This is a genomic window from Phycisphaerae bacterium (assembly GCA_028714855.1).
Taxonomy (GTDB): domain Bacteria; phylum Planctomycetota; class Phycisphaerae; order Sedimentisphaerales; family Anaerobacaceae; genus CAIYOL01.
This window is the reverse complement of sequence record JAQTLP010000007.1, coordinates 1-57,671: the sequence shown is the minus strand read 5'-3', so window position 1 is coordinate 57,671 and position 57,671 is coordinate 1. Positions and strand designations below refer to the sequence as shown.

56 protein-coding genes (1 of these 56 running past the window's edge) are annotated in these 57,671 nt (G+C 46.4%); 24 read left to right on the top strand and 32 right to left on the bottom strand.

Translation table 11 applies throughout. The features are described from left to right. The 8 genes from PHG53_07045 to PHG53_07010 all read right to left on the bottom strand — a co-directional run. A protein-coding gene (locus tag PHG53_07045; protein ID MDD5381376.1) for a hypothetical protein crosses the window boundary here: on the bottom strand, nucleotides 1-932 show its 5' portion. Its footprint begins 436 nt before the window's first position; only the first 932 of its 1,368 coding nucleotides appear in the window; the start codon lies at nucleotides 930-932; the stop codon falls past the left edge of the window. Then, complete coding sequence (locus tag PHG53_07040; protein ID MDD5381375.1) at nucleotides 853-1,644, bottom strand: outer membrane lipoprotein-sorting protein; 792 nt, start codon at nucleotides 1,642-1,644, stop codon at nucleotides 853-855. The genes PHG53_07045 and PHG53_07040 overlap by 80 nt, the downstream gene beginning before the upstream one ends. A gap of 22 nt (nucleotides 1,645-1,666) precedes the next feature. Further along, complete coding sequence (locus tag PHG53_07035; GenBank protein MDD5381374.1) at nucleotides 1,667-1,855, bottom strand: DUF2892 domain-containing protein; 189 nt, start codon at nucleotides 1,853-1,855, stop codon at nucleotides 1,667-1,669. Next, nucleotides 1,855-4,701: an efflux RND transporter permease subunit gene (locus PHG53_07030; protein MDD5381373.1), complete on the bottom strand. Its 2,847-nt coding sequence runs from the start codon at nucleotides 4,699-4,701 to the stop codon at nucleotides 1,855-1,857. The genes PHG53_07035 and PHG53_07030 overlap by 1 nt, the downstream gene beginning before the upstream one ends. A gap of 19 nt (nucleotides 4,702-4,720) precedes the next feature. Continuing rightward, nucleotides 4,721-5,320: a 2'-5' RNA ligase family protein gene (locus tag PHG53_07025; GenBank protein MDD5381372.1), complete on the bottom strand. Its 600-nt coding sequence runs from the start codon at nucleotides 5,318-5,320 to the stop codon at nucleotides 4,721-4,723. 75 nt (nucleotides 5,321-5,395) lie between these two features. Then, nucleotides 5,396-5,650, bottom strand: a complete 255-nt coding sequence (locus tag PHG53_07020) for a translation elongation factor-like protein (protein MDD5381371.1) — start codon at nucleotides 5,648-5,650, stop codon at nucleotides 5,396-5,398. 88 nt (nucleotides 5,651-5,738) lie between these two features. Next, the gene (locus PHG53_07015) at nucleotides 5,739-6,098 is read right to left on the bottom strand and encodes a hypothetical protein (GenBank protein MDD5381370.1); all 360 of its coding nucleotides are present in this window, start codon (nucleotides 6,096-6,098) and stop codon (nucleotides 5,739-5,741) included. A 71-nt stretch (nucleotides 6,099-6,169) separates the two neighbouring features. Beyond that, nucleotides 6,170-6,934 (bottom strand): hypothetical protein, encoded by a 765-nt coding sequence (locus tag PHG53_07010; GenBank protein MDD5381369.1) that lies wholly within the window; start codon nucleotides 6,932-6,934, stop codon nucleotides 6,170-6,172. 191 nt (nucleotides 6,935-7,125) lie between these two features. Here PHG53_07010 and larC point away from each other — a divergent pair, with 191 nt between their 5' ends. From larC to dacB, 5 genes are all read left to right on the top strand, one after another. After that, nucleotides 7,126-8,301 (top strand): nickel pincer cofactor biosynthesis protein LarC, encoded by a 1,176-nt coding sequence (larC, locus tag PHG53_07005; GenBank protein ID MDD5381368.1) that lies wholly within the window; start codon nucleotides 7,126-7,128, stop codon nucleotides 8,299-8,301. A 168-nt stretch (nucleotides 8,302-8,469) separates the two neighbouring features. Continuing rightward, nucleotides 8,470-10,095, top strand: a complete 1,626-nt coding sequence (locus PHG53_07000) for a DPP IV N-terminal domain-containing protein (protein MDD5381367.1) — start codon at nucleotides 8,470-8,472, stop codon at nucleotides 10,093-10,095. A 637-nt stretch (nucleotides 10,096-10,732) separates the two neighbouring features. Beyond that, on the top strand, nucleotides 10,733-10,999 hold the full coding sequence (locus tag PHG53_06995; GenBank protein ID MDD5381366.1) for a hypothetical protein: 267 nt from the start codon (nucleotides 10,733-10,735) through the stop codon (nucleotides 10,997-10,999). Nucleotides 11,000-11,003: 4 nt separating this feature from the next. Further along, a complete protein-coding gene (locus PHG53_06990) occupies nucleotides 11,004-12,179 on the top strand; it encodes a hypothetical protein (protein MDD5381365.1) in 1,176 nt (391 codons plus the stop codon). A gap of 83 nt (nucleotides 12,180-12,262) precedes the next feature. Continuing rightward, nucleotides 12,263-13,696, top strand: a complete 1,434-nt coding sequence (gene dacB, locus PHG53_06985; GenBank protein MDD5381364.1) for a D-alanyl-D-alanine carboxypeptidase/D-alanyl-D-alanine-endopeptidase — start codon at nucleotides 12,263-12,265, stop codon at nucleotides 13,694-13,696. Between the two features lie 20 nt (nucleotides 13,697-13,716). On the opposite strand, the gene PHG53_06980 is transcribed toward dacB, so the two are convergent. The 3 genes from PHG53_06980 to hisI all read right to left on the bottom strand — a co-directional run bounded on the left by PHG53_06980 (nucleotide 13,717) and on the right by hisI (nucleotide 16,222). Further along, a complete protein-coding gene (locus tag PHG53_06980) occupies nucleotides 13,717-14,499 on the bottom strand; it encodes an ATP-binding protein (GenBank protein ID MDD5381363.1) in 783 nt (260 codons plus the stop codon). Nucleotides 14,500-14,683: 184 nt separating this feature from the next. Beyond that, nucleotides 14,684-15,511, bottom strand: coding sequence for a PEP-CTERM sorting domain-containing protein (locus PHG53_06975; protein ID MDD5381362.1), 828 nt, complete (start codon nucleotides 15,509-15,511; stop codon nucleotides 14,684-14,686). Between the two features lie 297 nt (nucleotides 15,512-15,808). After that, nucleotides 15,809-16,222, bottom strand: a complete 414-nt coding sequence (gene hisI, locus PHG53_06970) for a phosphoribosyl-AMP cyclohydrolase (protein MDD5381361.1) — start codon at nucleotides 16,220-16,222, stop codon at nucleotides 15,809-15,811. A gap of 95 nt (nucleotides 16,223-16,317) precedes the next feature. On the opposite strand from hisI, the gene PHG53_06965 reads away from it, so the two are divergent. The 10 genes from PHG53_06965 to lptC all read left to right on the top strand — a co-directional run bounded on the left by PHG53_06965 (nucleotide 16,318) and on the right by lptC (nucleotide 26,182). Further along, a complete protein-coding gene (locus PHG53_06965; GenBank protein MDD5381360.1) occupies nucleotides 16,318-17,364 on the top strand; it encodes a lysylphosphatidylglycerol synthase transmembrane domain-containing protein in 1,047 nt (348 codons plus the stop codon). A 108-nt stretch (nucleotides 17,365-17,472) separates the two neighbouring features. Then, the gene (locus PHG53_06960) at nucleotides 17,473-18,198 is read left to right on the top strand and encodes a DUF502 domain-containing protein (protein MDD5381359.1); all 726 of its coding nucleotides are present in this window, start codon (nucleotides 17,473-17,475) and stop codon (nucleotides 18,196-18,198) included. A 38-nt stretch (nucleotides 18,199-18,236) separates the two neighbouring features. Continuing rightward, the gene (raiA, locus tag PHG53_06955) at nucleotides 18,237-18,557 is read left to right on the top strand and encodes a ribosome-associated translation inhibitor RaiA (protein ID MDD5381358.1); all 321 of its coding nucleotides are present in this window, start codon (nucleotides 18,237-18,239) and stop codon (nucleotides 18,555-18,557) included. A 69-nt stretch (nucleotides 18,558-18,626) separates the two neighbouring features. Beyond that, complete coding sequence (locus PHG53_06950) at nucleotides 18,627-19,100, top strand: PTS sugar transporter subunit IIA (protein MDD5381357.1); 474 nt, start codon at nucleotides 18,627-18,629, stop codon at nucleotides 19,098-19,100. Between the two features lie 32 nt (nucleotides 19,101-19,132). Then, nucleotides 19,133-19,459, top strand: coding sequence for an HPr family phosphocarrier protein (locus tag PHG53_06945; protein ID MDD5381356.1), 327 nt, complete (start codon nucleotides 19,133-19,135; stop codon nucleotides 19,457-19,459). 19 nt (nucleotides 19,460-19,478) lie between these two features. Next, on the top strand, nucleotides 19,479-21,218 hold the full coding sequence (gene ptsP, locus PHG53_06940; GenBank protein ID MDD5381355.1) for a phosphoenolpyruvate--protein phosphotransferase: 1,740 nt from the start codon (nucleotides 19,479-19,481) through the stop codon (nucleotides 21,216-21,218). A 43-nt stretch (nucleotides 21,219-21,261) separates the two neighbouring features. Next, nucleotides 21,262-21,909, top strand: coding sequence for a TIGR03936 family radical SAM-associated protein (locus PHG53_06935; GenBank protein MDD5381354.1), 648 nt, complete (start codon nucleotides 21,262-21,264; stop codon nucleotides 21,907-21,909). A gap of 4 nt (nucleotides 21,910-21,913) precedes the next feature. Further along, nucleotides 21,914-23,440, top strand: a complete 1,527-nt coding sequence (locus PHG53_06930) for an Rne/Rng family ribonuclease (protein MDD5381353.1) — start codon at nucleotides 21,914-21,916, stop codon at nucleotides 23,438-23,440. A 19-nt stretch (nucleotides 23,441-23,459) separates the two neighbouring features. After that, nucleotides 23,460-24,002 carry an HAD-IIIA family hydrolase gene (locus PHG53_06925; GenBank protein ID MDD5381352.1) on the top strand — a complete coding sequence of 181 codons (543 nt, stop codon included), beginning with the start codon at nucleotides 23,460-23,462 and terminating at the stop codon, nucleotides 24,000-24,002. Nucleotides 24,003-24,013: 11 nt separating this feature from the next. Further along, nucleotides 24,014-26,182 (top strand): LPS export ABC transporter periplasmic protein LptC, encoded by a 2,169-nt coding sequence (lptC, locus tag PHG53_06920; protein MDD5381351.1) that lies wholly within the window; start codon nucleotides 24,014-24,016, stop codon nucleotides 26,180-26,182. Nucleotides 26,183-26,186: 4 nt separating this feature from the next. Here lptC and PHG53_06915 read toward each other — a convergent pair whose 3' ends face one another. Genes PHG53_06915 through PHG53_06900 form a run of 4 tightly spaced genes read right to left on the bottom strand, consistent with a single transcriptional unit; the run spans nucleotide 26,187 to nucleotide 30,653 of the window. Continuing rightward, complete coding sequence (locus PHG53_06915) at nucleotides 26,187-26,867, bottom strand: HAD family phosphatase (protein ID MDD5381350.1); 681 nt, start codon at nucleotides 26,865-26,867, stop codon at nucleotides 26,187-26,189. 10 nt (nucleotides 26,868-26,877) lie between these two features. Next, nucleotides 26,878-28,689, bottom strand: coding sequence for an acyl-CoA dehydrogenase family protein (locus tag PHG53_06910; GenBank protein ID MDD5381349.1), 1,812 nt, complete (start codon nucleotides 28,687-28,689; stop codon nucleotides 26,878-26,880). A gap of 13 nt (nucleotides 28,690-28,702) precedes the next feature. After that, a complete protein-coding gene (locus tag PHG53_06905) occupies nucleotides 28,703-29,737 on the bottom strand; it encodes an electron transfer flavoprotein subunit alpha/FixB family protein (GenBank protein MDD5381348.1) in 1,035 nt (344 codons plus the stop codon). Between the two features lie 4 nt (nucleotides 29,738-29,741). Then, nucleotides 29,742-30,653: an electron transfer flavoprotein subunit beta/FixA family protein gene (locus tag PHG53_06900; protein MDD5381347.1), complete on the bottom strand. Its 912-nt coding sequence runs from the start codon at nucleotides 30,651-30,653 to the stop codon at nucleotides 29,742-29,744. Nucleotides 30,654-30,905: 252 nt separating this feature from the next. Here PHG53_06900 and PHG53_06895 point away from each other — a divergent pair, with 252 nt between their 5' ends. Genes PHG53_06895 through PHG53_06885 form a run of 3 tightly spaced genes read left to right on the top strand, consistent with a single transcriptional unit; the run spans nucleotide 30,906 to nucleotide 33,490 of the window. Continuing rightward, a complete protein-coding gene (locus tag PHG53_06895; GenBank protein ID MDD5381346.1) occupies nucleotides 30,906-32,138 on the top strand; it encodes a serine/threonine-protein kinase in 1,233 nt (410 codons plus the stop codon). Between the two features lie 24 nt (nucleotides 32,139-32,162). After that, nucleotides 32,163-33,191, top strand: coding sequence for a phosphotransferase (locus PHG53_06890; GenBank protein ID MDD5381345.1), 1,029 nt, complete (start codon nucleotides 32,163-32,165; stop codon nucleotides 33,189-33,191). Nucleotides 33,192-33,220: 29 nt separating this feature from the next. After that, the gene (locus PHG53_06885) at nucleotides 33,221-33,490 is read left to right on the top strand and encodes a hypothetical protein (GenBank protein ID MDD5381344.1); all 270 of its coding nucleotides are present in this window, start codon (nucleotides 33,221-33,223) and stop codon (nucleotides 33,488-33,490) included. A gap of 80 nt (nucleotides 33,491-33,570) precedes the next feature. Here PHG53_06885 and PHG53_06880 read toward each other — a convergent pair whose 3' ends face one another. Next, nucleotides 33,571-33,774, bottom strand: a complete 204-nt coding sequence (locus tag PHG53_06880; GenBank protein ID MDD5381343.1) for a cold-shock protein — start codon at nucleotides 33,772-33,774, stop codon at nucleotides 33,571-33,573. A 284-nt stretch (nucleotides 33,775-34,058) separates the two neighbouring features. On the opposite strand from PHG53_06880, the gene PHG53_06875 reads away from it, so the two are divergent. Continuing rightward, a complete protein-coding gene (locus tag PHG53_06875; GenBank protein MDD5381342.1) occupies nucleotides 34,059-34,550 on the top strand; it encodes a ribonuclease H-like domain-containing protein in 492 nt (163 codons plus the stop codon). Nucleotides 34,551-34,572: 22 nt separating this feature from the next. After that, on the top strand, nucleotides 34,573-35,130 hold the full coding sequence (gene efp / locus PHG53_06870) for an elongation factor P (protein ID MDD5381341.1): 558 nt from the start codon (nucleotides 34,573-34,575) through the stop codon (nucleotides 35,128-35,130). 130 nt (nucleotides 35,131-35,260) lie between these two features. Here the strand turns inward: efp and PHG53_06865 are convergent, their stop codons facing one another. The 3 genes from PHG53_06865 to fusA form a co-directional block, all read right to left on the bottom strand. Beyond that, entirely contained in the window at nucleotides 35,261-35,653 is a 393-nt protein-coding gene (locus tag PHG53_06865; GenBank protein ID MDD5381340.1) for an Hpt domain-containing protein, read from the bottom strand. Between the two features lie 186 nt (nucleotides 35,654-35,839). Beyond that, nucleotides 35,840-36,118 (bottom strand): hypothetical protein, encoded by a 279-nt coding sequence (locus PHG53_06860; protein MDD5381339.1) that lies wholly within the window; start codon nucleotides 36,116-36,118, stop codon nucleotides 35,840-35,842. Nucleotides 36,119-36,460: 342 nt separating this feature from the next. Continuing rightward, nucleotides 36,461-38,497: an elongation factor G gene (fusA, locus tag PHG53_06855; GenBank protein ID MDD5381338.1), complete on the bottom strand. Its 2,037-nt coding sequence runs from the start codon at nucleotides 38,495-38,497 to the stop codon at nucleotides 36,461-36,463. A gap of 434 nt (nucleotides 38,498-38,931) precedes the next feature. On the opposite strand from fusA, the gene PHG53_06850 reads away from it, so the two are divergent. Next, nucleotides 38,932-39,084, top strand: coding sequence for a hypothetical protein (locus PHG53_06850; protein ID MDD5381337.1), 153 nt, complete (start codon nucleotides 38,932-38,934; stop codon nucleotides 39,082-39,084). A 93-nt stretch (nucleotides 39,085-39,177) separates the two neighbouring features. On the opposite strand, the gene PHG53_06845 is transcribed toward PHG53_06850, so the two are convergent. The 3 genes from PHG53_06845 to PHG53_06835 all read right to left on the bottom strand — a co-directional run bounded on the left by PHG53_06845 (nucleotide 39,178) and on the right by PHG53_06835 (nucleotide 43,233). Then, nucleotides 39,178-40,353, bottom strand: a complete 1,176-nt coding sequence (locus PHG53_06845; protein ID MDD5381336.1) for a CvpA family protein — start codon at nucleotides 40,351-40,353, stop codon at nucleotides 39,178-39,180. A 62-nt stretch (nucleotides 40,354-40,415) separates the two neighbouring features. Next, nucleotides 40,416-42,074 carry an ATPase, T2SS/T4P/T4SS family gene (locus PHG53_06840; protein ID MDD5381335.1) on the bottom strand — a complete coding sequence of 553 codons (1,659 nt, stop codon included), beginning with the start codon at nucleotides 42,072-42,074 and terminating at the stop codon, nucleotides 40,416-40,418. Between the two features lie 37 nt (nucleotides 42,075-42,111). Further along, nucleotides 42,112-43,233 carry a PilT/PilU family type 4a pilus ATPase gene (locus tag PHG53_06835; protein MDD5381334.1) on the bottom strand — a complete coding sequence of 374 codons (1,122 nt, stop codon included), beginning with the start codon at nucleotides 43,231-43,233 and terminating at the stop codon, nucleotides 42,112-42,114. Nucleotides 43,234-43,499: 266 nt separating this feature from the next. On the opposite strand from PHG53_06835, the gene PHG53_06830 reads away from it, so the two are divergent. From PHG53_06830 to PHG53_06820, 3 genes are all read left to right on the top strand, one after another. After that, complete coding sequence (locus PHG53_06830) at nucleotides 43,500-44,015, top strand: type 1 glutamine amidotransferase (protein MDD5381333.1); 516 nt, start codon at nucleotides 43,500-43,502, stop codon at nucleotides 44,013-44,015. Nucleotides 44,016-44,030: 15 nt separating this feature from the next. Continuing rightward, nucleotides 44,031-44,519, top strand: a complete 489-nt coding sequence (locus PHG53_06825; protein MDD5381332.1) for a response regulator — start codon at nucleotides 44,031-44,033, stop codon at nucleotides 44,517-44,519. Nucleotides 44,520-44,783: 264 nt separating this feature from the next. Then, the gene (locus PHG53_06820; protein MDD5381331.1) at nucleotides 44,784-46,385 is read left to right on the top strand and encodes a tetratricopeptide repeat protein; all 1,602 of its coding nucleotides are present in this window, start codon (nucleotides 44,784-44,786) and stop codon (nucleotides 46,383-46,385) included. Between the two features lie 135 nt (nucleotides 46,386-46,520). On the opposite strand, the gene PHG53_06815 is transcribed toward PHG53_06820, so the two are convergent. The 10 genes from PHG53_06815 to PHG53_06770 all read right to left on the bottom strand — a co-directional run. Continuing rightward, nucleotides 46,521-47,075 (bottom strand): hypothetical protein, encoded by a 555-nt coding sequence (locus PHG53_06815; GenBank protein MDD5381330.1) that lies wholly within the window; start codon nucleotides 47,073-47,075, stop codon nucleotides 46,521-46,523. Between the two features lie 3 nt (nucleotides 47,076-47,078). Beyond that, nucleotides 47,079-48,092, bottom strand: coding sequence for a flotillin-like protein FloA (gene floA, locus PHG53_06810; protein MDD5381329.1), 1,014 nt, complete (start codon nucleotides 48,090-48,092; stop codon nucleotides 47,079-47,081). A gap of 15 nt (nucleotides 48,093-48,107) precedes the next feature. After that, nucleotides 48,108-48,602 carry an NfeD family protein gene (locus tag PHG53_06805; protein MDD5381328.1) on the bottom strand — a complete coding sequence of 165 codons (495 nt, stop codon included), beginning with the start codon at nucleotides 48,600-48,602 and terminating at the stop codon, nucleotides 48,108-48,110. Between the two features lie 14 nt (nucleotides 48,603-48,616). Further along, entirely contained in the window at nucleotides 48,617-50,155 is a 1,539-nt protein-coding gene (locus PHG53_06800; GenBank protein MDD5381327.1) for an NfeD family protein, read from the bottom strand. 54 nt (nucleotides 50,156-50,209) lie between these two features. Then, nucleotides 50,210-51,925 (bottom strand): Na/Pi cotransporter family protein, encoded by a 1,716-nt coding sequence (locus PHG53_06795; GenBank protein ID MDD5381326.1) that lies wholly within the window; start codon nucleotides 51,923-51,925, stop codon nucleotides 50,210-50,212. 11 nt (nucleotides 51,926-51,936) lie between these two features. Next, complete coding sequence (locus tag PHG53_06790) at nucleotides 51,937-53,046, bottom strand: aminotransferase class I/II-fold pyridoxal phosphate-dependent enzyme (protein ID MDD5381325.1); 1,110 nt, start codon at nucleotides 53,044-53,046, stop codon at nucleotides 51,937-51,939. A gap of 176 nt (nucleotides 53,047-53,222) precedes the next feature. Then, a complete protein-coding gene (locus tag PHG53_06785; protein ID MDD5381324.1) occupies nucleotides 53,223-53,564 on the bottom strand; it encodes a small basic protein in 342 nt (113 codons plus the stop codon). 20 nt (nucleotides 53,565-53,584) lie between these two features. Next, nucleotides 53,585-54,334, bottom strand: coding sequence for a hypothetical protein (locus PHG53_06780; GenBank protein MDD5381323.1), 750 nt, complete (start codon nucleotides 54,332-54,334; stop codon nucleotides 53,585-53,587). A gap of 164 nt (nucleotides 54,335-54,498) precedes the next feature. Next, nucleotides 54,499-57,186 carry a DEAD/DEAH box helicase family protein gene (locus tag PHG53_06775; protein MDD5381322.1) on the bottom strand — a complete coding sequence of 896 codons (2,688 nt, stop codon included), beginning with the start codon at nucleotides 57,184-57,186 and terminating at the stop codon, nucleotides 54,499-54,501. 41 nt (nucleotides 57,187-57,227) lie between these two features. Further along, nucleotides 57,228-57,671, bottom strand: a 444-nt coding sequence (locus tag PHG53_06770) for a four helix bundle protein (GenBank protein MDD5381321.1), incomplete at its 5' end; no start/stop codon positions are given.

Here is a 57,671-nt window from a genome sequence, read left to right as displayed (position 1 = left end):
TACCCGAATTCCATATTGCCTATACCCTTGCCGACATTGCCGCGAACGCTTGCGCCGTAAACATTCAAATCCGGAAATATCGCCTTGGTAGCCGCGGCATTTTGCCCCCCGGGACTCTTCCAATAACCCTTGTAGCCATAAATGGCGAACTCATAATTATTAATATTTTTATACAATCGAACGGCAATTTCATCATCACGGAACCAGCGGTTCGGCTTATCAACATGCTGTATCGCATCTCTGCCGGCTAATCTTCCGAGGTTCGAATTCCAGTATGAAATCCGTTCTCCGCTTATAAACCTGTCGGAATCGAATTGGGGCATATAGACAATATCGAGATTGGCTAAATCGCTGAAAAAACTGGCCTTCACCGCATCGGATGGTGCCTTTAAATATTCGGTGTCTCTGCCGATGAAAAACGACTGCCAGTCTTTCGGAAACAAATCGTTGATAAACACAAAGTCGCCGGTGCCCCATGTCAGGATTTGCCTTCCGACCTTCAAATCCATAAAACCAGCCGGCCTCGTAAATATATACGCTTCACGTGTATCGAAGTCAGCTTCTTCTGTTACTAAGTCACCGAACACGTCGCCCTTGAATTTCAAGTCGGCCCAGTCAAGGTATGACGACGACAAATCAAGCTGTAGCCGCGTCTCCATAAGCGACATGTCTTTTTCATATTTGTCTTTCTGTAGCCGGTAGCCCGACCTCAATTCGTAAAAACCGTGCACATCTACCGGTATCCTGGATAAAAATGAACTGTTACTGTCTCCGGTTTGCCCCTGGACCCTGACAGGAAAAGAAAAAACCGAGGCTAATACAACAACCGAGGCTAATATCCATTTCGCTGAATTATTTAATTGCCTCTTGCGGCGGACTGCGAAGATATCGCTCGGTGAATATGTCTCCCAAATTGATATTATATTTAACATCGCTGAATTCCATTTCAGTTTTACTGCCCGTTCTCAAATCGGAAACCACCGATTTAACAACTGTCGGAAAGCCCTGAATTTCTTCAACCCTTACAGATTCGATAGTGCGGTAGAGTTTACCGCTTTTATCGTAATACTCCATCTTCACCGGCACAAAATTTTTGCGGTTTATTGAAACATTGTAATAGCTGAACTCCACAGTATCTGGCTGCTTCGGCACGTTTTTAACCACAAACACTTCTTCTGTGGTTTTAACAAGCTCGTGAGTATCCTCTTCCAGGCTCCTGCCCGAAACATCTTCATATAGAAAATCCGACCCGACAAAACTTGTCCGCTTATCGCTGGCCGCGATTCGTTTCACAAGGTCCAGACTCGGCATATACAGCCATCTGTCATCATCCGTATTCATCCACGTATGCTTATGCACCATAAAGACCATTTTGCGGACATCGGCCGGCTTAAGAAAATAAACATAATACTTCTGGTCGCCGCCGTCTTTGACGTCCTTTCTGAGTATGATAAATTCCCGCTCTCTCGTTTGTCCCTGCTTGTTTGTTATTACCATATGGACCTTTGCTTTGCCGTCGTCGCCATGGTAATAAGCGACCATATTGGCCTTGTCGACTATCGTTTTAATATCAGGTGCTTCATCAGCGGCAAAAAGCGGCAGCGAAACAGCAAGGACCGCCGTTATTACACATATTTTCCTCATCTTACACCTCATTCTTTCGATATTACTTTCCCACACCGAGTTTTTTAAGTATGGACATCATCGGGCACCAGTTGGTAAATGCAGACTGAAATAAATTCAAACCTACAAAGCCGGTAAAAAACAGCCAGTATGGCGAATGGTAATGCGCCAGCAAAACGCTGACAAGCACAAAAAATCCAGCCATTGCCCTTAAATATCTTTCAACTGTCATTATTGTTTCTCTTTCAAATTGTTCTCTGCTCTTCTGCACGCCGCTCTGCGCGATATTATCCCGCAGACCATCGCCATAATCGGTATCGCTATTATACTAATCCATACGAGAGTATTCCACTTAACAATAGCGAACTGGTGCACATTAACCGCCACTAAAAGCACGGTAGCTGCCGATATAATTGCACAAAAAGCACAGTTACAGCTTGGCCTCATCGGTTCAGCCATAGTCTTGAATAGCTTTTTCTCCAATATTCTGATGATAGCCGGAAGTATCAGCAGCGTCACCACACCAGAAGCCGCCATAATCGCGCAAACGAAAATACCTACCGTTTTATAAGGCATCAATGGAGCCGCCAATAGCGGCAAAAAACCTATCGCGATTACGATTACATTCCTGCTTATGGCCCTTGCCGGCTCGCCGAACATCTCAGCTGACGCCTTCTCCCATGATTTGCTCTGCCGGTATGCCCCTCTGGCGCGTTCGAGAAAATGTATCGCAAAATCCACCGCCATACCGAGCGTAAGCGCGCTAAGCACCGCCACCGGCATATCGTAATCCTTACCAGCCAATCCGATGATGCCGTAGATAATTACTATCGTAATAGTCAGTGGCAGCATACATATAAGACCCCAAAGCACCGAGCGGAAAAGAATCGCCATCATAATAAACACAACGATGAAACTGCCCAGAAATGATTGCAGCATTCCCCACACCATTTTGTCCTGCCATACCACGTTTATATACGTAAGCCCCGCCCAGCTGTATTTCATAGGCACAGGCGGCGGATTCGCTTTGAAAAAATTGTCTACCGCCTCGACGACCTTTTGCATGTCTTTATTGTCCCCGCTCGTTAACTGAAGCCAGATATTGGCGTGCATATAATCGTATGTAACCAGATGCCACAGATCATCGGGATTATGACTGCTCTGGAATTGCATCAGGCATTGAGCAACAGCCCCTTCACTGTCGGGCACAACAAAACTTTCTTTCCTGCCGTCCTTAAGCTCCTGATAGACCTTCTTCACAACATCTGCCACAGAATTACTCTTCCCAACTACCCCGATACCTGCCAGGTATCCCTGCAGCCGTTCGATATATCGCAGCACCTCCGGCTGTTTGAATATTTTAAGCCTTTCTTTTTCCAAATCGAAAAAGTTTGCCACCTCATTCCAGATATCAACATCGTTTTCGTCGGCCGTATCAATTTTGCCGGAGGTGAAACCACTCAGTTTATCGAGCAGCTCGTCTTTGCTTTTCGCTGCCGCCTTCTGCTCCGAAACAAACTTCTCCGCCTCGGAAACAATAGTAGTAGCATTCGGAAATTCCTCTTTAAGTTCGGTGCTTTTTTTCGCCAAACGCTGCTCCAGACCGGTAATATATTGATTCGAAACATCTTCTTCCACGCTGCTCAGCACCAGGTAGGCCATATAAGTGCCGCCGAAATGCTTGTTCAGTTCGGTATCGGCTACCCTGATAGGATGACTTTTTGAAAACCATTTTACCGGATTGTCGTTTATCTTAATCTGCGTAATCCCGTAAATAGCAACAGCCGTGATTACGAGCATAATTATCAGTATCGGCTTGGCAGCTTTGTATGTAAAACGTCCTCCCACGTTAAGCAACCTCGCCAGCCAGCTTTGTTTCTTTGAGTGTGTCTGCCCGGTGCCGAAATTTGCCAGCGAGCTTTCCTTTACCATCATTACATACGCCGGGACAAAAGTTACCGTGAATACCCACGCAATCATAATCCCGACGGCGACAAATATCCCGAACACCTGCACCGGCGGAATCGGCGTAAGTGCCAGTGACGCGAAACCCGCCGCTGATGTCAGCGAAGTATAAAGCATCGGTGTAAAAAGATTGCCCATGACCTCGACGATGGTTTCTCTTCTGCCTTTCTTCGGACTGTAACGGTCGAAAAATTCCGAAAGAATATGCACCGAATCTACCACCGCTATCGGCATAAGAAAAATCGGTATCATCGAGCTCATAATATGCACCGGATAGCCCAGCCCGATTAAAAGCCCCATCGTCGAAATCACCGATACCATCGCTATTATCATCGGCGAAATTACTAACACCAGCTTGCGGAAGAACAGCAGCATCAGGATAAAAATCACCACCATCGCCAGCGGCGCCGACACCGCCATCTGAATAAACATCTCAACACCGAACGTATCTTCCGCCACAGGCAGGCCTGTAATGTGATATTTCTCGTCCCCGCTCAGCGCGGCGATTTTCTCTTTAAGCCTGCTGTAAACCTTATAGCTCAAATCCTTGTTCGTCAGCGGCAAATAAAGACATATTGCTCTGCCGTCTTCGGAAACAATCGTTCCATTCAGCAGCGGATTCGACATCGCCTTGTCCCTGATTTCCATCGCCTCAGCAGAAGTAGCAGGGGGCTTTTGCATCAGCCATTCAAACTTGACTTCCCCCGGACCGCCCTGGCCTATGTGGTCTACCGTCGAAGGGGCCAGCAGGTCCACTTCTACAACGCCGATTTCCTCGTTAGGATTTTTCTCGTCCGGCCAGCGAAGCGTTTTTGCAAATTCTGTCAGCTCATAAATCCTGACCAACGAGGCAGGATTAAAAACGCCGTTGGGGTCCTTGTCGTTAACAATCCCAACTACTACAATATCGTTTAATGAAAATTGCTTTTTGGTTTGATTGTGAAAAATCCTGACCGCTTCGTCCTGCGAAAGCATATTTTCCGGGTCAGTGTCAACCCGTATAAGAGGTATTAACGCCCCAAGCACCAGCGTAATAACGGCCATTATTATCGTAATTAATTTGTAGTGACTCAGCGAATATTCTGTAATCTTTTGTTTTAAATCTGTTTTCATAAATCTCTAAAACACTCCCTTAAAGTCCGGCTGAGAAAAGAATCTCCTTGCACGTGCAATGGTTCCCTAAGTGACATAATGCAAGTTTTGACGCGGCAAATTTAATCGGAAAGGGCGACAGGTTACCCACTTCGCCGTATCCGATCGTTATATGCGGAAAAAATTTGCCGAAACTCGATTTTCCCCGATAGTTTTTAATCCACGATAGTGTTGTTTCCGCAACCTCATCATCGTTTATCTCTTCGGCGGTTACGTCATTGCTCAAATATGGCTCTAATCTCTCCATAACCGTCTCGTGAAGCGATTGGAGCTCTGTCGTTTTCTCCACTTCAAAAGCCGATACCTTTTCACCGGCCGCGTTCTTTGAAACATGCACCCCCAAAACCTTCAATTCGCCCAAAGGAAGTTCTTTTGCGATTGTCCGTAAAATTCTCTCGACAGAAATGATGTTCTTTTCATCGACACAGCCCATAGCTAAGGAAATATGCGGCAGGCAGTCCTTTTTATTCAGCACTATTTTCCTGCCAAACCTTTTCACTAACTCGGCGTTCGCTTCAATCGCCTTACCTATCATCGTCTCGTCCGGCAGCAGCACTGCATCAACAGCTTTCTTGCCCATACGTTTCTTTCGTCTCAATCGTCACTATGCGCGCAGCGAAGCAATTCTGGGATTCTAAACTCCGCGAGTTTAGGCTCAACCGGTGACCTTATAAACCGTATCGTGTTTTCTTACCTTATCGCTGATCTTCACTCCGACAGAGTCGCCTGCTTTTGCCTCTGTAACAGCCGCATTATCAATCTGCATTGAGCCGACAACTTCCTCAACGTCGGTACTGTGGCCCTTAATGTGGATTTTATCTCCGACTTTCAAATCTCCCGTCAGCTCGATAGCGGCTACCACAGGTCGGGCAAAGAAATCCGATACTGTTCCAATCTGTTCCTCAGCCATCTCTGTCTCCTTTAATTTTGGTGCCTCTGTATATAAGTCCGCGACCTCTCTATTGTAACTTAAAGCTTTTTCAATACAACCCGGCTGTTTAATCAATTACTTCTATTTTCGTAACTGCACTGCTGCATCCGATTCCGTATTTGTCAGGCCCTTTTTTGACAAGGAAAAAAATCACTGTATCTTCATCCTCTATATTGCCGGTGAATCTTTCCCTTTTGGCGTCTTCAAAAAACTCCCTCTCGGCCTCTAAATCGAAACAGAATGTTGTATCCAGCAGCGAAGACGGATATTCTTTCAGAAGCTCCCTGAATCTTTTCCTCGAAATATGAATTCCCCCCACAAGCGTCTGTATCTCCCCGTTTTTGTCCTCTTTAATCCAGAGTTCGTTTCTTCTCCTGATTGACTGTATATAAACGCTTCCCTTTTTTGTAAAAAACTTTCTCTCCATAGTATCTCTAATATACCTTATCGTATTTTTTACGCAACCCCTGAGTTGATTTTTACTAAACAGCCAAGCCGCTACCAATAAGCCTCTGGAGCTTGTTGCACTTTTTGCTCCCAGCTCTTGCTCTTCCTGCTGAACTTAACGCTGTCTTGTTGTATTTTGACTACCGTGACGCCGCCTATTACGTCCCCTTCATGGACTACTTTGCCGTCAACGACAGCGCAAGGCCTGTCCGCAGAATAGATTATCCCCGTTACCAGCCCGTGCTTCGTCTTAGGTTCAGGTTTCAGCATGCTCTGCTTTAATTGTTTTTCAAGCTCCGGCAGGGTAACAGTTAATGCATAGTTTTTCTGCCTTTCGAGGTCTGCGGTTTCGTACGCCAGTCTCGTTAATATATCGCTTTCTCTCTCAGCTATCTGGCTTCGCACCACCGCAAACTTCTTAGGCGATATTTCGATATAGTCTCCAAAATGACCGTACGATTTGTGTTCGTCAGAGTCATCTTTAAGTTGCAGCATTCTTTCGATTTCAGCTTCAAGATTCAAGGGCGCTCGATATCTGTAGATGTCGTTAATGTGCAGCACCGTTTTAGCCACTTCCGCCTGTGCAGCAAGAGTGGCATACGCCGAATTGTCAGCAACTTCGAGCAGTCTAATCTCCGCATCCGCTCGCAGTCTTAGTTCGAGAAGCTGGCCTGCGTAATAGCTTTCTACTCCCTGGCGCAGGTTCGCGATATATCTGCCCGCCTCGTCCGTCTGCTGATTAGAATTATTTTCTGCCGCCTGAGAAGATACCACTGACAGCAGCAGACATCCGAAAATTAATATTAGGGTTTTCATTTTGGCCTCCTTCCAGGCAATGTCTTATTTACAGCATTATACAGCTTTTCAGGCTCAAAATCAAGATAAAATAGGACCAAAGCCGCATTTTAACCCTCTTTACCACAAATTAAGTGCCTTATTTGTGCTTGAAGAAATGTTTTTTTTCTGGATAATTGCTGCAGGATTACCGCTTTTATAAGGTTACGATTATGAAAATTGCCTATTTCGATTGTTTTGCCGGTGCCGCCGGCGATATGATTGTCGCCGCGATGCTCGACGCCGGTCTCGATGCCGAATTTCTAAAGGCCCAGCTTGCAACCCTCGGCCTGAAAAACTTCGATATAAAAATAACCGAAACCAAGCGCACCGGCTTAAGGGCGCTTAGCTTTCTTCCTGTTGTGCAAAAAGAACACGCGCACCGAAATCTCAAAGATATAACCAAAATCATCACCCAAAGCAAAATAAGCGAACAGGCGAAAAAAACTGCTATCACCGTCTTTGAAAAAATCGCCAAAGCCGAGGGAAAAGTCCACGGCAAAGACCCAAACGAGATTCACTTTCACGAGGTAGGGGCCCTCGATTCGATTGTCGATATTGTCTCCGCATCCATTGGTTTCGCGGCCTTGGGCCTTGATAAAATATATTGCTCAACCTTGAGCGTAGGCGGCGGCACTATCGAATGCGCCCACGAATTACTGCCTGTCCCTGCGCCTGCAACAGCAGAATTGCTCAAGGGCGTCCCGATTATCAGCGGCCCCGGACAGTTCGAGCTGCTGACTCCCACCGCAGCGGCAATCTTGACAACTGTGGTTGACCGGTTCTGCCCTCTGCCGGCTATGTCTATCGAAGCAATAGGGTATGGTGCCGGCTCGCGCCAGTCGCAAGAATTCCCCAACGTCCTGCGCCTTATTCTCGGCCAAACTGTTGAAGATACAGAAGCCAACGCTGATTCTGTCTGCCTGCTCGAAACTAATATCGATGACGCAAGCGGCGAATTGCTCGGCTCAACAACAGAGAAACTATTCAAGCAGGGGGCATTGGATGTTTTTACCACGCCGATTTATATGAAACACGGCCGACCCGCCGGACAAATATCTGTTATCTGCAAAATCGAAGACGCCCAAAAGTTAGAGCAACTCCTTTTCGGAGAAGGACTTACGTTCGGCATCAGAAGACAAATTCTGCAAAGAAGCAAACTGGCAAGGCAGCTCGTTACCGTCCAGACCGAATTCGGCGAAATTAGAATTAAGACCGGCTCATTAGCCGGAAAAATCGTCAACGCCAAGCCGGAATTTTCCGATTGCTCTGCCGCCGCGGAAAAACACAAGGTAACCGTCAAAGCCGTCCTCGATGCCGCAATGGCAGCGTATAAGAAAAGAGAATAGGGTTTCAAATCGTAAATCCGAAAGCCCACCGGTTTATCCGGTGGGTTGTTTTTCCCCTATTTTTTGCCGTTGTAAATGAGCCAATTTTGGGGGAGAATGAAGAGATGGCAAAAACTGTTATTATCGCATTTTTCTGTACCATTGGATTAAGGGATCAGGAATACAAATATGGCATTGTCTAAAAAACATAAAGTTATTCTATGGTCGTTCTTGTTGGTCTTTGTGCTGGTTGTATTTTTTGTTCTACACACTCCTTATATGCGTGTAAGGTCAATAGCCAGGACATTTAACCGTTGGACGAGTCCGTCGGTTGGTCGCGGTGGTTTGCTTAAATGGGTTCTTGCAAATGAGTTGGCCATCCCTAGATTGGAAAGGATAGTCGCCAAAGATTGCCGTGCCATAGAGGTGTATCCCGATGGCCGTGTTGACTCTTGTACCGGACGTAGATATGTTAATTCAATGACGGGAAAGTGGTTTGTTTGGAATACTAACCGCATTATTCTTTCCGGCCCGGTTATTGAGCCAAATGACAACGGCTATATAGCCAGAACAACCGAGTTTCTGAACGACCATAGCGAGATAGAATTAATAGAGGTTGAATTATTTATTAAAAAATATGACGGTAAATATTTAATCTCGAGGATTAAAAATACGCGAAAAACCCCTACAGAGGAGCAATTAAGCAAATTTCAGGATATGATTAAGGCCAGATGGTATGACCGTGATGAAGGATTCGGCGGCCGGTATAACGAGCCTTATACATTTAGCGGGATGGGTTTTTCGCCGGATGGGGATAAAATTACTTTTTCGCTTTTTACGTTAAAGACAGCCGACATCTATATCGTCAATGTTAACGGTTCTGACTTGAAAAAACTGACAAATACAAAATACTGGGAAGTCGCTCCGCAGTTTACCCCTGACGGCCAGAGTATTATGTTTATATGTGATAAGGAAAATTATGCTGGCGAGATTTATCTGATTGATTTGGATGGCTCAAATTATAGACGGTTGGCCCCGGACTATTTTGGGGTTTCAGAAGCCTGTTACAGTCCGAATGGCAAATATGTGGCGTTTACCTCTCAACAAGGCACAGCTTGCGAAGTATATATTATGGATGCCGATGGTGGTAATATCAGAAAACTTACCAGCGATGGCAATCAATGCTCATCACTAAAATTTTCACCTGATGGGAAAAAGCTGTTTTTTGTTCAGAGTTGGTGCAGTTATGATAAAAAACCGGAACCGCACGAGGATATATTTTCTATAAATGTCGACGGCACAGGGCTGAAGCAATTAACATATGTCGTAGGCGGCGCTGGTAATGAAATGGTATTGGATGTCACAGATAAATATGTTTTCTTTGTTCATGTTGTCCCGGAAGATATCAGTATCGACATAAATAAACGGCCTAATAATCATGAAGTATGGCAAATGGCGCATGACGGCAATAGGCAGAGGAGAATTATCGGGGGAGAAATAACACGTCACCCCTATAAGGATGCTAGAGCCATATCTGATGGCAGAGCAATCATCTTTGTTGATTCAGAGCCGGCAGATCCTTTTGCTTATGATTTGCGGATTAAAAGCCTTAACGATGCAAAAAAAACTACACAGTTGACAACAAATTGCAGTTGCAGGGATTCAATGATAACTGTTTCACCCGATGAAAATTATGTCGCATATATGCTCTTGTCCGAGACAGCAATAACTGGAATGAAAGAGACAAGGGGAATACGTGTTTTATCTGCAGATGGCAAAGAGTCCTGGATAATAGCTGATAAGGGAAGAAGATGATAAGAGTAATTTCTCATACCGACGAAACAACAAACGGTGAGTAACACAGGATCACCGGAGTTGGGTGGAAAAATCAATCAAAAACGTTGGTAGTTGCATACCAGAAATCCATTTTTTCCAAAAAATTTTTACTCCTTTTCTAACATCGAGTTACGAGATTTATCCGCCTCAGGCGGAGTCGAGTTTTCGCATCAATCGCGCAAGCCGGAGCGCAGCGGAGGTCCCCGCATGTCGTTGGCGGGGATCAAGTAAATTTCAATCAAAAACGTATGTACCCGGAGGAAAAAATCGGATTTTTTCAAAAATCTTTTATTCTTTACTCCGCAATGACTTAGCCAAAATCGCGCCTCGAAAAATTACCGATTTTTCGACAAATTCGCGCAAGCTCGTTTTATAGTAGAGAGACAATTTCTCTCGAAAGGAATTACTAATGAGCGGTTAACAATAACCAATTAACACTTACAATTTGTTTTTCTTTTTTCTCTGTGCTCTCTGTGGCAGACACGGAGATTTTCTGTTTATAGGGAAAAAATCAATCAAAACAACTAAATTATGCAAAACGAACCCAATTTCCAAAACACCAAAAATGAGCTTAACTCCTTATTTGACAATTACTAACAACTACGAACCACGAACTATGAACTACTTAAAACAAACCCAAACAAAGCCAATTTTACCGACCTTTGTTGCCGGTAAAATTGCCCTGAGCGCAGCCGAAGGGCCTATTGAAAACTCCTTTATTGCCGGTAAATTTGCCCCCTTGTTTAGAATGTCGTTTATTCTAAGGGGGCCTGTCCGCCATAGCTGTAGCGATAGGCTGGCGTGGAAGATTATGTCCTGTCCTTTTGACTTTTCGGCTGTAAAAACATATAATCCCGGTGATATTGTTTTTGACCAAGGGTGAGAATATGAAAAAGCTGATTTCCATTATCGCAAGCCTGTTATTAACTATCCCCTGCATCGCAGACACGTTCACCAACCGTCAGACAGGAGAAGTTTTTTACGGTTACGCGACGCAAATGAAACGAGCCGGCAAGACCCTAATTCGCGCCGGCAATCAAGGCACCCCAAAATACATCGATATGGCGGATTATCACGTCGAGTGGAGCAAAGAAGGCAGGAAAAACCAGGTCATAGTTATATCGATAAAAGATGCGATAGAGCTGGAGTGCGAAACAACCGCTTTGGAAAAAGCGATTGAAACAGGCTCTAATCAGGGGCCGATGCTTATTCTAATTGATATAGATACGCCCGGCGGCCGGGGAGACCTTATGAAACGAATCTGCAGCGCAATCACAAAGGCAGATAATTGCCGGACGGTCGCGCTCGTCAGCGGAGGAAAATACGGCGGGGCATATTCGGCGGGAGCTATCATAGCGTTAGCGTGCGATTACATATATATGGCGGACAATACTGCTATCGGGGCCGCGACGCCTATAGTAATATCTGACAAAGGAGTAAAAGACTTAAAATCTGCTTATGGCGCTACAGTAGGAGAAAAATTTCTGTCGGCAGACCGGGCTTATGTAGCAAGCTTGGCCGAGCAAAACGGCCGGTCGGCTGCCATTGCCAAGGCGATGGTCGACAAAGACCTCGATGTCGTGGAAGTGTCCGAAAACAGCGAGAACTTTTTTATCGAGCCGAAAGAAAAGACAGCGAAACAAACCGTGGTTCGAACGTTGAGTAAAAAAGGGTCGCTGCTTACTTTGACTGCCGGCGAAGCCGTCGAATGCGGGATAGCAAACGGGCTGGAGGGCTCCCCAAAAGCAGTCGCTGCGGCACTGAAATTAGACAACCCCCGTATTGTTCTCAATAATGATGCGGCCAAAGCCAGAAGCTCGTTCGAAACCGCCAAAGAGAATTTTGAAAAATTACGAACGAGTATCGACCGTTATGCCAAAGAAATCGAAATCGGCAGGGACAAAAACGAGGCGATACAGTTTCTTAACGCCATTATTAAGAATTACGAAGATGTAATCGCGATGGGCAAGTTATATCCCGATTTGGCGATTGACGAAGAGTCATACAAGGCAGCCATGAATTCAGCTAAAACTTTGCTCAGAAATATCAAAAAAATTAAGTAGTCCCGGTTTTCAGGGGTGATTAATTCTTCCGCCTGTCAATTTCAGTTAACGGCAATTATTCCGCTTGAACTTAGTAGGAGTCTGTGATAAAAATTTACCCCGTTATGAATATTAAAAAGAAATTTTTAGCTTCGGCGTTATTAAGTATCGGCCTTGTCAGCATTGCCTCAGCGGGGCTGGCAGAAAAAATCGACGGCATCATACATCAGTCGTCCCAAAAAGGTGTTCAATATTCCATCATCGTCGTAAAAGCCGATTCAGGCAAAGTGGTGTACAGCCACGATGCGGATAAGGCACTGATACCGGCTTCGAATATGAAGATAATTACCAGCGCCGCCGCGCTGAAATACTTAGGGCCGGATTACAAGTTCAAAACCGAAGTCGGTCTTTGCGGCGATTCGCTGGTGGTAAAAGGAAGCGGCGACCCGTTATTAGGCGATGAAGCCACGGACGCCAAATACCAAAGAGAGCCGGGGTGGATATTTAAGGATATAGCAGCCTCGCTAAAACAAAATGACAAAACAGCCATCAAAGATATTATCGTTGATAGCAGCATATTTGATAACGAGAGGGTGCACCCGCACTGGCCAAGAGAACAGTTAAACCAGTGGTATGCCTGCGAAGTAAGCGGCTTAAATTACAATGATAACTGCATCGCGATGACCGTTACTAATACCGATGGCAACGTGATAATCAGCCTCAGGCCGGAAACCGGCTTTATAAAGATAACCAACGAGGTCAAGCCAATAACGAAAGATAAAAAAGTGAAAAGCGCGGTCGGGGCATATCGCAATCGAACGCCGAATATCCTCACCATAAAGGGCAAATGCCAAAAACAGGAAGGGCCGGTCGACGTTGCGATTGAAAAACCTGCCGAGTTCTTTGGATTCTTGCTGCGTGAAAATATGGCCGGGGCGGGAATTAACGTGGATGGACAAATACTTGAAGGACCGGCGCCCGGAGACTGCGATTACAAGAAAATCGCCGAATACAATACGCCGATAACAGATTGCCTGGCCCGCTGCAACAAGAACAGTCTCGGCCTGGCGGCAGAAGCATTCTTAAAAACCATCGCGGCTAAAACTGAACCAAACGGCAAAAATGGAAGCTGGGCAAAAGGACGTGAGTTAATCAGCAGCTATCTGCTGGCTCTTGGAATTGATAAAGAGGAATTTAACATCGACGACGGCAGCGGCCTGAGCAGAGAAAATAAACTCAGCGCGAATGCCATCGCGAAAGTGCTGTTAGATGTTTACAAAAGCAAAAACTGGGAGCTTTATAAAGATTCGCTCGCAGAAGGGGGGGTAGAGGGTACAATCCGCAAACCCTTCAAAGAAGAAAAATATAAGAGCAAAGTTTTCGGCAAGACCGGATATATCAACGGCGTCAAATCGCTTTCGGGGATATGCAGCAGCAGGGAAGGGGAATATATATTTTCCATTCTGGCCAATAAAGTCAAGGGGGGAACACGAGACGCACTGAACGATATAGCAAAGGCGATTATCGATAACGATTAGCTGGCCGCAGCAGCATTATATTATTGGGGTTTAGGCAGAGTGATTTTGAACGTTGTCCCGCTCGCAGGTTTGGATTCGACCGAAACGCAACCTCCGTGGTCATCCACCACTCTTTTTACGAAGAAAAGGCCGAGTCCCGAGCCAGAGTGCTGTGACGGCGATTTTTCATTCGCCTTCGTGGTGAAAAACGGCTGGAAAATCTTTTTTAAGTTGGCCGGCTCGATTCCACAGCCGGTATCGGAGATCTCCATTTCAACGGCATCAGAGCTTTCCCACACTTTGATGGTCAGAACACCGCCGCGAGACAGCATTGCATCGCGGGCATTGAGAATCAAATTCATTAAAACCTGCTGAATCTGAACAGGTACAACCCAAACCGCTAAATCCTGCGGAATCTGGATATTTACAGTTATACCGTCTTTCGCAAAATCCCGGCACAGACAGCCAAAAATATCTTCGACCAAAGTAATCAGAGCCGTGTTCTTCTTCTCCTGCGACTGGCCGTTTGCCACAGCGAGCATACTCTCCATAATTTTGGAGGCGCGCTCACAATTATGGACGACTTTTTGAAGGGCCTTTTCAGACAAAGGCTTATCATCGGGATTTTTCAGGGCAAGGGCGGCGAAATTAGTCAGAGGCGTAAGTAAATTATTGATTTCGTGCGCGACCATGCAGGTAACGGTGCCGATGTTGGCAAGGGCCTGAAGGGCAGTGAGCTGGGATTGCAGGACGTCGTTCTGCTGCTGCTGACTTGCGAGGTTTTTGTGCAAAGAAAGACGCTTTTCGATTATCTTTGTCAACATTAGCTCCTGATAATAATGCTTACACAGTTATTACCTATCTATATCGACCCCCAAAGCGGTTTTTCTTGAGTAAACACAAACAGACTAACAAGGCCAACAGAAGCGCAAATAAAAAAGGCAAGCCGTGATGACTTGCCCTTTTCGTTAGTTTCTGAAAAGTCGTCAACTAACCGCTGAAGGCTAATCAGTGTTTGCGTCTGCGAAGCAGCGCCAGGCCGCCAAGACCCAGCAAAACGACCGTTGCCGGCTCAGGAACACTTTCCGATACAGCCATCGTAATGGTCGGGCCATACGCATTATAGTCGGTTTCGAGGATGCTACCATAGGTATTCTGCCAAATGCCAGATACGCCCGGCGCACCTGTGCATGGGTTGATGTAGTCGAACGTAGCGCCCTCCTCAAAATCTATCACACCATCCTCGTCAACATCGTCCCAGTGGAAACTTTTGACCGTCAGGAAGTGGCCTCCATCAGCCCAGCTCAGCAGGATCTCAAGGTCCTCACAATCTTTCAGCTCGCCCCATATGAATTGCCACTTAGGCAAAACCGGCATTACCCAATCAGGCTCAATGGCAACCGGGTCGTCCCAAACACTCCAGTTCCAGACAGGGTTGCGCTGTGCCTCATAGATAGTTTCACCCTGCACCTTGGATTCGATATCCTGCATCTTGTACCAGATAAGGTCGTCCCAAAACGTGCCAACACCCGGTGTTGTTCCCATTAAGGCGCACAAATTAGCTGCAGTCTGAAGCAGATTACCACCTGTCAGGTTGTTCCCATAAACCAAGGGGTATTTATTTTCAAGATACCTGTAGGAGTTTGTCACCGCTACAGGACCACAGGCAGCAGCCGCCATAGGTGCTCCAACAAGATTAATAAAAGCCTGGCTGTTCTGACTCAGATTACCGTAAAGAATATGAGTCGGGTCTTTGTCAATATGATAGGAAAAAGTAGCATTGGTAGTTGCCGCCAACAGACATACAATTAATGGAGCTAAAATTAACTTTCTCATATATCCATCCTCCTAATTCTTAAAACCTTTAAGCTTATAACGATTTATGATTATCTTAACAGGCTCCAAAGCCTGCAAGCAGACCGGGTGCAACGGGATTCTCTGGTAATAATGGAAAAAACTGAAATGAAACAAATACCGCCATCACTCTACTCCTCGCAAAATCGCTGAAATCAGTCTACGAGGCAATAAACTTCAAGTCAAGAAAATTATCGACCAGCCGATATTTTTTAGACGCAAATTTAGGTAAGTTTCTCTATATCAAGAAGATATGCTTATGAAGGCAGTGCAAGTTTTTTATTTTTTATAGGTTTCTTTTGGGTTATAGACTTTTTCTGCGATAAATTCGAGTTTGTTGCTGCCGCCTTTTTTCAATGCTCGGTAGAAACAGGACTGATAACCCACGTGGCACTGGCCAGCATCGACTGTTACTTTGAGGAGAATGCAATCCTGGTCACAATCGACGAGTATCTGCTCTACTTTCTGGAAGTGTCCGCTTTCTTCGCCTTTTTTCCATAATTTTTGCCGTGATGTGCTGAAGTATGTGGCCAACCCCGTCTGAATTGTCAAATCAAGTGCCTCTCGATTCATAGAAGCGGCCATCAGGATCTGGCCGGTTTTCGCATCCTGTGCGATTGCCTTAATTAAACCATTACTGTCAAATTTGGGAATAAAGTCGATACCTTCTTGGATATTCTGTTTTGCAGCCATCTATCGAGCCCTCAAATAGTCAATTTTCGATTGTTAATTATCAATCTATCGGTTATTATTCGCAAAAACAAGTTTTTTTAAGGCAAATTAGTTTCGTGGCCAAAGTTAAAAGCAAGAAAAGCAAATACATATCATATCTGTTACGCATTATCGTAGCGGCTGGTGCGCTTTATTTGACATTCAGAGGAGAGAATTTAGCCAAAATAGCTAATGTGCTACTGGGAATAAATTTCTGGATTTTCGCAGCTTCCCTGGTTACCTGGTTTTTGAGTCAAGTGGTTTTTGTTGCCAGATGGTGTCTGCTTATGAGGGCTCAGTCGATTCATATAGGATTTTGGCCTGCTTTTAATCTGAACTTATTAGGGATTTTCTACAATAACTGTCTGCCTACCGCCATCGGAGGCGATTTAGTCCGTGCCTGGTATGTTACCAACCATACGGATAAAAAATTGGAAGCTGCCTTGAGCGTGCTGGTCGATAGGGCCATAGGTTTGGCAGGCACGGTCATTATGGCTTTTTGCTGCTACTGGCTTATACCTGTTGATAGGCAAAAGGAGCGTTTGATATTTTCCTTTAATCTGAATTTGTCACAAATCTGGAATGAACACAAGTGGATTCTTGCAGCTATAGGCATAGCTTTTGTGCTATCGCTTTTGGCTTTCATCTCAAACGCTAAGGGCCGAAATCTCCTCAGAAAAGCTTTTAGACTGGTCGACGAGAAAGGTAAAATATTCCTGCATAAAATCAGCAACGCCATTCGCATTTATTGTTCAAAGATATTCACGCTTATTTTGGCGCTACTGCTTACTTTCCTGTGCCAGTCAATATTTATTTTCGGTATGTGGCTTGTTGGACGGGAAATTGGTATTGACGTACCCATGAAATATTACTTTGTTTTCTTCCCGATCGCATGGGTAGTAGGTTCCCTGCCGATAAGTATAGGAGCATTAGGAATTTGGGAAGGCACATTGAAATTATTGTTCGGCAAGGTAGCTGTAGGCCTCGATGAGCAAGTGCTGGCTTTGGCGTCTTATCATCGAATCTTGTGGCTAATCGGCTCTTTGCCGGGGGTGGTAATTCACCTGCTTGGCGCACATTTGCCAAAGGACTTTTTTGTTGACCGTAATAAGTCCATAGATTAAACTATAGCGTTGCGGACAGGGTGTGGTTTTTATGGCCAGCCCCGGAATATATCAGGGTTAGCTGAAAGCTTGTAACTCGATAACAGCAAAGGACTTGTTGTTAAAAATATGCGTGATAGAGGACGTTTTAAAAGCTACTTTTTGCGTGGGCTGGCGGTACTACTGCCGACTATTCTAACAATCTGGATATTCGTGTGGGGCTACAAGTTCATCCAGGAAAACATCAGCGTATATATAAACCGCGGGATAGTTCGGCTCGTCATGTTTTTACAGGATGGGCAACAATACCTCACCGAAGAGAATATGGTCAGATTCTGGGTAGATGGGTGGGGGTCTATAGCGGGTTTTCTTATATCGCTGATTGTGGTATGCATAGTAGGTGCAATAGTGGCCAGCGTTGTGGGCAAAACGCTGTGGCGAGTGATTGAAAAGTTCATAATGAATACACCGTTTTTAAGGCAGGTCTACCCTTACGTAAAACAAATTACTGATTTCCTGTTGAAACCGGAAGAGCAGGAAAAGTTGTTTTCGAGGGTGGTCTTGGTTGAGTATCCGCGAAAAGGTGTATGGTCGATTGGGATGGTTACCAGCTCAGGGATTAAAAAAATAGTAGATAAAAAGGAGAAAGAATTTTTGACCGTTTTTATTTCTACTACACCTTCGCCAGTTACAGGTTTTGTGATATGGGTCCCGAAAGATGAAGTTATAGATGCCGATATGACAATAGAAGATGCGATTAGGTTTATCGTTAGCGGCGGGGTCATATCACCGCAGTTGAGCAAAGGCAATAAAACCGTAGCTTTGCCGATATTTGAGCCGACAGTTAAAAAATAAAAATAATTTCTCTCTAATAAAGTTTAAGGAGATTGATTTTGCTTTTTACTATAACAGGTAAACACGTCGAGATAACTGATGCCGTCAGAAAGTACGCGGAAGAAAAGACATCCAAGCTTCCTAAGTACTACAATAGCATCAACCAGGTCGAGGTGATTATTGACGGCAAACAGAGCGGTAAAACGAGCGTGGAGATGCTCGCAAGGGGTGAACATAGTAAAATTTTCGTTGTCAGCGAAACCTGTGAAGACATTTACTGCTGTATCGACTCGGCTGTTCATAAACTTGAAGAACAGCTCAGGAGAAAAAAAGGCAAGGAACGCGATAACAAGCATGCGGGAGGGACAAAGCAGGCATAACTTGCCATTTCGCAACAGTATGTTACTCAATCAGACAGACTTGTTATAGATTAACTGCAAGGAGATGAAATGAAGTTCGCAGATTTTATCTGTTTTGATGCAATAATTCCGGAGTTGAAAACCAAGGACCGCAACGGTGTAATAAAAGAGCTTGTCTCGGCCCTTCATAAAGCCGGCAGGCTCGGCAAGGGAAATTGTGAAGAAATTATTAAGGCGGTTATAAAAAGAGAAAATGAGGCAAGCACGGGCATGGGCAAGGGTGTTGCCGTGCCTCACGTGAAACATAAAGCGGTTAAAGATGTGGTCGCCACTATTGGTCAAAGCAGTGCTGGTATAGATTTCTCATCGCTGGATAAACAGCCGGTTTATTCGGTGATACTAATAATCAGCCCTGTTGACAACCCGGATAAACACCTGCAGGTAATGGAGAGCGTTTTTAAGCATTTGCAGGAAGAGAAATTCCGCAAGTTCCTCAGGCAATCAAAAGATGCCGCAGAGATTGAGGACCTTCTCAGAGAGGCTGATGAAAACCCGTCTTTATAATAATACAAATTTGTGAATGTAATAGGCCCACAATGCGGGCGAAAGAAAATACATTGGAAAAAGTGGTTTGTGAAACAGGAGTCGAGATAAAAAATGCGGATGGACTTCATATGCGCCCCGCGATGCGATTTGTCGATGTTGCAAACACATTTCAGTGCGATATTACGGTCAGTAACAACGAAAACAGCGTGGACGGCAAGAGTATTATGCAGATGAGTATGCTTGCTGCAACTTGCGGAACCAAGCTGAAAATTAAAGCTGAAGGCGCAGATGCACAGCAGGCCATCAATGCCCTGCAGGAACTTGTGGAAAAGAAGCATTTCGACGAGCCGACGCCGGACGAACGCAAAAAAAATTAAGATTTGGCAGAAGTTTGCGATGGAAATAAAAAAAGGAATAGCTGTTTCGCCGGGCGTTGCCATTGCCAAATCGATGATTATCGATTCCGAAGAGTATCGAATTCCGCGGCGTTCCATAAATCCAACACAGCGAATAATAGAAATTCAGCGGGTTAGAAACGCCTTCAAGGCTGCGGCGGATGAATTGGCCCGGCTTAAAGAAGAGCAAACAACAATAGAACAGCGTAAAATAAAAGACATCTTTGCTGTTCATTTGAGTTTTCTGCACGACAGGAATCTGCGGAAAAGAATAACGGATTTGGTCCATTCGGAATCGGTGACAGCCGAATACGCAGTTTCGGCAACGCTGCGGGACATTGCATCAAGTTTCGCCAAAATAAAAGACGCTTACATCAGCGAACGCGCAGCGGACATTTACGATATTGAAAGACGTTTACTCAGACAGCTTGTCGGAGGCAGACGCGAAGACGTCGAGCATTTGACCGAAGAGGTCGCGGTTGTCGCCCGAAACTTAAGTCCTACCCAAACAGCAGAGTTTAATAAGAAGTTTGTAAAAGGCATTGCTACTGATGCGGGCGGACGAACAAGCCATACGGCCATTGTCGCAAGGTCGCTTGGGATACCTGCGGTGGTGGCATTGGAAGACCTTACAGAGATCATCAGTGGAGGGGATCCCGTTATTATTGACGGCAATCGAGGCATTGTCATTGTCAACCCGGATGACGAGACAATGCGGCAATATGAAAAATATTCGCTCGAATTTACAGAACTTGAGCATAGACTCGATGCGATAAAAGAAGAACCGGCTGAAACCCGGGATGGTGTGAGAATAACATTATTGGGTAATATCGAGTTCCCCGCTGAAGCGGAAATTATTCTGCAAAAAGGCGGCGAAGGCATTGGGTTATACCGAACGGAGTTTTTATTTCTCAACAGGCCAACCGAACCAACAGAAGAAGACCATTACCAGGCCTATGCAGAAACCGTCCGGGTTTTCAAGCATCGGCCGGTGACCATAAGAACCTTAGACCTCGGGGCAGATAAATATACACAAAGCAAACGTTTTGCACGCGAGCCAAATCCATTTTTAGGGCTTAGGTCCATTAGATTTTGTCTGCAGAACCTTACGCTGTTCAAAACGCAGTTGCGCGCAATCCTGCGGGCCTCTGTTCTCGGGGAGGTTAAGATAATGTTTCCATTGATTACGCACCTTCAAGAATTGATGCAAACGAAGATGATTTTGCGGGATGTTATGGAAGACCTCGACGAGGAATCTATAACATACAATAAGGATATTAAGATAGGCGTGATGATTGAGACGCCGTCTGCGGCTTTGACGGCCTCTACACTCGCAAGAGATGTCGATTTTTTCAGTATAGGAACGAATGACCTTGTTCAATATACTCTGGCAGTCGACAGGGGCAACGAGCTGGTCTCCACGCTGTATTCAGCGGTAGACCCCGCGGTGCTGCGGCTAGTCAGGACGGTCATTCAAGATGCTCACAAAGCGGAGATAGATATTAGCGTCTGCGGAGAAATGGCTTCTGAGCCGGAGTATATTATGCTGTTGCTGGGGATGGGAGTGCGGACGATTTCACTTACCCCGCCGATGATACCTGAAATAAAACAAATTATTCGCTCGGTTACAATAGAAGACTGCAACAATGTAGCCAGAGAAGTGCTTGGTATGAATTCAGAAAGGCAGATTTCAAATTATCTGCGAGACGTTACCAGAACGATTTTGCCCGAAGCTTTTTAGAGATTAGGGAGATAAACGCATAACTGTTTCAAACGAAACTATCTTGATACTGATTAAATTCAAGGTTCGAGGCAATCTAAGATTTTTATCGCACGCTGAAATGCTCAGAGTCTTTCAGCGGGCGTGCGTCCGGGCGGACATAAAAGTGCTGTATAGTGAAGGATTCAATCCTCGTCCGAAGCTGTCCCTGCCCTTACCAAGAAGCGTTGGGATTGAGGTAGATGACGATTTGTTGTGTCTTCGGATAGAGAGCACAGAAGCACAGGAAAGTGATTTATGCACTTTAGTCAAAACCATGCTTTCGGAGCAATTACCTGATGGCCTTGAGATGCTCACAGCTAGGCCTGCAAAAGCAAAAACTCCGATTCAACCTTGTCAGGCAGTCTATTTGCTGGCCGTGCGGAAAGAATATCTGGACGAAAAGTTAAAAAACAGGATTGAATATTTGTTGGCAAGTGAAAATCTTAATCTCAGACGGCAAATGGGGCATGAAAACACAAAATTCAAAAATATGGATGTCAGGCCTTTCCTGAAATCATTTGAGTTAGATGATACCGGCATATCGGTTGAGTGCAAAATCAGTTCGGCTGGTTCGATACGCCTTGATGAGATTCTGAAGCTGCTGGAACTGGACTATGGTATGCTGTCGGCGCCGATTAGGCGCACGAGAGTACAATGGCAAGAAGGATAAAACTATGTCAAGAGAGATGCTTATAAACGTTGCCGAGACCGAAGAATGCAGGGTGGCAATAGTTGAAAACAGTGCCCTCGAAGAGCTGTATGTGGAAAGGACTAGCGCGGGCAGCCGCGTCGGCAATATTTACAAAGGAAGGGTAGTAAACATTGAAGCCGGTATACAGGCGGCATTTATAGACTGCGGAACAGGAAAGAATGGCTTCCTTCATATCAGCGACCTCCACCCCCGTTATTTTGCCGGTGCTGACAATGACTCTACTGAAAACGTCGGCCGCAGAAAAGCGCTAAAGGAACGGCTGCCAATCCAGAGTTGTCTTCGTAAGGGCGAGGAGCTTATCGTTCAGGTAACTAAAGAAGGAATAAACACCAAAGGGCCGACTCTCAGCACATATCTCGCCTTGCCGGGCAAGTTTCTGGTTATGATGCCGTGGATGCGAAAGCTCGGGATTTCTCACAAGATAGAAGATGACAATGAGCGGATAAGACTGCGGCAGATTCTTAATGAAATCAGGCCGCCCAAGGGAATGGGCTTTATTATCCGAACAGCGGGGCAGGGATGCTCAAAAAGGGATATTCAAAACGATTTGAAGTATCTTGGACGATTGTGGGTTGCCATCGAAAAACGGATAGAAACTGAAAGGGCGCCGAGCGGACTTTACCAGGAATCTGATTTGGTCACTCGAACATTGAGGGACGTTCTTAACAGCAAGATAGACAAGATTATATGTGATTCTGAAAATGTCGTCCGAAAGATTAAGGATTTTCTTTCGATAGCGACGCCGCGATTGAGACAAAACGTAATATATTACGACAGCAAGGTTCCGCTGTTTCACAAATACCGAATCGAGGACGAAATAGTTAAAATTCAGTCCCGCACGGTGGCACTTAAAGGTGGCGGCTCAATTGTAATCGAACAAACTGAAGCGCTGGTGGCGATAGACGTAAACAGCGGCCGGTACCGCAAGGGACAGGGCGCCGAGCAAACCGCTTTCAAAACCAATATGGAGGCGGCGCCGGAAATAGCAAGGCAGCTCAGACTGCGAGACCTCGGCGGACTGATAATCTGCGACTTTATTGATATGCGCAGCGAGAAACACCGCAGGGAGGTTGAAAAAGCTTTTCGCGGTTTTGTCAAAACCGACCGCGCCCGTTCGAGAATGTTGAGAATAAGCAGATTCGGCGTGGTGGAAATGACCCGTCAGCGAATGCGGCCTTCGCTGCAATCGACCACCTATCTGGCGTGCCCGCATTGCGGAGGCGCAGGTTTTATTAAAAGCCATGAGTCACTGGCTATCGAGATTATTCGAATGTTAAATTTTTCGGTATCAAAAGACCATGTAAAACGCATCGAGTTGTTTGTATCTCCGGAGGTTGGCGGCTATTTGCAAAATGAGAAGCGAACTGCGATTGCACAGATAGAGCAGTTCAGCGGCAAGCGAGTGATAATTCACACTGAGCCGGATTACATCGGCGGAAAACACAATTTGGTCTGTTATAACGACCGCGGAAGTGTGGTAAAATTATAGGGTAACTCAATATAATCAAATGATAAAAAAGCAAAAAGCAAATCTTGCAGATATAAAACTGCTGGTTATGGATGTTGATGGTGTGCTAACGAATGGGACCGTAATAATCAACGGCGACGGCACCGAAGGTAAATCCTTCAATCTGCAGGATGGTCACGGGATTCGAATGTGGCAAAAAGCAGGGCTGAAAGTCGCCTTTTTAAGCGGCCGATTTTCGCAGGCGACGAAGTACCGGGCTGAGCAACTTGAAGTCCATTACTGTCTCCAGGATTGTTTCGAAAAACTCCCCGTCCTCAAGAAGCTGCTTAAGGATATGGGGGTTTCGGCAAAGGATACAGCTTATATTGGCGACGATTTGTTGGATTTGCCGGCAATAAAATACGTCGGGTTTGGGGCAGCTGTCGCCAATGCAGTTGATGAAGTCAAGGATGCGGCTGATTACGTAACGACACGTCATGGAGGCGATGGGGCCGTGCGTGAAGTAATAGAATACATCCTGAAAACCACCGGCAAATGGCAGGAGCTTATGAAAAAGTATCTGCCGGATTCTGAAAAAGCGTAAATGGATTTGCTATGAATCTTCAGTCGCGAAAATTACGTGTGTGGCTTATCTCGATAGGGACGATATTTGTAATATTTCTGTTCTATAACCTGATTAGCAGGACTCCGCCGATAGAAATTGACTCCGGGGACACCTCCGCCGACAGTAATACCGTTGACTTTGACGGCAAAGTAGGAAGAGTCGGCAGCGTCGGTGTTGGTACCATCCAAAAGGCCAAATACACGCACTTAAACGAAAAAAAACAGATCGACAGGGAATTCGGGTTCGAAAAACTTCTGCACGCGCAAGGAAATGAATGGGAAATTGAAAAGCCGTATATGAATGTTTTTCAGAGCAATCTCAAATGTTATATGACAGCCGACAAAGGTACGGTCCAGGTCGAAGATGCCGTCGGCAAAGCTACGCCAAAGGATGCGACACTTACTGGAAATGTAGTTATCCATATTCTGCCCGGAAAAGGCAGCAAAATCAAAGAAGGCTTTATTTATCTCGACGATATTATTTTCATCAGTGAAAAGTCTCTGTTTTTGAGCCCCGGGCCGATCAAGCTCACTTCCGAGGATGTTCAAATGCGCGGAAAGGGGCTGGAAATTGTTTATAATGAGGGGCTGGACCGCCTCGAATACCTAAAAATAATTACCTTAGAGACCCTGCGTATTAGACAATCGTCGAAAGCGTCTTTGTTTGCATCGGAAACAGCAGCTCCTGAAAGTCCGGTCGGGGTCGGCAGCGGGGCGCAGGCAGAGCAGCAAAAAACAAAAGAAATACCCGCAACAGACGGAGAAAAAATCGAAAAAAAGAAGAGCTCATACTACAAATGCGTGTTCAGAAAAAATGTCGTCATAGATTGCCCCGAGCAGATTGTTCTCGCCGACGAAGTTTCTATCGACAATCTCCAGTGGTCCAAAAGCTCGGACGTTAATTCTGAAAATAAAACCCCCGGCGGCACAATAGCCGCAGAAGTCCCCGAAGAAAGTGTTACTTCTCCGCTGAACGAGCCGAATAAATCTCCTGAACAGTTTGCCGATATCGTTGTAACCTGCGACAATGGTATTATCGTTATACCGATGGACGTCGAAAACACAGCGTCTGAGAGCAGCGGTCTGAAAAGCTTTAATGACCAGAAGGGCCGGTCAACATTTGTCGCTCAGAAAATTGACTATTGCGTGATTACCGATGATACCGTCGCCAGCGGCCCGTCAGAGCTTACATTTTATGCCAATGATGTAATGGGCGATAAAGACAGTCCCCGGCCCTCTGAAAAGGGCGGGAGCAAACAACCCGCCGTCCCGGTAAAAATAACGGCTCAGGAGAAAGCCGCGTTCCTGCCGGTGTCAAATCAGGTCATCTTCGAAGGTAATGTCCTGTGCACAATGCTCCGGCCGCTCCGGCCCGGCGCAGGCAAAGCCAAAACCAAAGGGATAGCAGACCTCCGGCAGAAGTACTCGCTTTCCTCTCCAAAGCTTACGGTAGATTTATCCAAATCCCGCGAGGCATCACGGCAATCACGGGTTGACATAAAACATATAACAGCAAAAGGCGAGGTAGTTCAGCTCGACACCTCAAAGTGGGCGGGAGAACAGTTGCTCGGCTTTACCAAGCTGAAGTGTCTCCAGTTTGACTATGACGTAGAACAGCAGATGTTTTTAGCGACAGGGTCGGGAATAATAGCCGTCGATAACGCCAAAATAATCGAACCTGTAAAAGAGACGGGCAGATTCAGTTTGCAAAAACCCTGTTATGCGGTTGTGCGCAATTTCAATACCTTAAAGTACTTAAAAGAGGCAAATATAATTACTGCTGACGCCGGTGCCGAGCAGATTCTTATTGATTATTTCCCTGTCATCAAAGGCCAAAAGGGTCAGCAAACTACAGCCACGGCCAACCACATAGACGCTGTGCTTTACGAAACAGCCGCCGGCCAAACCGAGCTTTCGACACTTAATGCAAAAGGTGGAATTACCTACGAGGAGAAAAAACCGAAAAAAGGCACGACCGTTCAATTTGTTGGCAGCGAAATGTTTTATGACGGCGGCAAGTCTATGATTACCGCCTGGGGTGATGAGCTTCAGCCTTGTTTCCTCAACGGAGCCCTTGCCCCCGGCATCGAATACAACTTAAAAACCAACAAAATCAAAACCAAGATTACCGGCCCCGGTATGCTGCAGATGGCAAGATAACCCTTCAGCCGCAAAGGGTTTGCAAATCGCTCATACTTAACTCGCCGAGTTTCGTAACAATCTTTTCAGCCAGCGTCAGTTGGTCGGCTTCGTATGAATTCGTTACTGCGACGCTGTGCATTCCCGCTGCTTTTGCTGCTTCAAGTCCCCAGTGTGAATCTTCTATAACGATGCATTGATTCGGCAAAATCGCGTTCCGCCGGCTGCTGTTAAGTTTCTTCAAAGTCAGCAGGAAACCATCGGGACTTGGTTTACCTTTTCTTACCATTTCTGCGGAAACTATCACTTCGAAAAAAGGCCGCAGCCGGGCATCCTCTAATATCAATTCAATCTCAACCGATAGCGCCCCGGAGCATATAGCCATCGGTATATTGTTTTGGCTGAGCATCTGCAGGAAATCCCGCACGCCTTCGATTATCCTGCCTTCGGTTTTTGCAAGCTTTTCGAACGCCTGTTTTTTTTCTTTTGCAAGATGTTCGATTTCCGCTGCCGGCTTTTGCAGTATCTTTTTATTAATAAGCGCCTTAAAACAATCGATATCGCTCAGACCGAGATATTCCTTATAATAATCCTTCGTTGAAATCTCAACGCCGTATTGGGCCAGCACCTTATTAAAGGCCCGAAGATGCAAAACCTCAGAATCCGTTATCACCCCGTCGAAATCGAATATAACAGCCCGAAGCATTGTCCCCTCCTCATTCGGTTGGTACAGGTCCTATCATCGCTTCGTATTTTGTAAACGTGGATTTGTCCCCCATCTTAATCAATTCCGCCAAAGCCGCAATCTTCGGCGCATTTTTGGTGATATATCTTCTGGCAATCTCCGCCTTGCGCACCTTCATAGATGATGAGTCGCCTGCAAGCTGCATATCAACACAAGTAGAGGCCTGACTGCAGAATAAATAGCCGTTAATCAAATCTATCGCGATATCGACAAGGGCTCTGCCGCAGAGGTCCATATATTCGTTGCCGTTTGCTTTAACAAAAGCGATGGCGTCCTTTAATTGCTCCGTCCCTGCGGATAGTTTCTCGAGCAGGTCTTTCAATTGAGGGTCATACTCTTTCCCGGCAAGCTCGACAAAAAATTTCTCGGCTGTCCCGCTGCAGACCCCGCGAACCGCAGCTACAACCTGCAGTTGGCTCGTCCCTTCGTATATCGTCGTAATCCTGGCGTCGCGGGCGTGCCGTTCACAGGCATAGTCACGCATATAACCGCTGCCGCCGAGGACCTGAATCGAATCGTAAGCAACCTCGTTGCTCATCTCGGAGCAGTAGTACTTGCTCATCGGGGTAAGCATTGAGGCAAGGCGGTCGAGCCTGCGGGATTGCTCACGCAGCTGCTTTAACTGCTCTTTGTCGGTAGGGGGGTTCAATTCTTTTCGCTTTTCACAGATGATACTCTGGTCAACGACGCAGGATGTTTCATACAGCAAGGCGCGACCCGCTTCGACAGCTATTTTCATATCGATGAGCATGTCGCGGACGGCCGGCAGCTTTTCAATAACTACGCCGAACTGCTTTCGCGTAGAGGCGTAATCGCGAGCGACCCTAAAGGCAGCTTCCGCGATACCGAGCGATTGAGCTGCAATACCGATGCGGGCGCCGTTCATTAAGCTCATAACATACGTTATAAGGCCTCGCTGGCGTTCGCCGATTAGCTTGGCAGGAGCGTCTTTGAAAAATAATTCGCACGTCGGGCTGCCGTGAATCCCCAGCTTATCTTCCAACCGGCGAACTTTTACCCACGGACCTCGCTCGACGAGATACAAGCTCAGGCCTCTGCCATCGGAAATCTCCGGCTCGCTGCGGGCCAATACAAGCAGAATCTCGCCGCAGCCGTTTGTTATGAATCTTTTTACCCCGCGCACGAACCAATTACCCTGCGCGTCCTGATAGACCGTGGCCGGTTTTTCTGTCTCTGTATCGTGTCCCGAAACTTTGACCGCCTGCAAATCCGAACCAGCGTCAGGCTCAGTCAATACCATAGCACCTGTGACCTTGCCTGCGGAAAAGTCAGGCAAATACCGCTGCTTAATTTCTTCCGAGGCAAAAGCGTTTATTGTCTCGGCTATTCCCTGCAGACCGAAGATGTTCATCAGCGCCGCATCAGCGCGGGAGACAATCTCGATGGCCATAGAATAAACAAGGTTCGGGAAGTTCAGGCCGCCGAACCTGTATGGCAGCGTAAAACCCATCACATCGGCCTTCGCAAGTTTTTCGAGAGACTCACTTATCCCTTTTGCGTACGTAACCGTGCCGTCTTCGTTAAGGGTATTGCCCTCGCGGTCAACGCCTTCGGCTCGCGGAGCAATGAAATCGCCGCTTAATTGTCCCACCGAATCGAGGACCATATCGTAATTTTTTATTGCCTCGCTGGCATCAGTCGGAGCATAGTCAAATTCGTTTGCGAACTTGAATCCCTCTTCGGCAAGCTCCGCCAGTTTGTTCAGGTCAATATGCCTGAACAAAAATTGTATGTCGTCGTTGTCTCTGTAAAAATTAGCCATTCTTTACCATCTTCTATTCTTTAATGCTCTTTTCTTTAAGCGCCTTTATAATTTTCGGCACAATAACATTCAGGTCACCTACGACTTTGAAATGCGCGATCTGGAAAATAGGAGCAGCAGGGTCGTTATTAATTGCGATAATTTTCTGGCTGCCGGACATTCCCGCCTGATGCTGAATCGCGCCGCTGACCCCTACCGCGACATACAAACTCGGCCGAACGGTCGTGCCGGTCTGTCCTACTTGATGGTCGCTGTCAATAAAACCCAAATCGACCGCCGCTCTGGTGGCCGCCGGCGCCGCACCTAAGCAATTTGCTAAATCCCAGATGAGTTTGAAATTGTCCTTGCTGCCTACGCCCGCTCCACCGGTAACGATTATCCTCGCCGCCTTGAGGTTGACCTTCTTCGGCCGTTTGTGCTCTTCGAGAATCTCAAGCGGCAAATCCTCCTGTGAGACTTGCACCTTCTCCGCAATAATCTCACCCTTGCGATTGACGTCCGGCTCAGGCATCTGCATCACGCCCTCGCGGACGGTAGCCATTTGCGGCCAGCGGTCGTAATTTATGATTGTCGCGATTATGTTCCCGCCGAAGGCAGGCCTGATTTGAAACAACAAATTTTTATGGCTATCGCCGTTCGCGGCTTCGTGGTCGCCGATTTGCAAATCTGTGCAGTCCGCCGTAAGTCCCGCTTTCGCTGCGCTTGCGACCCGCGGCGCCAAATCACGTCCCGCAGGGGTAGCGCCGTAAAGCACAATCTGCGGCTTATGCTTGTGTATCAAATCGAATATTACTTTCGCGTAGCTGTTCGTCTGGTACACATCGAGCAGGGGATGCTCCGCCAGATAAACCTTGTCGGCTCCGTAATGTATTAGTTTTGCAGCTATGTCTTTGACTCCATCGCCTAAAACAGCCGCAGCCAATTTTACGCCTAATGTATCAGCCAGCCGCCGGGCCTTACTCATCAGTTCGATCGGCGTATCTTCCAGGTGCCCGCCATGCTGCTCAGCAAATACCCAAACCTCGCCTTTTCTATTTACGTCTATCATAATGTTACGCTATTATCTTGTCCTCAATCAATTCGTGTACCATATCCGAAATGCCTTTGTCACTCGGCTCGATATTTTTCGTCTCTTTCGTCGCCAAAACCACGCTTTGAATCCGGTGCACTTTCGTCGGCGAGCCGTTTCGCCCGCACCACTTCAAATCGGCCCCTACAAAATCCAGGTTCCATTGCTTAATCAGCAGGCCCTTTTCCTCTAATTCCTTGCATTTGTATTCAGCAAGTTTCTTAATATCCGCCTCGGCCGCTTCTGCGTTCTCAGCCTTGATTTTCTGCTCGACCTCGATAGGCGTTCGTGCATTTTTATACTTCATCATTTTTTTCGCTGCGGCCACTCTCGACTCATTTGCCTCTGCGGTAACAGTCAAAAGCACCGGCAATTTCACCCTGACCTGCTGCCAGCCTGCCCCGATACTCCGGCGGGCCGTTATGGTTTTGTCCTTAAGCTCGACAAGCTCTTCGACATAAGTAATCTGCGGAACGCCAAGCTTTTCCGCAAGCTGCGGACCGACCTGCGCCGTATCGCCGTCAATCGCCTGCCTGCCGCAAAGAACTATGTCATAGTCAATCTTTTTGACCGCACAACTAAGAATATAACTGGTCGCCAATGTATCGCTCGCGGCGCATTTCGGGTCAGTCACCAAAATCGTCTCATCAGCTCCGCGGTAAAGCGAATCTCGAAGAATCGCGCCAGCCGCCGGCAGGCCCATCGTGATGACCGTTACTTTGCCGCCGAATTTGTCCTTAATCTGCAGCGCGAACTCGAGCGCGTTAAGATCTTCTGGATTGAAAATCGCCGACAGCGAAGAACGATTGACCGTCCCGTTATCGTTCATCGCCTTACCTATAATCCTTTTGGTATCAGGAACTTGTTTTATAAGAACTACGCAATTATACGCCACTTATTGGCTCCTCGAAGGTTACTGTTTTGCTCACACCAATTTTAGAAAGACAACAGTTTAGCCGTATTTAACGCCAAGTCAACCCTAAACCTGTAAATACCACGCCGGAAAAACCGCTAATCTCACAGGCTTAAAAGGTCGATTTTAAATGAGGTTTTATATTTTTTATTGTTATTTTCTTTGACAAAAGTCCCATATAAAACATAATTAACGGTTTTAAGCATATATTTGTTGTAAAGACCAGGACGGTTAATGACAACAAACGAAACAAGTTACGATACAATGTTTGGCAAAATGGCGGTCGAGCAGGGCCTGTGCACAGACGCGGAGCTGCGCCGTTCGCTCGAGGAGCTGCAATCCCGCAGTAAAATCAATCCCGTAGTCCTCAAAGACCTTATGGTGAACCTTGGCTATATCACGCCGAACCAGGCCGAAAGGTTAGGCAAAAGCATCAAGGAAACCAAGGTAGTCGCGCACCAGATTCCAGGCTATAAAATACTCGGCAAACTCGGCGCCGGTGCAATGGCGGTCGTCTATAAGGCCCTGCAATTGAGCCTCAACCGCACCGTCGCGATAAAAGTCCTGCCAAAGCGCTTTAGTGGAAACCCCGAATATGTCGAACGCTTCTTCAAAGAAGGTCGGGCCGCCGGAAAGCTCAATCATAACAATATCGTCCAGGCCGTTGACGTCGGTGAGGCAGGGGGGTACTACTACTTCGTAATGGAGTACGTCGAAGGCAAAACTCTGCACGATGATTTGGCCGCTGGCAAAGTCTTTAAAGAGGACCAGGCGCTGGATATAGTCATTCAGGTTGCTCATGCGCTTCAGCACGCCCATTCGTGCGGCTTGATTCACCGCGACGTCAAGCCGAAGAACATAATGATAAACCCCGCAGGCGTAGTCAAGCTCGCCGATATGGGTCTGGCACGCGAGACGACAGACATCGAAGCCGCTCAAACCGAGGCAGGCAAAGCGTATGGCACGCCGTATTACATCGCTCCAGAACAAATCCGTGGCAAAATCGACATCGACGGCAGGGCGGATATTTACGGCCTCGGAGCGACTTTTTATCATATGGTAACAGGTCGTGTCCCGTTTATGGCTGATGATCCCGCGGAGGTAATGAGAAAGCACCTCCGGGATGAGCTGATTCCGCCCGACCATATAAACACAAAGCTTTCCGCAGGGACATCCGAAGTAATCGAGGTTATGATGGCCAAGCGCAAAGAAGACCGATACAACAACGTTGAGGAGCTGCTGACAGATTTAGAGGCCGTTCGCGACGGCCTGCCTCCTATTAGGGCTCACAAAAGGTTCGATGTCTCCGTGCTCGGTCAGCTCGAAAAAGGAGCGGCCCTCAAAGCGGAAGATAAACATTTCAAAGAAGATGTCCTCGCCATAGCCCATTACAAAATTGCGACATTGGTCCTCGGAGCAGTAGCGGCGATATTGCTTTTAGCTATCATTTTCCTTTTGGTACGTTAGCCGCAGTGTGGAGCAAAAAATCCTATGCCCAGAGGCGGTGCAAATTTTTCTTCCGAGGAGCTGGCCCAAGTCCTCAGCCACTACGACGTTGGCGTAATCCATCGGGCAAAGCCGCTTCCAGCCGGCAGCAGGCGCGCGCCGAAACTGGTCGTTACCTCCGAACGTGGTAAATTCCTGTTGAAACGCCGACCCAAAGGCAAAGACGACCTCTACCACGTTGCTTTCGCCCATGCAATCCAGTCCCGCCTCTCAGAGATGGAATTCCCGCTCGCGCCACTTGTGGCAACTTGCGACGAGAAAAATACAATCCTGCATCTGAATAACCACATCTACGAGCTTTTCGAGTTCATCACCGGCTTCCGCTATGACGGCTCCGCCGAAGCAACCGCCGACACAGGCCGACAATTGGCAAACTTCCATCGAGATTTAGCTGACTTCGCCCAGGAATGGAAACCCCCCGGAAGCAGCTTCCACGATTCTTCAATCGTCCGCACACATCTGAAAACAGCCGGAACCGAAAAGGCGGCCGGGCGGGACAAACAATTAAATAGAACTGCCGAAACATTGATGGCCATTTACAACGAATCCAGCGTTCACGTTAGCGAGCTTGGCTTCGACTCCTGGCCGGAGCAAATCGTCCACGGTGATTGGCACCCCGGCAATATGCTCTTTTCCAAGCATCAGATGATTGCGCTGCTCGACTTCGATTCGGTCAAAATCGCTTCGCCCGTTACCGACCTTGCCAATGGTATGCTGCAATTTTCGATTGTGGGAAACCGTCCCAATCCTGTCGATTGGCCCGATTATCTCGACCAGGCCAAGCTCGTGCAGTTCCTAAATGGCTACCGCGAGGTAATCGCCCTTGACGAAAACCGGTTGAATTCACTGCTCGATTTAATGATTGAGACGATGATAGCCGAGGCCATCCTGCCCGTAGCCGCGACCGGCTACTTCGGCAACTTCTCAGGCCTCGATTTCCTCAAAATGATTCAGCGCAAAGCCGAATGGCTCGACAATAACCGCGACACATTGACTCAGGCGATTAGTTTATAATTCGCAGCAATAATGCAGAGGCAGATAATATGACAGAAAACCAGCAGCAGGAGCAAGGCGGCGGCATAACGCCGGAAGTACTCAAAAGTGCTTTGAAAGCGTTCAAGAAACGCCTCAAACTCACTGCACTCGATGACGATTCGCGCCTCGGACGCGGCGCGCTTTCGGGCGGGCCTACGGGTGTTTTTGCCATAAAGCCGCCAAGCCAGTTTCCGCAGGAGGTCTGGAACGAATTGTGCAGGCAGGGCAGACTGCGCGACACAGGCCACGGCTTGTATGAACTGGTAAAATTGCCTTAACCTATCCCTATCACAGCGCAAATTAAAAGGGCTCCGCCTTAAAACGGAGCCCTTTGGTTTTTTAGGAACATCGCTTTGAATTAGCCGGGGATTACGTTAGTCGCACATGGACCTTTTCTGCCCTCTCCGACCACGAATTCGACCTTTTGGCCTTCATCAAGATTGGCGTAACCGACGCCCTTGACTTCTGAGTGATGGACGAACAAATCCTCGCCGCCACCATCGGGGCTGATAAATCCAAATCCTTTGCTGCTGTTAAACCATTTTACTGTACCTGTACTCACTAAAAACTCCTTTGGCCTTCAATGGCCGTAAAATCTGCCTCTCGTATTGGTTAAGAGAATATTCCTGAGAGACGTGAGAATAAACCCAACTGAATAGTCACCGTACCACAACACCCGCCGGAATGCAACATAAATATAAAATAATTATATCGGCTCCTTGACCCTCGTTTGGCTTTAAGGTATTTTATCCTCAGCAGCCGATCTCGCTGAGAGCGAAAAACACCTGCCCTAAGCAGCGCCCGCGGGGGCTGGCCTATAAAGTTATAAAGTGATAAAGTAATAAAATGAAATATCGCGCCTATATTGACATCGAAACTACCGGCTTTAGTTGCTATGACTGCGATTTAACGGTAATTGGCATTGCCCTTGAAAAGGCCGGAAAATGCCGGACTATCCAGCTCATTGAAGATGACTTGTCCGAAAAAAAACTGCTCAAACTCCTCAAAGGCGTTGATGAGATTTACAGTTACAACGGCAGCCGTTTTGACCTCCCTTTTATCGAAACCAAGTTCAGGATAAACCTCAAGGGCAGCTTTAGGCACACGGATTTGATGTACGAATGCTGGCGGCAAAACTTAAAAGGCGGCCTCAAAGTCGTCGAGAGGCTTTTGGGCATACAAAGGCATCTCAAAGGCGTCGACGGCTCTATGGCCGTCTCGTTGTGGTATGATTATCTCAATAACAATAACAGCCAGGCCCTCCGGAAGTTATTGGCCTACAACAAGGAAGATGTCGTCAACTTGCGGGCTCTTAGGCGAAAACTCGGAATAAAATAGTTTAGGAATAGGCAAAGTACCAATGAAAGCATCAGAAATGAAAAAAGCCCAGGCCATCAAGGTCGACGGCAAGCTCTATACAATCATTGATTTCGAACACGTCAAACTCGGTAAGGGCGGGGCGGTCTATCAGGTAAAGATGAAAAACATTGCCGATGGCTTAATCCAGAATATCCGTGTCCGCTCCGAAGAGATTCTCGAAGAAATCGAACTCCAAAAAAAATCCTACGAATACCTCTATTCGAATGCTTCAGAGCACGTACTTATGGATTTGCAGACTTTCGACCAGATTACCCTCAATGACGCTGTTTTTGGTGACGCCCTGAAATACCTCAAGCCGAATATGCAGGTAGTAATAGATTCCTACGAGGGAAAGCCTGTCCTCATCACGCTGCCGAACACCGTCGATTTGATGGTCGTCGATACGGCACCGGAAATCAAAGGTGCGACCGCACAAAGCCAGACTAAACCGGCCACTCTCGAGACCGGCGTAGTCGTACAGGTTCCCGCGTTTGTCAGGCAGGGAGAACTCATCCGCGTCGATACTCGAACAGGCCTCTACGTCACACGCGTTAAATAATAAATACTTGCCCTGCCCCTCGCAGCGCAGCCTTTCAACTTTCAAATTTCGATTCCCGATTTTCTATCCGGCTATCCCATCGGGACAAGGACGGCCTTTACTTGCCCGCCGGCTTTGCTGGTCTCAATTGCTAAGCTTTCGTTTCAAAGGCTGCTTTTTCCTTCGCTATATCTATCCAATCCGGCCTTGAGACAAATTTCTCAAATTTCTCAAACTCATCTGCTACCTTTTTCAGTAGTTCCTGGGCCTGCGACAAATCTCCCTTTGCAGCCGCAGTTTCAAGCGGCCAGGCCGCCTCAGACAAGCGGATATCTCCCAGGTTTCTACCCACACCTTTTATCGCATGAGCATGCAGTTTGACATCTTTCGCATTAGATGTGTCGACCGCGGAAACAAGTGCCTTAAAATGTGCTCTGCTCTCCTCTAAGTAAGTCGGCAGAATTTCTCTTATTGTCTGCTCATCAAGACAGCCGGCAATAATTTTTGCCCAGTCAACCACCACTTCATCAGGATTCTTAATCATGCAAGCCTCCTTTCTATCATTTTTTCGTCCCGCTATAATTCCTCTTTTTTTCTTGTTTTACTATTCTAACCTAACTGTTCTCATTTACAACACCGAAATTTCCCGCATAATCTTTTGATACGTGATAAAAAAATCCCCGCGAAGCGGCTCTACAATTTTGCTTTTCGATTTTTGATTTTCCTCTTGTTAACTTAGGCAATCTGCACCTAAAAATTCCTCTCGAAGCGAAGCAAAGATTCTCGATTGCTGCCCACGCTTACCCTGTTTAAAATTGGGTTCGTTTGGGTTCGTTTTGACCAAGTGTCCAATTTGAATTTTTCGATATAACCTATTGTTTTCACTGGTGTTATAAGAAATTTGACTTTGTCCTAAATTGGGTTCGTTTTGCATAATTTGTTGTTTTTGATTGATTGAACTTGAGCCACAAAGGCACAAAGGGACAAAGTAAAATTTTTGCTTTTTCATAGTACATTCCATAAATAGACCACCTCCTATAATTGAACGGACTTGCGCGTTTGATGCGAAAATTAGGGCTTTTTAAGATGTGCGGTTTTGAGTTAAACCGTTGTGATTAAAGAAGTAAAAAAAATTATAAAATCCCTGTTTTGGGTGTCTAACTATCTGCGCTTTTGATTGAAATATGGATAGTTACGAAAAGACATACCCCCTTGACCTGCTAACAACCAGAGATTATCGACTAACGACTAAATTATTTCTTTTTGGATTTTGCTTTTTTCTTTTTCGGCTTTGCTTTTTTGCCGCTTCTGCATCCACAAGTACCACACATGTTATTATCCTTTCAATAGGTTATTGCTCTTCTACTTCTTTCTTTTTGCCGTATTGAGCGATAATCTGCTGCTGGACATTGCCCGGCACAACCTCATATCGGCTTAGCGTCATCGAATAGCTGCCCCGTCCGCCGGTTACGCTCTTTAACTGGCTATTATACTGCGTAACCTCGGAAAGCGGGACCTGAGCCTTAATAACGATGAAATTTCCCGCGAGCATGTCCTGACCTATTACTCTTCCTCTTTTTGAGGACAAATCGCCTGTGATATCGCCTATATGCTCGGCCGGGATGGTAACTTCCATATTGACAATCGGCTCAAGCAAAACTGGCTTTGCCTTGGAAACAGCATCCATAAAGGCACCTTTTCCCGCCGCTCGGAATGCGACTTCCTTTGAGTCAACAGGGTGGTATTTGCCGTCGTAGACGGAGACTTTTATATCCTGCATCGGGAAGCCTGCGACGACGCCCCTCTGCATTACATCGACGACGCCTTTTTGAACAGCAGGCTCGAACTGGCCCGGGATTGAGGCACCGAAAATGTCCCATTTATAATCGAGAGACGGGTCTGAGCCTCGCGGGGCGGGCTCTACCCGCAGGTAAACTTCGCCGAACTGACCCGCGCCGCCGGTCTGCTTTTTATGGCGGTAATGTCCTTCGGCTTTTGTCGAGATTGTCTCGCGGTAAGGAATCTTGGGCTCTTTTCCAGTTACTATGAGCTTGAAGCGTTTCTCCAGTTTTTCGAGCATTATGCGGAGGTGGAGGTCGCCGAGGCCGCTGGCAACCTGTTCATTCGTCTGCTGGTCGCGTGTAACCTTAAGGCAAGGGTCTTCCTCGCATAGTTTTTCCAGTGCTGCACTGATTCTTTGCTCGTCGCCTTTTGCTGACAGCTCAAGGGCCAGCGAGAACATCGGCTCAGGCACGGCGGGGGTGTCGAATTTTCCGGCGACTTTGCCGTCGTGAATGAGGTCGCCGATTTTAAATTCCTCAGCTTTGGCGATGGTTATGATGTCACCGGCCTGGCCGGTTTCGATTTCTTTGTTTTCGCCGCCCTGCGATTTTAAGATGTGGCCTGCGCGGATGCCTTTTTTCTCATCATTGCGGATAAGATTAGTATCCGATTTAACCGTTCCGCTGAAGATACGGACGGCGGAATACTTCATATTTGAGCGGGGGTCAAAGCCGATGCGAAACACCATCCCTGCCAGCGGAGCCGCTGGATCGGGTTTGAGGGCTGTTACGTTTTCACCAGCTTTAAGCTGAGCAGGGTCAGCTTCGAGCGGGGATGGCGCGTATTTTACAATAAAATCGAGAAGCTCGGTCACTCCAATTTCTTTGCGAGCATTTGTGAAAAGAACGGGCGTAACAGTTCCGGCCTTGAGGGCCTTTACGAAAACAGAAGCTATTTTTTCGGCGGATATTTCCCCGCCGCCGAGATAAGTTTCCATAAGCTGGTCGTCGGCTTCAATGACGCTTTCTATTAAATCAGTATGCGCCTGAGCAACATCGCCCAGGGGTGATTCGCCGCTTTTGTTTTCGATGCAATCGATTACTGAGGCCTTGTCCGCAGCAGGAAGGTTGGCGCAACGACACTGTGGGCCGAAAGTTTCCTGAATGGCCTTGAGAAGGGCGGGAAGGTCAGCATTTTCGGCATCGATTTTATTAATGACGAAGACCCGCGGCATATTGGCGGCTGCAGCCGATTCGAAGAGTTTACGGGTATTCGTTTCGATGCCTGCCGAAGCGCTAACGACGATAACTGCGATTTCGGCGGCGGATATCGATTTGATGGCTGGGCCTACGAAATCAGGATAGCCCGGGGTATCGATGATATTGAGCAGTTTGCCGCGGTGGCTGGTATGAACAATAGCTGATGTGATAGAATGCTGATGCTCCTTTTCCTCGTCGTAATAATCGCAGATGCTGGTTTTGTCATCAACGCTGCCGAGGCGGTTTGTTGCGCCGGTAGTATGCAGCATAGCCTCGGTAAGAGAGGTTTTGCCGCTACCACCGTGCCCTAAAAGAACAATGTTGCGAATGTCGCCTATAGCTGTCACTTTTGAACCTCCAAAAAGACCTATTTTTCAGGTTTTCGTTAAAACAAATAATAATACAATAATTTTGACATAGAGGGCAAGCTATTTTTTGGCATTCTGAGATGTTACACAATAAGTGATATAAAGCTCAACTCCGCTATTTCGCCTTATGAAGTAAAGCGCGGCGGGGCGTAAAAAAATAGAGAATTAGTAAATTTTTTTGCAACTGGATAAGCCGGCGGCGAAGGTGATTTTATTGGACATTGAAAGATGTGATGAAACCAGTTTGTCCGATTGAGCTATATGTTGTGGGCTAAAGAAAAGCGGCACAGTTATATAGTGGCCCTGGGTTATAGGGCGTTTGGCGGGGAGCCAGAGACAGGCTAAAGGAAAAAAGACAAGCCAGCCGATATTTCGGTAAGTTGAGGAACAATAGTTTTTAAGGATGTGCGTGTATGAGTAAAAGGGAATTGATAGACCGCATTTGTGAAATCAACAGAAGCGCCAAGCCGGAATTCCTCGCCGATTTTTCGGAGGAAGATTTGTACAGTTATCTCGAACACCTGATGGAGCTGAATCTGGAAGAAGAATTGGTCGTTTGCTCCTGAAGCCGGCAGCGGCAGTACACAATCCTTAAAAACAACAGAGCATACAGCTACACATCATTTTCGCCCTGAAGTTTTCGGGATGTCACGGCCGCTCTATTTATTAGCATCGCGCGGGCCGGGTTGTGCAGAAGAAGCAGGCAGGGAAGGGGATTTTGGCTGCTCCACAGGCTTATTAGGTTCAGAAACCCTTACCGGTTCCGGTGGTTTCTCAAAGGGCACTATCGACGGGGCCTGCTCAGCCGATACAACCGCAGACTGCGGTATCTGCCTGACACAATTTTGCTTATACTCGACCAGGACGGGTTTAAAACCATCGGGGACATAAAAAACAAAATCGATTTCCTTCATTCTGCCTGAGATATCGGCTTTTTTTATGTCTATATGGTCGACTAATTTTCTTATCCGCAACTCGTCCACCGTCTTCATATATCCAACAGGATAAATATTTTCCCCTTTTCCGGCGAGCTGGTCCTTATCATCACTTGCCTCTTTCTCTTTGCAAATCACTCTTAACTGAGAAGGCGTAAATGGGATTATTGCATAAGCGACCATCCCCACCCTTATGATTGTAAGGGTATGACCGCTTTTCGGCTGTATCGGATTTCCCTCGGAGTCCTTCAGGTCTTCGGGAGCCGGCCAAACAGCTATCTTCGGTATTTCTATTGCGTCGGGGACAGCGATAACCGGAACTCTGTTATTGATTTCGAGCCGGTTCAGGAAGAGCTGGTCGATGAAAGCCGGGTGCATAGTTGCAAAACTTCTTTTGCCGCTAAAGCTGCCGCTGCTTATGATATTAAACCATCCTGTTGCAAAACCATCGGCATTTGGCAATACCTTTTTGGGGGTTTCGGCGTCGGGGTTCGTTACATCAAAACGCTGATAGGGATATTTCGGCGATAAAGGCGCCATCGCGACGGTCGCGAGCAAAACTCCGGACACCATAAGCCCCAGGAGAATCCCGCAAATAACGCGTCCGATGCGCTCCGGCAGAAATCCCAAGTCAACCGGCTTGAGAGTCAGCTGGCTGGCGATTGTCTGAAGTATGGCAAAAACCAAAACGAACAGCAGTATAAATGAGAGCGGGTATGCCCACGACACAAGGATTTTGCGGCCGATTAAAAAATTCCCCGAAAGCTCGAAGTAGCCGAAGGCAACTATACTTGCGCAAATAGATACTATCACCATAGCAAACGATTTAACCAGCGTGCCTTTCAGATACAGATAAACGACACACCCTAAAATAATCAACAACACAAGTAAACTGCCCATTACAATATCTCCAAGTTATCAACGATGAATTAGATAATCACGTCTGAAATTTTCAGTCTTTATTATTGTTCCGGTTTTGTTGTTTTTGATTTTTCAGAGGCTGCGAGCACTCTGATCATTTCGTCTATCGCGGTTGTACCGGCAATGACCCTTCTCAACGCCTGTTGCTGCAAATAAAGCATTTTAGCCCGTCTGAACGCTGTACTGATTTCTGACAGCGACTTTGACTGTTTTATGACGTTTCTTAATTCGTCATTCATCATTATGATTTCGAACACGCCCATCCTTCCGACAAAACCTGTCCCCTGACAATTTTCACAGGTCGAAGGCCTTCCGCGTTTGTCATACTGCACTTTGCCGGCACGATAAAGCACTTTTGTTTTGTCCGCGGGGATATTGAACTTTCTAAGCAGCTCTTTATTAGGTTCATATGCCTGTTTGCACTGGTCACAAAGCTTTCTGAGGAGGCGCTGGTTACTTATGCCCAAAAGGGTATCGGCAGCAAGATTCCTGTTACCGACCAGTTTCATCCATTTTCCGATTGCCCGTATTACGTCATCCGCCTCGAGTACGACATATACGATTTTGCCGTCTTTGGCGGCAGTACAGGCGATTTGGGCCGTTTCGCTGTCCGTGCATTCAGCGACACCAACGATGTCCGGCTCCATCCTTACCATCGCCTGCAACCTTTTGGCGTATGTAGTCGTTCCGGTATCGCTGAGCGCGAAGATATTTTGAGTTATATTCGGCAGTTCCACGGCAGGCTGTCTTTCAAGGGTGCTTATGCTGTACATAAATGGGTCATGATTTCTGAGCAGTGCGTAAAAAGTGCTTGTCGCACCGCTTTTCTTGGTGCCGGCTACGATAAACAGACCTTGTTTGGCGTCGCGGATAGTATTGAGCTGTTCGTATTGTTCGGGCATCAGGTTTATTTCAGCCAGCTTCGTTAGACTCTGCTTGGTCATTTGCTTAAGTCTGATTTGCTCGCCCGCGGTTGAACCTGCAGTGGTTATTTCCCATTCGATATTTTTTTTGTCCTGGTTGGTTCTGAACTTGCCTCTTTGCGGTTTTCGCTTTTCTTCCGGGTCCAAATCAGCAAGATTTTTTAGAAAGCGGCTGAAATATTCCATACTGCTTTTAGCTATATCCGGCTGTTTCAAAGCAGCACCATCAACGTAGTAAGTTACGTTGTAATTCTGCTGGGTTGAGGAAAACACAACGTCGCTGGCCCTTTTCCAGATAGCATCTTTGAGAATCTCATAAGCTGTTTTATAGCCGAAGAATTCCGGCGTTTTGGGTTCTGGAAAAGGAACCTCATTGTTATTGGCCGTTATAAAAATAAAATCTTCGAGGATTGCGAGTTTTTTTTCCTTACTGGTAAATAAACCCTTGATATGTTCTACAGTCAGGACTCGATTAAATTCCGGAACTCTGGCATTGCGGTGCATTACATAACTGACAGAAGCCGCCGCTACAGCAATCAGGTAAAACAGTATACCGATAATGAAAACAGGCGTAACGAGCCAAATTATTGCCGCTGCGGCTCCGGCGCCAAAAACAACAGCCGTCCAAAAAACCTCTTTTGTTCCAACGTTCTTGGCATCCTGAAATACCCAAGTAACCAACGGCAGCCACGGAAAAAACAAAAGCAAAAAGATGACAAACTTAACTATAGATATATAGCCGCCGTATTCAACAGCGGTCATCGATGCACCTATCATAAAAAACACTCCATTACGAAAATGTAGTACATTATAATCACAAGATACCGGTAGTATCGGTCCTGATACCCTTTAACGCCATTTTTAATTCTTCTACATTTGGCGCATACTTATATGCCTCTTTCGGCTCGATGCTTCCGTCCATTATAAATTTAACGAGATTATCCGTAATATCCTGCATACCTTCTTCCTTCGAGTTTCGTATAACGTTCGGCAAATCGGCCTCGCGTCCATCGGCAATCAATTTTCTGACAGATGGGTTTGCAAGAAGAATCTCAACAACTGGTATCCTGCCAACGCCCTCCCTGATGCTCGGCAACAATACCTGACTAACGATGGCCATAATAGTCAAGCTCAAAGTTTGTCTTGCCAGGGCTCTTTCGTTTTGAGGGAAGAGGTCTAAAAGTCGCTGCACAGCGTGAGAGGCGCTTGACGAGTGTATTGTTCCAAAAACAAGATGACCGGTTTCCGCAGCCCTCATCGCAGCTATTACGCCATTGCAATCGCGTATTTCGGAGATATAGATTACATCAGGGTCCTGTCGCATCAGATATTTTAAGGCCTTATCATAATCTTCTACGTCAATGCCTATTTCTCTTTGCGATACGATTGCTTTTTTGTCCTTAATCAGATATTCGATGGGGTCTTCAACTGTAACTATATGGCAGGGACGGGTGCGGTTTATGTGGTCTAACATCGCCACAACTGTCGTGGTTTTGCCGCAACCGGTAGGACCTACTGTAAGGATCAGCCCATGCTTGCTATCACTTATTTTTTCCAGTATAGGGGGCAGGTTCAACCCCTCAAACGGCAGGATTTCAGCACTTACCCGCCTTGCTGCGAGACTAATCACGTTCCGCTGGCGAAACACGTTTACCCGGAATCGGTCTTCATCGCCGACTTCATGTGCGAAATCGAGGGTGCCGGTCTTAAGGAAAGATTCCTTCTGGTCAGGACTTAGTATCTCGAAGACAAGCTGTTTCATTCCCTCTTCGGTCATTACTTCGCCGGTGGTGTCTTTCAGCACTCCCTGAATACGCAATTTAGGCGGCTGGCCGACCTTCAAGTGCAGGTCGCTCGCCTTAGTTTTGATAGCAACCCTGAAGAACTTGTTTAACGCCGGCTCATTATCAGGATTCGGGTCTTGTTTCGCAGTCATTTTTTACTCTAAGACTTGTAAAAATAAACTCTTACATATACATATTATAATATCTCAAGGGAAATTGTCAACCTCGGCGTTCGAATAATATATTGATTTTCCAACACACCACGCACCGTTTGGAGGGGGAAGAAAACTGATAGTCAGGGTTGACATATCCTTGTTCAGATGCTTTAATCGCAGGCAGAGTTGCTGCCCCCTGCATTTCCCTCCGCGTCTTCCTGCCGAAGACAAGAGTAGGGGGGCAACAGAAAGAAGAGTTAAAAATGGCACCAAAGAAGATAGCTATTATGGTTGACGAAATGTACCAGGTTCTCGAAGTCTGGTACCCTTACTACCGGCTCAGGGAAGGGGGGTTTGAGGTCGATTTCGTTGCAGTAGAGGCAAAAAAAGAATACCATTCGAAAGAGGGCTATCCCTGCGTTTCGAATGTCGCGGCCGGCAAAGCCGACGCCGGCGATTATGCCTGTATGATTGTGCCGGGCGGTTTTGCCCCGGATTTTATGCGAAGAAGTGCGGATGTTATAAAATTCGCAAACAATATGGTAAATGCTGGCAAAGTCATAGCGGCTATCTGCCACGGCGGATGGCTGTTGTGCAGCACGAAAATCTATAACGGCAGGAAAGCTACCTGTTTTATGTCAATTAAAGATGATGTCAAAAACGCAGGGGCTGAATATATGGATACCGAGTGTGTCGTTGACGGCAATTTGATTACATCCCGCAAACCGGATGATTTACCGGCTTTCTGCACAGCAATTTTAAAGGCCTTGAAAAAATAATAGGAGCAGCTTCTTATGAAACCAGTAAAGCCAGGAAAAGAGAAAGAAAAAACGCCGGTAGTGCTGGTCGTTGACGACAATCAGCAAAATCTTGAACTGCTACAGGCTTATCTTGAGGATGTGGACTGCGAGACAGTCCCTGCGCATGACGGCCCGGAGGCGCTGGAGATTATAGGAAACAATCCTCCTGATTTGATTCTACTGGATGTGATGATGCCCAAAATGAGCGGGTTCGAGGTCTGTAAGAGAATAAAAAACGACCCCAAGACCAGTGACATCCCCATAATAATGGTAACTGCGCTTAACGAATTCGGCGATATTGAACGCGGCATTGATTCGGGCACGGACGATTTTTTAAGCAAACCAGTGAACAAACTGGAGCTTATGACACGGGTCAAAATAATGCTGAAGTTAAAGCATATAACCGACAAACTCGAACGCACATTAGCTTACCTAAGCGAGATAGAAAAACAGGCACAGGTAGCAAAACTTGGCTCAGAATAGATTTGAATTTGCGGCCTTTAGGGGTTTTGCGGACAGCAGGGGGGTAAAGTCCGTAAATCCGCTTTGTTCGACACCGCCACAACGAGTGCCGGATTAGAATCGCAATAATCCCTACACCACACACAATCGCCACTTATACCCTGAAAAATCAACACTTATATGCTTAATTAGGCAGCCGGGGGGTTAACAATTGCGGTGCGATAGTCGATATTTGCCAGTGGAGCGAAATACATCGGTTTACTGAATACTGAGTTGTGAGGGTGTATGAGCAGATTGCTTGAAATTCTCGGCAGGGGGATGACGGTCGACACAACCGAGCTGATATGGCATTGGCTGAACAACGAATCTTCACAGATACAGCAGTTAGATAAAATCATTGAGCTGATGGGCACCAGAAAGTTCGACACCGCCCAAGAGCAGCTAAGACTGTATCTTTTTGAAAATCCCTCCTGCACATATGGGCGATTGGCATCGGCAGCAATGTGTCTGCAGCAAAACCGGCTGGACGCCGCCATCGAAGAGTTAAACTCTGTCTATTCGCGTCAGCCTAACAATACAATGGCTCTTTATGCACTGGGGCACTGTTATGAGCGCCTCGGCAAAGAGTCTGAAGCCGCGGAGTTTTATCAGGATTGTCTGAAGTTCAAAAACTATTTACAGCTTCCCAGGCAACGGCTGGCTGCCATTTATTTCAAAAACGGCCAATTGGAAAAGACCACAGCCGAATATGAGCTGTTAAGGAACGAATATCCCGATGACCTGCCAACGTTGTTAGCGCTTGGTCATTTATATATTGCCGGCGCCAAATATGTAAAGGCCATTGAAACATTTAACACCGCAATTTTAATACACCCGGACAATTTTCACGCTGATGATAATAGTTTAGATGGGCTCATTGCCGACGGCCAGCTTCACGAGGCAGCCGAGCAGCTTGAAAATTTAATAGAAGCACAGCCAGACAGGGCGGATTTGTTAGTCAGATACGCCGATGTGCTTAGTATGCTGGGCGCTACAACAGAGGCAGTTTCACGGTATGAAGACGCGATTCGCCTTTGCCCGGGTTTCCTGGATGCGACGATAAAGCTTGGAACGCACTATTTGCAGATGCACGATGAGCGCCTCGCCGCCCAGCAATTTAATAGAGCAGTTGAGATAAATGACCAGATAGTTGATGCGTATATCGGACTTGCAATTGGCCAAAAATCAGCCGGCAATGTCTCGGGCGCCTTACTAACATTATCGCTGGCTGCGGCGATAGACGCCAACAGCTCCTTGCTGCTTGCCGAAACAGCCACCCTGCAGTTCAAAACAGATTTTGTCATAAATCCTGAGTCTCACGAAGAAGACGGCTCAATCAGCCTAATCGAGAATGACTCAATTAACCTGATTGAGGATGTGATTGGTATCCATCAGCAGCAAATCGCTAACCGTCCGCAAAATCCGGATTTGCATTATAGGCTCGGAGTTCTAATGATGAGCGTCGGAAAGCTAAATGAGGCTGCCAAGCTACTGCAGACCGCTTTGGAGATAAACCCAACCTATGCCAGGGCCAAGAGCAAGCTGGCGGCATGCCTGTTCGAAACCGGCCAGAGGCAGAGCGCACTGGAGTGTCTTACTGGTCCAGACCGTCTCGATAAGGATACTCTCGAGCTGCATTATAAAGCGGCCTTGCTTTATTGTGATAGCCTCAAGTTTGCATCGTCGCTCATCAATCTCAACCGCACACTGGATAACAATTTCACCTCCGCCGATGCTACAGTGAACATTTCAATAGTTCTTCAAAACCTTGGCCTGTTAGACAGGGCTGCTGCTATGTGGGACAATCTTTCGGACACAGCTTCGCAGGCACTCAAAAGTCAATTATAAGTGCACAAAAGGCCCAAAACACGCAATTCGGCTATTTGGCCTAAAACCAAGCTTAATGAAACATAACATATATTATGAGACGTTGATTGTTTCTAAAACAATCACACCAGCGAGGAAATTGTTCAAAACTCAAAGTCAAATGATATGCTCTGATTGGGCCCGCAGAGATATCGGCTTACCTAATATCTCGTAATGCAGAATCGCCCTTCTCAGACTTTCAGGATTTTTATAATCAGACAAAATTTCAGAGAGATATTTTGTCCGTGGTATTTCTGCTCCGGTTGCGGGATGCTCCGCCGAGATGAGCGGCACATCAGCTTCAACAGTAACTTTTGCCAGCTTCGGCTGAACTTGTGACACAACCGCCTGCCGGGCTACGGCAGGGCGCATCACCCTTACGAGCGGCTTGGACACTTCAGGGCTGGGTTGACCGCTCGATTCGGCCTCTTCAGGAAGCCCAAAAAGCTGCTTAAGCATCTTAAGGTCTATCAAATCTTCAGGCGGTTTACGCACCGGCTTACCGGGTGCTTGTTCTTTGCCTTTCGGCGTGGTCTTATTTGCTTTTGCTTTGAGGATACTGCCGACCGCATAGAAAATCGCCAGTATCACAAACCCGAGTATTTGCATCCAGGTGTTATCTTCGTTGCTGTTTCGGGCAGCCAGAACTAATTGTGCCAGCCAGTAGTTCATAAATTACTCATGTTTTTTTGGTTTTGCGATAGAATCCCGCATCTCGGTATCTGCATTTATATTTTTCAATCGATAGTAGTCCATAATGCCGAGATTGCCTTTCTGGAAAGCTTCGGCGATTGCCAGCGGCACCCTTGCCTCGTTCTCTACGACCAGCGCCCGCATTTCCTGCTCACGTGCAAATGCCATGGCCCTGCGTTTTTCCGCCTCGGCCTGTGCCCGAACTAAATCTGCCTGGGCCTGGTGCTTCTGCAGTTCCGCCCCGACGTTCACGCCCACATCGACATCCGCAATATCGATGGATAAAATCTCAAAAGCCGTCCCGGCATCAAGCCCTTTGGCCAAAACCGACTTTGAGATTTTGTCCGGATTTTCCAGTACGTTCTTATACGTTACCGCACTGCCGATAGTAGTTACAATTCCCTCGCCTACACGTGCAATAACCGTCTCTTCAGTTGCTCCACCGACCAATCGTTGAATATTTGCACGCACCGTTACACGCGCCTTTGCCTTCAACTGAATGCCGTCCTGGGCAACGGCGTCTATTGTATCCTTGCCCTTTTTGGGGTCGGGACAGTCAATTACCTTCGGATTGACGCTCGTCTGAACGGCATCAAGAATATCCCGACCTGCGAGGTCAATTGCAGTCGCTGTCTTCAAAGACAAATCGATGTTCGCTCTGTCAGCAGCTACTAATGCACGTACTACATTTGGCACCCGCCCGCCGGCTAAATAATGACTTTCCAAATCCCGCGTCGTTAGACTCAGACCCGCCTGAACGGCGGTTATCTTGCTTATAACTATGGTTCTCGTATCGACCTTTCGCAGCCACATTCCGATAAGCTCGGAGAATTTGACATCTGCCCGGGACAATTTGGCCTGCAGCCATAACCTGAAAAACTTCAAAAACAACAAAAATAATCCCAATACTACCAGTACGAGAACGACTAAGACCGCCACTCCGACAACTCTTACCGGGCTTTCTGCCGCCAGGATTGTATTTATCAAATTACTCATCTTTTTTTCCTTTCTTTAGTTCTCTTCTATAACACGAACAGTCAATTGAGTCCCTTCCACGTGGATGACTTTAATCTTCTTGCCTTTATCAACATAACCACCTTCAGCGACACATTCAACCCTTTGTCCCGAAAAATCACACATCCCCACCGGCCGCAGCGGCGTAAGGACCACGCCGACAGCGCCGAGCAGCTCTTTTAGTTCGGGTGTATCAGCTATGGCGTCGCCTCGCTGACGCTCTGACGGCACAAGTATTACACTCTTGCCGAATTTGGTTTTCGGAAATATCTTATAAGCGATGACCAGTACCGATGGTATCATTATAATAGCAATAATCACGCCCACCCAGCCTGTTGCGGCGCTGTGACGGAAAAATATCACTACCCCCCCCACCAAACAGGCCAGTGCACAGACACTTATCAGCCCGCCGCTTGGTATAAACACTTCGGCTATTATCAACGCCGCACACGTTAAATATAAAAAAACAGCAAAAGCAAGCCACCAGTCCATATTTATCCCTCTAATTAACTCTTTGCAGCCCTGACAACGACCCTATTGCCGTGAATTTCGATTATCTCTACCTTTGTTCCTCTGTCAAGGAACTCTGCTTCGGCAAGCACATCTACTATTGCATAGCCGAATTTAGCTTTTCCCGCAGGCCGCAGTGTCGAAACCACCTCACCGATATCCCCGACATTTACGCCGGCATTTTTTTCGTCAGGCGGGGCAGTCATACTGACTTTCACTCCGCCGCCCTGCTGCGCAGCGGTAGGTATGAGTATCAGCCCGCTGAGGAACTGCAGCTTCGGCAGATACCTTGTAAGAATCCACGCAAGAACAGCGAACCCGACAAAACCAAATACCAGCCCCAGCACACCATCATTGAATAATTGCCAGTCAAGCTGCGTTTGCGGCCACGGCATCTTGTCAGGTGGATTCTTGACGAGCATGCCGAATAGGCCCGCCAATATGAATATTATTCCTAAAAACCCTACGACTCCGAAGCCGGGCAGAACAAAAATTTCTATCATCAGCAAAAGCAAACCTATGACAAACAGCGCCACTTCCACCCAATTGGCCATTCCAACGAGATATTTGCTGCCGATTATAATCGCAAAGCATATAACCGCCGCCAGCCCCGGCAAACCGACACCCGGCGTATTAAATTCGATATAGACCCCCAGCAGAGCCAGCATCACCAGCACCCCCATCACTGCAGGAGAATTCAGCCACCTGACCATCTCTTCCGACCAACTGGTTTCCAGCGATATCGGCTCACCGGCAAAAATGACACCATCGCGTTTGGCCAGAAAATCCATCGCCTCCGCCCTGCCGCCAACAACCGACCTTGCTATACCATATTCAAAAGCCTGGGAAGCGGTGAGTGTTAACAGCTCGTCATTTTTTACTACCAATTCCTTGTTGTCCAAGTCGTACTTTTTTTTGTCATCCGGAAGTTGATGCCCCTCGAAAAATTCTTTCTTGCCCGTTTTTAGATTCTTCACCCTGTAAACTTCCGTTTGCATAGTGACCATTGCCTTTAGCAGAACATCCGGGTAACCGTTTGCCTCGGCTGCACGCTTAAACGCTGCACGGGTAAAGCTCTCGGTCTTTTCCCGCTCGACACCCTCAAGCTTAGCACCAATCTGAATGGGGGCGCAATCGCCTATGGTGGTGTTTTCACGCATTATTATGTCCTGACAAGAAACACTTATCATTGCGCCGGCTGATATCGCCTCGGTTGTTATATAGGCAACAGTGTGGGCTTTCTTAGCAACATCAAGTATAAAGTACTTCGATATATCATCTGCCGATTGAAGAAGACCGCCGTATGTGCTTATCTCATATATCAGGTACTCTGCTCCCGCATCGAGCGCAATTTGTGTCCTTCGCTCAATTGACTTATATAGGCCGTTGTCAATCATCCCTTTGCAGACGATTACCACCGCTTTGACCGTTTGCCCCTGCATTGGAACACTGTTCGGCTCAAATGCCGAATTGGGCGTCAGTAAGAATAACAGACACAATAAAATCGTCGCAAATTTCCGCAATGGCTTCTTCATACGCACAATTTTACCCCGCTATTGCTTATTTAGCAATATTTTCTAATGCCGGAGTTAATAAGAAGTAACTTTTTTCGGCTCGATTCCATCCCATTGCAGACCGCCTATTACCGCCTGCGCGATATTTGTGAGATGGTCGCCGATTTTCTCGACATTATCGACAAAATCGATGAATATCAATCCTGACTCCGCTCCGCAAACCCCGTCGTTCATCCGCTGAACGTGGCTGCGGCGAAAATCCACCTGCATCTTATTGATGTTCTTTTCGTTCTCGAGGGCCGATTTCGCCGCTTCTATATCGCTGTTTTCCAGTGCCGCTACAATCTTTTCGAACATCCGGTCGATTTCTTGTGTTAATTTAGCCGCTTCAGCATTGGCATTCGTGCTGAAAATTATCTTCTGTTCAATTTTTCGCTCCGCGATTTCCGCGATGTTAACGGCGTGGTCGCCCACTCGTTCAAGGTCATTAACTGTATGCAGAAGCACCGGCAGTTCCCTAGATACCTCCTCCGACAACTGCTCTCTCGACAGCCCAACAAGGTACGATGTAATCGCAAGCTGAAATTCATCGGTAACATCTTCGCCTGCCCTTGCCCTTTCCAGTCTGCGCTCATCATCGTTGAGCAGGCCCTTGATAGCTTGCTGGACCGCCTCTTTGGCCTTCTTTGCCATTCGAATTATTTCTCGCTTGGCTTGCTCAAGCGCCAGCACGGGTGTACGGAACAGATGTCTTTCCAGCACGACCGGCTTCTTATCCAATTCCCTCTTTGTAACAGGAATAAGCTTTATCACTATAACTTCCAGCAACCCGATAAGCGGCAGGAATATAATGGTATTGATAATATTAAACACGCTGTGAGCTACGGCCATATAAACCATTATCGTGCTTTGTGACAACTCCCACGGCGTAACCCACTTCACTATTTCAGTATACACTCCCATCAACAATAACGGCAGGAAATAAACCGTTCCCACTACATTGAATATAACATGTCCCATTGCTGCCCGTTTGGAATTACGTGATGCCGGAAGGGCCGCCAATGGCGCTGTAATTGTTGTACCGATATTACTACCCAGTATAAATGGTATCACAACACGCAGCACCAAACCCCAATCCATCCCGAAAGCACCTTTGAAAGCCAGGACCTGCACTATCGCCACAAATGCAGAACTGCTCTGTAAAAGCGCTGTTATCACAGCCCCCGCCAGAACCCCAAGTAAAGGATTTTCTCCTAACCGAACTAAGGCATCCTGCACGACCCTGCTTTCGCTTATGTTAAATCCTTCCGGGCCGAAGGCATCGCTCATAAACGTAAGCCCCAAAAACAAAAGCCCCAAACCCAGCACAATGTTACCAAACCCCCTGCTTTTCTGTGTTTTCCCGACAAGTTGCAGCAGAAAACCCACCCCAATAGCCGGCAATGCATACTTCATTACAGCTAACCCGCCGATACCAAGTAATGAAACTACCCACGCCGTTATTGTTGTTCCAATATTCGCTCCGAGAATGACGCCCAGCGATTGTCTTAATGTCAAAAGCCCTGCATTTACAAGACCAACGACCATTACGGAAGTAGCTCCGCTTGCTTGTATCAAACACGTAACAAGCGCTCCTACCAGAACACCCATAACAGGAGTTCTTGTCAGTGTCTCAAGAAGTTTTTTAAGTTTCTGCCCCGCCGCCTGTTTTAGCCCGTTCGACATCAGCGTCATTCCAAGAAAAAACAGGCCCAGCCCCCCTATCGTCAAGAAAATCATGCTTTTAATCACTCACAGTCTCCTTACGTCAATCTTCGCAATATCCTTATCCCTTGCTCAATTTTCTCGTCGCTGGTCGCGTAACTTATCCGGAAGTGCGTGTCTTTTTCACTGAATACATTGCCCGGAATAATAAGCACGTTATTTGCGATTGCTTTTTCTACAAACTTCGTCGCCCCCCCTGCCGGCGCCCTGGCAAACGCATAAAACGCCCCGCCCGGCTTGACCATCTCGAATTTATCTTTCAACCCCTCGTAAATAAGGTCCCGTTTTTTTCGATACGCTGTCACCAAATCGCTCACGTCATAATCGAGGGCCGCTATCGCCGCTTTTTGGAAAGGACTCGGCGCACAGACAAAGGTATATTGCTGTATCTTGGTCATCTGTTCAACTACGTCTTTAAGGGACTCGTCTGCCGCCGCGAATCCCAATCGCCACCCCGCCATTGCGTAAGACTTGCTGAATCCTCGCAGTAAAAGAACTTTCTTATAGCAACTTGCTATGCTCGGGCATTTTCCTTCGTAGCAAAATTTGTCGTATATCTCGTCGGTTATAACAAGTATATCTTTCTCCGCCGCTATCCCGGCAAGTGCCTTTATCTGCTCCTGCGAATATACCACGCCGGTCGGATTACAGGGCGAATTGACTATAATCATCTTGGTTTTGCCGGTTATCGCCTTGCTTATCTTCTCTACCGGAAGCTCGAAACTCGGATAGCTATCGACAAAAACACACTTGCCGCCCAGCATATTGACCAGGTGCTTATACATCACAAAATACGGGTCAGGTATAATCACCTCGTCGCCGGGATTGACCAGCGCCATAAACGCCAGAAGCAGTCCCCCGCTTACCCCGCTGGTAACCAGCACCGCGGGCTCGTCCCATCCAAACTCTTTTTTCACTAATCCGGCGATTTTCTCTTTTAGAAGTGTGTCCCCCGCTGTTTGTGAATATTTGTTCCCCCCTGCCTTGATTGCTTTTATCGCCTCTTCTTTTAACGGTCCGGGTACGTCGAAATCCGGTTGACCAATAGAAAAGTTTACCGGATCCTTCATCTTCTCCCCCAGCGCAAAGACCTTCCTAATCCCGCTGGCGTCTATTTTGCTCGTCCTGTCGGCCAGAATCTTTTTCATTTGACCGATATAGTAACCGAATCGGCCAAAAAGTCAAAACACAAAATCCAGATTATCATTATGAACGACGTGAAGAATATCCCCAACTACTCAATCGTAAAGAATAAATCACAACACCTCCAATAACCAATCGGAGTCCCCCCTGCTACGCGCTAACTACTCACTAAGAACTTATGTTAACCTTTTTCTTTTCCTTTTCCTTTAGGTTTTTCTTTAGATGGTGCTGCCGCCGCAGGCTTTGCCCCTGCCGGTGCTGCTCCTGCCGCCGGCTTTGCTCCTGCCGCTGCCGGTGCTTCCGGTGCTGCTCCAGCCACTGCTCCTTCTACAGCAGCAGCTTCTTCCTTCACTTTCTTGCCGGCGTGGCTCTTGCGGTGAGCAATCTTGGGAAGCCCAAAAACCGACTGCCCTTCAAGCCATCGCTCTTCGTCTTTTAACTTTCCAACGCGCTCTGCACGTGTTAAAACATTTCTGTGTCTCTCCAGAGCACCTTTGATTTTTAAGGAACGGTCAACAGACATTCAATATTTCTCCTGAAAAACTATTCAAACTTCTTGCCATATGCATCACGAAACGGCTGCGTGCCAAAAGATTCACTTCCCGGCGGTGCCTTATATTTAGCACCCAGCTCAATTATCTTCTGTTTAGCAAGGTAACCATCTGTCCCCGGTCTTCCCGGATTTTCATATTTATCCTTGGTAACCAGATAATACCACGCGTCGATTTTTATTATTTCAGTCTCTATGCCGAACCCGGCGAAATACTGTTTTACCGGCTCCAAATCGGCCCTGAGCTGGTAAGACTGTATCACAATCCGATTATCGCCCTTCGGCTTAACCGGCTCAACTTCCTGAACAACCGGCGTTTTTTCTACGACCGGAACAACTTTTTGCGGTGCGACAGCAGCCGTCACTTTTGGCGTTGTTTTCTGCACAGTTGTCGGCATTTTCGCAGCCGGGCCAGCCGCCTTTTGGGCGCTTCGGTAACTCATTTGCCCAAGCCGAAACGCTATTAAAACTAACAGAACAAACCCTAAAAGCATTGCAATCGCAAGCTGATACGGCACCGATATTTCAATCCTGCCGGCATTGAACTGCACGGCTCTCGGCTTATTGAGCCAAACCGCGGCCCTTTTGGGCAATTGTATCGAAATCCTTGCCGGCGATTGCGATTGCTTATCTTCGCCGGAGGCTTCCGGGTGCAGCGGCTCTAATGCCTTGTCATAGCGAGGTTTAGGCCAGGTTGCTTTACTCATTACCTCGTAAAGAGCCTTTTTTTCATTATGCGCCATAACCACACCCGCTCAATTTCGATACGATAATCCGCTATTTTACCGGGAAAACTCTAAAGGGCAAGCCAAAAATTGTCAAATTCTAAAAATGGTTAAATCCGCCTTCGCCCGCTTCTATTGCGAATATGTCCCCGCTTCTTTTATGCTTATATAAGGCTTTCATCTTAACCCGAAATAACATCTTTTAAAGATTTCACCGGAGCCTGAAATTTAACATCTTCGAACTGCTCAAAATGTCGTTTTCCGCAAATGATTTTATATCTTTCTGCCGGAGCAAGTTCGTCAATATTATTCGTTCCTTTTGTTTCGGCAACAAAGTAAACTTTTTTATCTCCCTCATAAACTAAAGCCCAATCAGGATTATATGTACCAAGCGGAGTTTCTATTTTAAACCAGAAAGGCAATTTGAGATAAAATTTGATATCATCTCTTTTTTCGCATTCTCTGGCAAAGTCCTTTTCGATATTACTGTCTGTTTGAATATAATCATAAACAGTCTTTTCTTTTTTCTTAACTTCAAATAAATCTTCAAAATATCCGGAAAGTTCTTCATTATCAAAAAGCATCTGGTCCCAGTATGAATTGCCTATTTTTTCATATTTAATCCCGTAAACAATCATTTCATTCAGAACGACATTTATTGCTTCGCAGACTTTATCCATAAACTGCTGTGGATTGATAAAAATATCTTCAATTTTACCCGACTCAAGCAAAATCCTGCAAATTGTGTCACGGGTTAATCTGGTCTTGTTCTGAATATACGAAAGAATATCTGGAACACTTTCTATGTCGCTATACAAATCTCTGCTTGATTGTGTTCTTAACTCCGCCGTAACTGCGGTTTTGTCCATTCCGATATCTGCTTTGCTTCGCAGTAGTTTTGGCTTTGTTATTTTGATTTCACCTATTTTTTTACCGGTAAGTTTTATCAATTCATTAGTATTATAATCTACACTGTAATGTGTCTTCTGCTTAATTTTATCCCAAAGAAGCTTGAAATTTTCGTCAAGTTGTAAGTTCTTTTTCAGCTTTATTTCTTTCTTCTTCTTTTTATCCTTAATTCTCCCGCCGAATTTAACGCCGCATTCCTCTTCAATTTCAGACTGCAAGGCTTTCGCAAAATCTTCGTAATATTCATTCGCCGAAACAGTGAGGACATTTATATTTTCGTCAAATACTCTTTTGCCGTCCTGATTGACTGGCAGTCTCAAACCTCTTCCTATTTCCTGCCTTTTCTTTAACGTTGACTGTGTTTCGTTAAGCGTGCATATCTGAAATACATTTGGATTGTCCCAACCCTCGCGCAGTGCAGAGTGTGAAAATATAAATCTCAAAGGTTCGTTAATATCAAGCAGCCGTTCCTTATCTTTCATTATCAACGCATAAGTATCATCATCAACTGCCGTATCTCCGCTTGTATCTTTAAGAATACCTTTTTTGTCCTGTGAGAAATACCCATTATGAACCTGTTTGACCTTATATTTCAGCAAATCTTTATATTTGTCTTGTTTTCTTATCTTTTCGTAAAATTCTTCAAACCATAAGGCTATTTTGCCTTTAACTGGATTATCATTTTCATAATTACGGTAATTTGCCACCCGATCGATAAAGAACAGTGTTAAAACTTTTATCCCCTTATCTTTTAATCGTTTTTCTTTTTCAAAATGATTGTTTATTGTGCTTTCAATCTGATATTTCATTATCTCATCGGTTAGTCCGCCTTGTTTTTGACCGGTATTAAGAATAAGACCGTTATTGAAAGTTATAGAATCCCTGTCAATTTCGTTTACGATGAAACCATCTTTATATAAATCTCTTTTATTAGACTTATCATATAGGTCGTCACCGATTGAGACATTAACATCTTTTTTCCCAACCCCATCTTGTGTATTAACATCTATTCGCAGCTTTACGATTATTTTTTTCGTTTGAGGCCTTATGCTCTTCACCTCAATATATGCCTGATTAAAACTATCCGCCTCTGTTATCCCGTCAACTTCAATTCTTTTAACAAGCCCTAAATCATAAGCCTTTACTGGATCAAGCCGGTATATTTCATTGTATCTTACCGTGTGTGTCGCCGAATACCGCAGCGTACACAATGGATTTAACTTTGCTATCGCTTGTCTCCTGATATCCGTCTCCATATTCTGCGGTTCATCGACAATAACTATCGGCCTCGTCGCACTGATAAACTCCGCCGGAATCCCCCAGTCGCTTTGCTGAAAAAATATATTTCCTGCCCTTGTGAACTGGTCTATATTCATTACCATTATCTGGAGTGTATTAGTCGTTGCAAAATTTCTGGCAAGTCCTCTTTTTTTAGGGTTGAAAACGTAGAAATCCAATGTCGGCTTTTCATAGAGCATATCGAAATGCTCTTTTGTTATCTCAAGATTTTTTAATGCACCCTCTTTAATTGCTATGCTCGGCACAACAATAATAAACTTCTTAAAACCATATTGTTTATAAAGCTCGTGTATGGTTCGCAGATATACGTATGTCTTTCCCGTCCCCGTCTCCATTTCTATTGAAAAGTGCATACCCTGCCATTTATATTTGCTTTCACTTACTGTGTCGTATGCATGCCCCAAGGGAGTGTGTCCAAAAGGGGTATGACCAAAACCCTTTAATATTTCATTTTTAAGTTGAACTTTTTCAAGATTTGCTTCGATTGTTTCTTGGTCTAACAATAGATTATTCGCAACAACGCTTAAAAAAGTCCCGCCTACCGATGTTGCCTTTGAATAAGCAAAGTCGCTTGCCCCCGCCGGCTGGCCCTTAAATAAATCCATCGCCGCGTTTATCGCGTCCAACTGAAAACTTTGATTTGCGTCAAATTGTAACTTCATATTCTTAAATTTGATATCTGAAATCTCAAATTTGAGATTTTTTATTCTTCTTCTTTCGGATAATCCTGTGGCCTTGCCTTTCGCAGAGTTTCTTCGAGTTGTCTTTCAAACGCTTCCCTGCTTTTATTTCCCTGATAAACAATGCGAACTTTATCATTCAAATGCCGCTGGCCTTTGATATCGCTGTTCTGCAGGTTGTCTGCCCACCCTCGTATCTGGCGAGAGCATGATTCAGCTAAAGATTTGAGATCTGAAATCTGAGATTTGAGATGCTCCGCCTCGGGAAATCTTTCCGTAAAAAGCAGCATTGAGCGAGTTTCTCCGCACGACCCCCGCGCAATATAAAGAAACGCCAGCAGTTCCGCCGTTGTGCCGCGTTCGAAACCCTCAGCGATATTATTTGAAACCGACAACGCCGCTCTACGAATTTGTCCCCGCAAGTCTCCCTGCTGAGCAAAGAATTTGTCTTTCGTCAGTCCATATAC

What these genes read in the sequence shown, in the direction of transcription:
- PHG53_07030 (MDD5381373.1), bottom strand. Translation starts at nt 4,701, where the DNA reads ATGAAAACAGATTTAAAACAAAAGATTACAGAATATTCGCTGAGTCAC.
- PHG53_06790 (MDD5381325.1), bottom strand. Translation starts at nt 53,046, where the DNA reads ATGAAAAAGATTCTGGCCGACAGGACGAGCAAAATAGACGCCAGCGGG.
- PHG53_06825 (MDD5381332.1), top strand. Translation starts at nt 44,031, where the DNA reads ATGAAACCAGTAAAGCCAGGAAAAGAGAAAGAAAAAACGCCGGTAGTG.
- PHG53_06805 (MDD5381328.1), bottom strand. Translation starts at nt 48,602, where the DNA reads ATGGACTGGTGGCTTGCTTTTGCTGTTTTTTTATATTTAACGTGTGCG.
- PHG53_07025 (MDD5381372.1), bottom strand. Translation starts at nt 5,320, where the DNA reads ATGGGCAAGAAAGCTGTTGATGCAGTGCTGCTGCCGGACGAGACGATG.
- lptC (MDD5381351.1), top strand. Translation starts at nt 24,014, where the DNA reads ATGAATCTTCAGTCGCGAAAATTACGTGTGTGGCTTATCTCGATAGGG.
- PHG53_06925 (MDD5381352.1), top strand. Translation starts at nt 23,460, where the DNA reads ATGATAAAAAAGCAAAAAGCAAATCTTGCAGATATAAAACTGCTGGTT.
- PHG53_07010 (MDD5381369.1), bottom strand. Translation starts at nt 6,934, where the DNA reads ATGAAAACCCTAATATTAATTTTCGGATGTCTGCTGCTGTCAGTGGTA.
- PHG53_06845 (MDD5381336.1), bottom strand. Translation starts at nt 40,353, where the DNA reads ATGGGCAGTTTACTTGTGTTGTTGATTATTTTAGGGTGTGTCGTTTAT.
- PHG53_07035 (MDD5381374.1), bottom strand. Translation starts at nt 1,855, where the DNA reads ATGACAGTTGAAAGATATTTAAGGGCAATGGCTGGATTTTTTGTGCTT.
- PHG53_06775 (MDD5381322.1), bottom strand. Translation starts at nt 57,186, where the DNA reads ATGAAGTTACAATTTGACGCAAATCAAAGTTTTCAGTTGGACGCGATA.
- PHG53_06890 (MDD5381345.1), top strand. Translation starts at nt 32,163, where the DNA reads ATGCCCAGAGGCGGTGCAAATTTTTCTTCCGAGGAGCTGGCCCAAGTC.
- PHG53_06910 (MDD5381349.1), bottom strand. Translation starts at nt 28,689, where the DNA reads ATGGCTAATTTTTACAGAGACAACGACGACATACAATTTTTGTTCAGG.
- PHG53_06780 (MDD5381323.1), bottom strand. Translation starts at nt 54,334, where the DNA reads ATGGCGCATAATGAAAAAAAGGCTCTTTACGAGGTAATGAGTAAAGCA.
- PHG53_07020 (MDD5381371.1), bottom strand. Translation starts at nt 5,650, where the DNA reads ATGGCTGAGGAACAGATTGGAACAGTATCGGATTTCTTTGCCCGACCT.
- ptsP (MDD5381355.1), top strand. Translation starts at nt 19,479, where the DNA reads ATGGAAATAAAAAAAGGAATAGCTGTTTCGCCGGGCGTTGCCATTGCC.
- PHG53_06835 (MDD5381334.1), bottom strand. Translation starts at nt 43,233, where the DNA reads ATGACTGCGAAACAAGACCCGAATCCTGATAATGAGCCGGCGTTAAAC.
- floA (MDD5381329.1), bottom strand. Translation starts at nt 48,092, where the DNA reads ATGAGTAATTTGATAAATACAATCCTGGCGGCAGAAAGCCCGGTAAGA.
- PHG53_06850 (MDD5381337.1), top strand. Translation starts at nt 38,932, where the DNA reads ATGAGTAAAAGGGAATTGATAGACCGCATTTGTGAAATCAACAGAAGC.
- PHG53_06800 (MDD5381327.1), bottom strand. Translation starts at nt 50,155, where the DNA reads ATGAAGAAGCCATTGCGGAAATTTGCGACGATTTTATTGTGTCTGTTA.
- PHG53_06895 (MDD5381346.1), top strand. Translation starts at nt 30,906, where the DNA reads ATGACAACAAACGAAACAAGTTACGATACAATGTTTGGCAAAATGGCG.
- PHG53_06865 (MDD5381340.1), bottom strand. Translation starts at nt 35,653, where the DNA reads ATGATTAAGAATCCTGATGAAGTGGTGGTTGACTGGGCAAAAATTATT.
- PHG53_07040 (MDD5381375.1), bottom strand. Translation starts at nt 1,644, where the DNA reads ATGAGGAAAATATGTGTAATAACGGCGGTCCTTGCTGTTTCGCTGCCG.
- PHG53_06990 (MDD5381365.1), top strand. Translation starts at nt 11,004, where the DNA reads ATGAAAAAGCTGATTTCCATTATCGCAAGCCTGTTATTAACTATCCCC.
- PHG53_06885 (MDD5381344.1), top strand. Translation starts at nt 33,221, where the DNA reads ATGACAGAAAACCAGCAGCAGGAGCAAGGCGGCGGCATAACGCCGGAA.
- PHG53_06950 (MDD5381357.1), top strand. Translation starts at nt 18,627, where the DNA reads ATGAAGTTCGCAGATTTTATCTGTTTTGATGCAATAATTCCGGAGTTG.
- PHG53_06840 (MDD5381335.1), bottom strand. Translation starts at nt 42,074, where the DNA reads ATGATAGGTGCATCGATGACCGCTGTTGAATACGGCGGCTATATATCT.
- PHG53_06860 (MDD5381339.1), bottom strand. Translation starts at nt 36,118, where the DNA reads ATGAAAAAGCAAAAATTTTACTTTGTCCCTTTGTGCCTTTGTGGCTCA.
- PHG53_07015 (MDD5381370.1), bottom strand. Translation starts at nt 6,098, where the DNA reads ATGGAGAGAAAGTTTTTTACAAAAAAGGGAAGCGTTTATATACAGTCA.
- PHG53_06995 (MDD5381366.1), top strand. Translation starts at nt 10,733, where the DNA reads ATGAACTACTTAAAACAAACCCAAACAAAGCCAATTTTACCGACCTTT.
- PHG53_06785 (MDD5381324.1), bottom strand. Translation starts at nt 53,564, where the DNA reads ATGTCTGTTGACCGTTCCTTAAAAATCAAAGGTGCTCTGGAGAGACAC.
- PHG53_06930 (MDD5381353.1), top strand. Translation starts at nt 21,914, where the DNA reads ATGTCAAGAGAGATGCTTATAAACGTTGCCGAGACCGAAGAATGCAGG.
- PHG53_06975 (MDD5381362.1), bottom strand. Translation starts at nt 15,511, where the DNA reads ATGAGAAAGTTAATTTTAGCTCCATTAATTGTATGTCTGTTGGCGGCA.
- PHG53_06820 (MDD5381331.1), top strand. Translation starts at nt 44,784, where the DNA reads ATGAGCAGATTGCTTGAAATTCTCGGCAGGGGGATGACGGTCGACACA.
- PHG53_07000 (MDD5381367.1), top strand. Translation starts at nt 8,470, where the DNA reads ATGGCATTGTCTAAAAAACATAAAGTTATTCTATGGTCGTTCTTGTTG.
- PHG53_06980 (MDD5381363.1), bottom strand. Translation starts at nt 14,499, where the DNA reads ATGTTGACAAAGATAATCGAAAAGCGTCTTTCTTTGCACAAAAACCTC.
- PHG53_06875 (MDD5381342.1), top strand. Translation starts at nt 34,059, where the DNA reads ATGAAATATCGCGCCTATATTGACATCGAAACTACCGGCTTTAGTTGC.
- PHG53_06830 (MDD5381333.1), top strand. Translation starts at nt 43,500, where the DNA reads ATGGCACCAAAGAAGATAGCTATTATGGTTGACGAAATGTACCAGGTT.
- PHG53_06815 (MDD5381330.1), bottom strand. Translation starts at nt 47,075, where the DNA reads ATGAACTACTGGCTGGCACAATTAGTTCTGGCTGCCCGAAACAGCAAC.
- PHG53_06905 (MDD5381348.1), bottom strand. Translation starts at nt 29,737, where the DNA reads ATGATAGACGTAAATAGAAAAGGCGAGGTTTGGGTATTTGCTGAGCAG.
- hisI (MDD5381361.1), bottom strand. Translation starts at nt 16,222, where the DNA reads ATGGCTGCAAAACAGAATATCCAAGAAGGTATCGACTTTATTCCCAAA.
- PHG53_06945 (MDD5381356.1), top strand. Translation starts at nt 19,133, where the DNA reads ATGCGGGCGAAAGAAAATACATTGGAAAAAGTGGTTTGTGAAACAGGA.
- PHG53_06915 (MDD5381350.1), bottom strand. Translation starts at nt 26,867, where the DNA reads ATGCTTCGGGCTGTTATATTCGATTTCGACGGGGTGATAACGGATTCT.
- larC (MDD5381368.1), top strand. Translation starts at nt 7,126, where the DNA reads ATGAAAATTGCCTATTTCGATTGTTTTGCCGGTGCCGCCGGCGATATG.
- PHG53_06960 (MDD5381359.1), top strand. Translation starts at nt 17,473, where the DNA reads ATGCGTGATAGAGGACGTTTTAAAAGCTACTTTTTGCGTGGGCTGGCG.
- efp (MDD5381341.1), top strand. Translation starts at nt 34,573, where the DNA reads ATGAAAGCATCAGAAATGAAAAAAGCCCAGGCCATCAAGGTCGACGGC.